Below are 55,160 nucleotides of genomic sequence, written 5' to 3' on the forward strand. Positions count from 1 at the left end.
GAGCGCTTCTGAGTCGAGCGCCTGCACCGGGATCGGCGCCTGGTCATCATGGCGCCGCATGCCGTCCAGAAGGATGGCCACATATCGGCGCCAGAGGCCGGCGTCGACATTGCCCGCGAATTCGCTTACGGTGCCGGCCAAGAGCCCGAAGAGTGGCATGTCCGTCGACGACAGTTCCGGGCGCAGGTAACCGTCGGCCTGTGCCCGCCCGACGAGTTTGGTCAACACCGGGACGAGCCGGTCCTGGCAGGCCTTGACCCGCTCGCAGCCATAGGCCTTGCTGAATGCGATTTCCCGCAGACCTCGGTCAGTCGCCGTGATCTCACACATACTCTCGACGTACCACGCAAACCCCAGCCACGAATCTTGGTGTTGCAGCGCAGTTTCGGCCAGTGCGGTGAGCTGCTCCATACCGTCGACGAAGATGGCCGCAACCAGCTCCTCCTTGGTGGCGAACCGCCGGTAGACGGTGCCCACCCCGACGTTGGCGTGATGTGCCACGTCGTTGAGCGTTGCCTCGAGACCCTTCTCGGCGAACAACTCCCGCGCGGCATCGAGCACCCGCTGCCGATTGCGCTCTGCATCCTTGCGCAGCACGCGGGGAGTTTCCTGGGTCATATCTCTCAGCTTAAGTGATCGAAGTCATAAGTGGATTGAAACTATCCACTTATTCGGCTAACTTTACGCCTGAATTGCGTGGGCTGCCCCATACCCCTGTCGTAGCGAGCGCATCGAACGTCGGGAGGCCCCAATTGATTGCAGTCCAGGATCGGCAGCAGGTCACCACCCTCCCCTCGCCGCCGCAATGCTGAAAGTCATCCGCCGATCGTGGCTCCCTGTGCTGATCGTCATCGCCATGGGAGCCGGCGTGCTGATCGTGATGAACGTCCGCAAGGTCTTCGGCTCACATCCGGTCATCATCACCGAGACCACATCGGACAACGCCGAGGACTTCAACCCCAAGGTCGTGACGTACGAGATCTTCGGTACCGGCGGCACTGCCGTCATCAACTACATGGACCTCGAAGGCAGACCCCAGCGCACCGGAACCGTGCCTCTGCCATGGACTGTGACGCTGCAGACCACGTTGCCGTCGGTGCAGCCCAACATCCTGGCGCAAGGCGACGGGGACAGCATCAGTTGCCGAGTCACCGTCGATGACGAGGTCAAAGAAGAGAGAACGGCTACTGGAGTGAACGCACAAACCTTTTGCTTTGTGAAGGCAGCATGAGCAGCACCACGGACGAAACCCAGACCGACGACACCCCGACCGACGCCATCGCCACCGGGCGCCACGCGGCACCTCCACGCCCACTGATCCCGCGCCTCATTCGAGCGTTCGCCCTGCCGATCATCCTGGCGTGGATCGTGATCGTCGCACTGCTCAACACCGTCGTCCCTCAGCTCGAGGTCGTCGGAAAGATGCGCGCGGTGTCGATGAGTCCCAACGACGCACCGTCGATGATCGCCATCAAAGAGGTCGGCAAGAAGTTCCAGGAGTACGACACCAGCAGCTCGGTGATGGTCGTACTCGAAGGCGACAAGCCGCTGGGCCTCGAAGCGCACATGTTCTACGACGAGATGGTGCGTGAGCTGCGCGCCGACACCACCCACGTGCAGCATGTGCAGGACTTCTGGGGCGACACCCTGACCGCCAAGGGCGCCCAGAGCCGCGACGGCAAGGCCGCCTACGTGCAGGTCTACATCGCCGGCGACCAGGGCGAGACGCTCGCCAACGAATCGGTCCAGGCCGTGCGGCGCATCGCCACCGAAACCCCCGCACCCGACGGCGTGAAGGCGTATGTCACCGGGTCCGCAGCATCGAGCACCGACCAGAACATCGTCGGCGACGAGAGCATGAAGCTCATCGAGTTCGTCACCTTCGGCGTCATCGCGGTGATGCTGCTCGGCGTGTACCGGTCGATCATCACCACGCTGATCGTGCTGGGAATGGTCGTACTCGAATTGTCCGGCGCCCGTGGACTTGTCGCGCTACTGGGCTATCACAATTTCTTCGGCCTCACGACGTTCGCCTCCAACATGCTGGTGACCTTGGCCATCGCCGCGGCCACCGACTACGCGATCTTCCTGATCGGCCGATATCACGAAGCGCGAAGAGCCGGTGAGGACAAAGAAGCAGCCTACTACGACATGTTCCACGGCACGGCGCACGTCGTCCTCGCGTCGGGCCTGACTATCGCCGGCGCGACACTGTGCCTGCACTTCACCCGCCTGCCGTACTTCCAGACCATGGGCATCCCACTGGCGGTCGGCATGGTGATCGTGGTCGCCATGGCACTGACCCTGGGGCCGGCAGTCATCTCGGTGTTCGGCCGATTCGGCAAGATCCTCGAGCCCAAGCGGCATTCGAAGTCCCGCGGATGGCACCGGGTCGGCACCGCCACGGTCCGCTGGCCGGGTGCAATCCTGGTGTGCGCCATCGTGGCAGCGTTGGTCGGCCTGCTCGCCCTGCCGGGCTATCACACCACCTACAACGACCGCATCTTCCTGCCCAAGGACGTGGGGACGAACGTCGGGTACGACGCCGCCTTCCGGCACTTCTCGCAGGCGAAGATGAACCCGGACCTGATGATGATCGAGTCCGACCGCGATCTGCGGAACCCGGCTGACTTCCTGGTCATCGACAAGATCGCCAAGGCACTCAAGAGTGTCCACGGCATCGCCCAGGTGCAGACCATCACCCGCCCCGACGGCGAGCCGATCAAGCACTCGACGATCCCGTACGCGCTGGGCCAGAGCGGCACGACCCAGTTGATGAACAACGACTACGCGCAGGCCAACCTGAAGAATCTGCTCGACCAGGCCGACGACCTGCAGACCAGCATCGATGCCATGACCGACATGATGAGCATCCAGACGGATCTGGCCGCGGTGTCGCAGAGCATGGCCGACAAGATGAAGACGACGTCGGGCGATATGAACGAGGTCCGGGATCACCTGGCCGACTTCGACGACCAGTTCCGGCCGCTCCGCAACTACCTCTACTGGGAACCGCACTGCTTCGACATCCCGATGTGCTGGGCCGTGCGGTCGGTCTTCGATTCACTCGACGGCATCAACCGGTTGTCCGACGACTTCCAGGACCTGGTCCCCGATATGCAGCGCATGGCCGACCTGATGCCGAAGATGGTCGCCACGATGCCGCGGCAGATCCAATCGATGAAGCATCAGAAAGAGCTGCTGCTCAACCAGTACCAGGTGCAGAAGGCCCAGCAAGATCAGACGATGGCGATGCAGAACACCGCCACCGCCATGAGCGAAGCGTTCGATACGGCCAAGAACGACGATTCGTTCTACCTGCCGCCGGAGGCGTTCGAGACCGCTGACTTCCAGCGGGGCCTCAAGCTGTTCATGTCGCCCGACGGGCACGCGGTGCGGCTCACCATCATTCACCAGGGTGATCCGCTGACTCCCGAAGGCACCGCACGCATCGAACCGCTCAAGATCGCAGCGGCCGACGCGATCAAGGGCACACCGCTCGAGGGAGCCAAGATCTACCTCGGCGGCAGCTCGGCGACGTACCACGACATGCAACTGGGGGCCGACTACGACCTGATCATCGTCGCCGCGGCCGCACTGATCCTGATCTTCATCATCATGCTGCTGCTCACCCGTGCCGTGGTGGCCTCCGCGGTGATCGTCGGCACGGTGGTGCTGAGTCTTGCCTCGGCATTCGGACTGTCGGTACTGCTCTGGCAGCACATCGTGGGAATCCCGCTGCACTGGATGGTGATGCCGATGTCGGTCATCGTCCTGCTGGCCGTCGGCGCGGACTACAACCTCCTACTCGTCGCACGAATAAAGGAAGAGATCCACGCCGGGCTGAAGACCGGAATCATCCGGGCGATGGTCGGCACCGGAGCCGTCGTGACGTCGGCAGGCTTGGTCTTCGCCTTCACCATGGCCTCGATGGCGGTCAGCAGTTTGATCGTTATCGGTCAGGTCGGCACGACGATCGGCCTAGGCTTGCTGTTCGACACACTCGTAGTTCGGTCGCTGATGACACCGTCGATCGCTACGCTGCTGGGACGTTGGTTCTGGTGGCCGCAGCACGTCCGTCAGCGTCCGGTGCCGCAACCGTGGCCGAAGCCCATTCAACGAAATCCAGAGGAGGCCTTGACCTGATGAAACGCCTGATCATTGCCCTGTCGATCTGCGCCGCAGCCGGTCTGGCCGTCTCGGCACCGGCCTATGCCGATCCGGACACCGATTTCGCCAATGAGCTGCACACCTTCGGCATCTACGGGCAGCGGGACTACAACGCCTGGATCGCCAAGATCATGTGCAAGCGGCTCCACAACGGCGTCGACCACACCGCCCAGGACTCGGTCGGCTTCGTGAAGAAGCAACTGGCCAAGGACAGCACCGACGCCCAGGCCTGGCAATTCACCGGCACCGCCATCAACTACTACTGCCCCGATCAGCGCTCCGTCTACGAGCAGGCCGCGCACTAACCGACTTTGGGAGCACCATGTCCAACCGCACGAGCGTCAAAAACCTGATCCGCACCGGCGTCGCCGCCTGCGCGGTCGCCGGCAGCCTGGCCACCGCCGGCATCGCCTCGGCCGATGCCACCGACGACTACCCGATCCCCAACCGGATCCTGCGCACCCCGTGTACCGCCGAACAGATCATGGCCGCCGCCCGCGACGTCGAACCCGTCTACTACGAGCGCTACATGATCGACTACAACAACAAGCCCGTCGCCGACCAGCTGGGCGCCCAGGACCGCATCCACTGGTTCTTCTCCATGGACTACGCCGGCCGCCGCCAATACTCCGAGAACACGGCCACCAACGCCTTCTTCGAGAACATGGCCTGGCGCTGGCCGAACTGGGCCAAACTGTTCTTCAACAACAAGGGCGTCGCCGCCAACACCACCGACGTCTGCCAGAACTACCCACCCAACGACATGTCGGTCTGGAACTGGCACTGACGCGCGCGACTCGCTCCCGGCTCAGTCCGGGAGTGAGTTGCTCAACCGCTCGGTGGCGGCCAGATAGTCCTCGATGAACTCGCGCACCACCTCGCGGGCCGGCTTGATCTTGTTCATCAAACCGACGCCCTGCCCGACGAAGTAGGTGGCCAGTGCCTGTGCGCCCGGATGCCCTTGGGCGGCAAGCACATCGACCCGGCGGATGATCGGCTCGGCCAGCATGTTCTGCAGCGGTAGCGGAAGGGTCTGGTGGCCGCCGGTATTCGGCTGCCAGGCGTCGGTCCACTCCGACTTGAGCTGGCGGGCCGGCTTGCCCGTCCGCCCGGTGGAGCGCACGGTGTCCCGCGAGGTCGCCTCCAGCATCTTCTGCACAGTGTGCGGCGCGGTCTCGGCTTCCTCGGTCGTCAGCCATACCGACCCGGTCCAGGCGCCCGCGGCGCCCATCGCAACGGTCGCGGCCATCTGCCGTCCGGTGACGATGCCGCCGGCGGCCAGCACCGGAATGTCGCTACCGGCAGAGTCCAGCGCTTCAATTACTTCGGGGATCAGCACCAGCGTCGACACCTCACCACAGTGCCCACCGGCCTCGGTGCCCTGCGCGACGATCAGGTCCACCCCGGCCTGCACCTGCTTGAGGGCATGCTCGCGGGCACCCACGAGGGCGGCGACCGGAACCCCACGTTCGCGGCCGGCCTCGATCATGTAGTCCGGCGGTACGCCCAGCGCGTTGGCGATCAGCTTGATCGGATGGCTCATCGCCACGTCCAGTAATTCGCGACCGGTGTCGCCGGACAGCGAGGATCCGCCAAAACGCTGCTTCTCCTCGGGCTCGATGCCGTGATCGGCCAGCAGTCGCGCAACGAACTCGCGGTACTCGGCGGGGATGCGGTCGGTGAGTTGGCCGCGCGACAGTTTCTCGCCCTTGCCCTCGAACTTCGCCGGCACGATGATGTCGGCGCCGTAGGGCTTGCCGCCCACCTGCTCGTCGATCCAGGACAGCTCCTGGTCCAACTGCTCGGGGGTGTAGGCGGTGGCGCCCAGCACACCGAAGCCCCCGGCGTTGGTCACCGCCGCCACCACGTCACGGCAGTGACTGAAGGCGAAGAGCGGAAAGTCGATACCGAACTGCTCACAGATGGCGGGTTTCACCCCGTCAGTATTGGCACCCCGACTTGACGGGTGTCAAGAGGGGCCCTCTCAGCGCGCGGTCACGGCAGTTCGAACGGCAGCGTCACCCCGTCGTGGGCGAGACAGTGCGTGCAGGCGCGCTCGACGTCGACAGTCTCCAGAGCCTCGTGCACGAGCTTCTTGAACGGCACCAGGTTACGTTCGAACTCGGCGAAGACGTCCACCGTCGTCACCCCCGAGCCCGTCTCGATCCCGGCGTCCAGGTCCGTGACCAAAGCGATTGCCGCATAACACATCTCGAGCTCACGGGCCAGCACCGCCTCTGGGTAACCGGTCATGTTCACCAGGGTGAAACCCTGATCGGCGAACCACCGGCTCTCCGCGCGGGTGGAGAACCGCGGACCCTGGATCACCACCATGGTCCCGCCGTCGACCACACCGGGAAGCCCCGTCGCGGCAGACCGCAATGCCGGGCAGTACGGATCGGCGAAACCGACATGGATACCGCCGGAATCGAAGTACGTGTCGGCCCGGCCGCGGGTGCGGTCCACCAGCTGATCGGGCACCACGATCGAACCCGGGCCCAGTTCCGCGGTCAGGCTGCCCACCGCACACGGAGCCAAGATCCGTCGCACGCCCAGCGTGCGCAACGCCCACATATTGGCCCGATACGGAACCGTGTGCGGCGAGTACTCGTGATTCACCCCGTGCCGGGGCAGGAACGCCACCTCATGCTCACCCACCATGCCGACCGTGATCGGCGCGCTCGGCGCCCCATAGGGAGTGTCCACGGTGACGGCGCGGGCCTGCGGCCCGAAGAACGAATAGAACCCGCTACCGCCGATGACGCCGAGCATGCAGCGCTATTCGCCCTTGTCCTGATCGGGGGTCACGACGTCGGCCGCTACGTCCTCGGCCTCCGGCGCCCCGAATTCATCGTCGAAGTCGTCGAAATCCTCATTGGCCTTGCGGGCGCCGTCGGCGATCTCGAAGACATCGGTGGCCAGGCCGCCGATGACCGTCGCGACGTCCTTGACGGCCGTGGTGATGATCGAGGTGACCTGCCCGACCGTCGAGGCCACGGCCTCGACGGATTCCTGCAGCACGTCCTTGCCGATCTCGGTCTTGCTGAGCTGCTCCTTCATGACGCTCAGTGTAGGAGTCCGCGCGGCCCCGCACCCGGCCAGCTCATACGATGACCGTCGTGGCCAGTTTCGCGCAATGGATCTCCGGCGCCCGTCCCCGCACCCTGCCCAACGCCGTCGCCCCGGTGCTCGCCGGTACCGGGGCCGCCGCCTGGACAGGATCGGCGGTGTGGTGGAAAGCGTTGCTGGCGCTGGCCGTATCGCTCGCGCTGATCATCGGTGTCAACTACGCCAACGACTACTCCGACGGCATCCGCGGCACCGACGACGTGCGCTCGGGCCCGTTGCGCCTGGTGGGTTCCAAGCTGGCCTCACCACGGGCCGTGCTGACCGCTGCCGTCGTGAGCCTGGTGGTCGGCGCGGTGGCCGGGCTGGTGCTCGCAGCGTTCAGCGCGCCGTGGCTGATCGCGGTCGGCGCAGCGTGCATCGCCGGCGCCTGGCTCTACACCGGCGGCAAGAAGCCCTACGGCTACCTCGGCCTGGGCGAAGTCGCGGTGTTCATCTTCTTCGGGCTGGTCGCGGTGCTGGGCACGCAGTACACCCAGGCCCTGCGCGTCGACTGGGTCGGCCTGGTCGCGGCGGTGGCCATGGGCTCGCTGTCCTCGGCCGTGCTGGTAGCCAACAACCTGCGCGACATCCCCACCGACAGCCAGTCGGGCAAGATCACGCTGGCCGTGCGACTCGGCGATGCGCGCACCCGGCAGCTGTATCAACTGCTGGTCGGCGTGGCCCTGGTGTTGCCGCTCGTACTCATGCTCGCCACCCCGTGGTGCGCAGTGGGGCTGCTCGCGGTGGTGCCGGCGGTGCGTGGACTGCGACCGGTGCGCGACGGCAGCACCGGCGCCCAGCTGATCCCGGTGCTACGCGATACCGGGCTGACCATGCTGGTGTGGGCGATCGCGGTGTCGTTGGCCCTGTTCCTGGGGTAGTCGGCCGTCCGAACTCCTTCCCCGCCGAGCAGACGCGAAAGCACCCTGCGGAGGCTATTTTCGGGTACCTACGCGTCTGCTCGGCGGGGAAAATGGGGAGGTTATCCCCAGGCTGCAGATTGCATCTTCTGCGGGGGCGCGGGTACATCCACGATCGAAACGTGTCAATCGATGAACTCTTCGCCGCGAACAGCGGAGTGGCCACCACCGCGCAACTGACCACCCTGATGACCCGCAAGATGGTCGCCTCACTGGTGCGGTCCGGCTCGATCGTGCGGGTACGCCGCGGCGTTTATGCCCCGCACCCTCCAGACATCGCCGATCGGTTGGCCGCCCTCGACCTCCTCAACGAGAACCCCGTCGTCGCCTGCATGGCCACAGCCGCCGCGATGTACGGCTTCGATACCGAGAACGACGACCGCCTCCACATCCTCGATCCCGGTGTCCGTATCCGTCCCGACGCCGAAGTGATGGTGCATCAACGGCTCGGCGCGCCATTGCGACGCGTGTCGGGACGGCTCGCGACCGCACCTGCGTGGACCGCGGTGGAGATCGCGCGCACGCTGCGCCGGCCTAGAGCGCTGGCCACACTCGACACCGCCCTGCGCGTCAACGCCTGTACTGCAGCGGAGTTCGACGCCGCGGCTCTCGAGCAGAAAGGGCGCCGCGGCATCGTCGCCGTGCGGGGCCTGCTGCCGCATGCTGACCCTCGGGCCGAGTCCCCGATGGAAAGCGAGATGCGTCTGGTCTTCATCGACTGGGCGGTGCCGCCTCCCGAACTTCAATACGAGATCACCGACCGCAGTGGCAAGACCTGGCGGGTCGACTTTGCCTGGCCTCAAGTCAAATTGGCCGCCGAATACGACAGCATCGAGTGGCATGCGAATCCCGCCGCGTTCACACATGATCGGATCAAGTCGGCGCGGCTGCAGGAATGCGGTTGGACCACCATCCCGGCGGTGGTGGATGACATCCGCAAGCACCCCGAGCATCTGGTGCGCCAGGTGCTCGGACACCTGAACTACCCCGCGCTGGCCGGCTGATTCCCACTACCTTCGCCACCACCTCCCTCGCGAGCAGACGCGTAGGTACCCGACACGCGCGAGTTTCGGGTACCTACGCGTCTGCTCGGCGGTAAGACTAGGCCGCATGACCACTTCGACCGAGGCGCATCAGCCCGCACCGTCGGGCCGCGCCGAAACCCGCCGCGCCATCTGGAACACCATCCGAGGCTCGTCGGGCAACCTCGTCGAGTGGTACGACGTCTACGTCTACACCGTGTTCGCCACCTATTTCGAAGCGCAGTTCTTCGACCCGGCCGACAAGAACGCGACCATCTACGTCTACGCAATCTTCGCGGTCACCTTCCTCACCCGGCCGATCGGCTCATGGTTCTTCGGCCGCTACGCCGACCGACGTGGCCGCCGCGCCGCGCTGACCTTCAGCGTCTCGTTGATGGCGCTGTGCTCACTGGTCATCGCGCTGGTGCCGTCGCGCGAAACCATCGGTGTGGCAGCGCCGATCATCCTCATCCTGTGCCGGTTGGTGCAGGGCTTCGCGACCGGCGGCGAGTACGGCACCTCGGCGACCTACATGTCCGAGGCCGCCACCCGGGAACGGCGCGGCTTCTTCTCCTCGTTCCAGTACGTGACCCTGGTGGGCGGTCACGTGCTGGCCCAGTTCACCCTGCTGATCATCCTGACCACGCTCAGTACCGAGCAGGTCCATGAATTCGGTTGGCGCATCGGCTTTGCCATCGGCGGTGTGGCCGCGATCGTGGTGTTCTGGCTGCGGCGGACCATGGACGAATCACTGTCCCCGGAGCAACTCGAAGCGATCCGGGAAGGCAAGGACAAGAGTTCGGGCTCGCTGAGCGAACTGCTCACCCGGTACGCGAAGCCACTGTTGCTGTGCTTCCTGATCACCTTGGGCGGCACGGTCGCGTTCTACACGTACAGCGTCAACGCACCGGCGATCGTCAAGACCGCCTACAAGGACCAGGCGATGACGGCCACCTGGATCAACCTGATCGGGCTGATCTTCCTGATGGCGATCCAACCCATCGGCGGAATCATCAGCGACAGGGTCGGCCGCAAACCGCTGCTGGTGTGGTTCGGTGTCGGCGGCGTGATCTACACCTACATCCTGATCACCTATCTGCCCCAGACACATTCACCGATCCAGTCCTTCGTCCTGGTGGCGGTCGGCTATGTGATCCTGACCGGATACACCTCGATCAATGCGTTGGTGAAGTCCGAGCTGTTCCCCTCGCATGTGCGGGCGCTGGGGGTGGGAGTCGGCTATGCACTGGCGAATTCGATGTTCGGCGGGACCGCACCGGTGATCTACAAGGCGCTCGAACAGGGCGGTCACGTGCCGTGGTTCATCACGTACGTCACGGTGTGTATCGCCATCTCGCTGGTGGTGTACGTGTTCTTCCTCAAGAACAAGACCGAAACCTACCTGGACCGGGAGAAGGGCGCGGCCTTCACCTGACAGCCCCGCTAGCGTGGCCTTAGCCGGCTTTCGGCGGCTCTTCGCCGCGCAACCGTGCCTGCAGCTGCTCACGATCCGTGCGCCGCCGCTCGTCGACCGACGCGATGGACGCGGTCGCCCGTTCACGCAACGGCCGGAACAACCAGATCCCCAACGGCAGCGCGATCACGAGCGCGAACAGCAGAGCCACCACTATCGGGAAATCGGCGATGACCAAATGCCCCAGCCCGTAGATCGCGGCGGCCAGCACAGCGACCAGCACAAGCCTGGCAATGAGGTAAACCACGACGTCGGCGACCATGCGGGAGGTCGAACCACTTCCTGACACGCTCCGAGCCTACCGACGACGCGTATATTCGGAGAAAGGAGGTTTCGAGTGGCGTATCTACTCCTGCTCATAGCCGCGGCAAGCCTGGTGTATCTCGGCTGGCGGCTGGCGCGGGTCTCTGGCAGTCAACCCAAAACCCGGGTGATCGGTCCCGACGACGACCCAGAATTCCTGCGTCGACTCGGGCACGGCGACAATCCGCGCAACTAGCGGATCTCGGACGCGCGGTTCGCTGAGCGACGTGCGCCGGCGAAGTCGGACGCCACCACGGCAGCCAGCTCGATCAGCGCCTCCCGGGTGCCGGGCTTGAGCCGATCCAGGCTGATCTCGGCGCCCTCCTCCAGATGGGGGTCGAACGGCACCAGCCGCACCGCACGGCAGCGCCGGGAGAAGTGGTCCACCACCTTGGACAGATCCACCTTGCCCGAGCGTGGGCGCACCGCATTGATCACCGCGATGGAGTTGCGCACCAGATCCTGATGCCCATGGGCGTCGAGCCAGTCCAGCGTCGCCGAGGCACTGCGCGCACCGTCCACCGAACCCGAGCTGATCACGACCAGTACGTCGGCCTTGGACAGCACCGCCGACATCGCCGAGTGCATCAACCCCGTTCCACAGTCGGTGAGCACCAGGCTGTAGAACCGCTCCAACACCTCCAACGCACGCAGATAGTCGTCGGAGCTGAACGCCTCGGACACCGCGGGATCGCTCTCGGACGCCAGCACTTCCAGCCGACTCGGCCCCTGCGAGGTGTACGCCCGCACATCGCTGTAGCGCTCGATGCCTTCGGCGTCGCGCAGCAGGTGGCGCACCGTCGCAGCGGTCTCCAGCGGCACCTTCTGGCTCAACGTGCCCCGGTCGGGGTTGGCGTCCACCGCCACCACCCGGTCACCACGGATCGAGGCGAACGTGGCACCCAGCGTCGCGGTGATCGTGGTCTTGCCCACGCCACCTTTCAGCGACATCACCGCGATCCGGTAGCAGCCCTGCAACGGCTGGCTGACCTCGCCGAGCAGGGTGTTGTGGTGGGTGGCCTTGGGGCTCTCGCCGACATTGATCTGCTTGAACGACGCCACGTAGAGGGCCTTGCGCCAGCCCGCGGTGGGCGGGTTCTTGCGTTGGCCGAGCAGCGCGTCGGTGGAAAGGTCCCGATACGGCGTGGCGAAGTCTCCCGCGGCGGGCCGCGCATCCACTCCCACGACGGGCCGCGCCGGTGCGGCGGGCTGTCCGGGCAGGACGGGCTGTCCCGGTGCCGGCGCCGCGAAAAACCGGGCAGGCGGTCCGTCGAAACTTGCGGGCACCGGCGGTGCGGTGATCACCGGGATACCGCGCGGCGGTGTCGGGGCGGTCCACTCGGCGGGCAGCGGTGTCGAGACACCGGGCTCGGAGGGATTGCTGAACCGCTGCTGCCCGCGGAATCCGGGTATCGGAGCGAATACCGACGGGACCAGCGGCGGCTCGGAGACCGGGGTGTCTGTTGACGGTTCGCCGGTGTCCTGCGGCGCAGGATCCTGCGCTTCGGACGGCACGACCACCGGCTCCACTACGGGCTCAGACACTGGCTCGGACACGAATTCCCCTCATCTCCCCACGCCTTCCGACCGGACCGCAGCCGCCCCACCCTCGGGGCGCACGGTCACCTCACCAATCCGACGGCGCCTAGCCGACCCCCGCGTACGAATGCAGGCCCACCGTCACCAGGTTGATGAAGAACAAGTTGAAAACCATTGCGACGAAACCGACCACGTTGATCCAGGCCGACTTACGGTCCCGCCAACCCGCAGTGGAGCGCGCATGCAGATACGCCGCGTACACCACCCAAGCGATGAACGACACCGTTTCCTTGGGGTCCCAGCCCCAGTACCGGCCCCAGGCCTCCTCGGCCCAGATCGCGCCGAAGATCACGCCGAAACCGAAGATCGGGAACGCGAAGATCGTGGTGCGGTAGGCAATCCGGTCCAAGGTCTGCGCGTCGGGCAGCCGGGCGATTATCCGCGGGACGACGCCCTCCCGGCCGGGCTCTCCGAGCGGCGACATCTTGAGCAGGAACAGGATGCTGGCCACACCGGCCACCAGGAACACCCCGGAGCCGAGGCTCACCACCGACACGTGGATGGGAAGCCAGTAAGACTGCAGCGCGGGCATCACGGGCGCGGCGTTGGAGTACAGCCAGCGCCCCGAGACCGTCAGCAGGATCAGCACCGGAACCAGGACGAACACCCACAGCGCGCGGTACTGCGGCTTGCGCAGCACCACCGCGGCCGCGATCAGGCCGCAGAAACTGGTCAGGTTGATGAACTCGTACATGTTGCCCCACGGCACCCGCGAGGTGGCCAGGCCACGCAACACGATGCAGATGAACAGCATGCCGATGCCGACGTAGGTGAGCGCCAGGCCGGTCTTGCCGATGCGCTCGTCGAACGTGGGCCGGGGTTCCTCGACGACGACGCCGGGGGTGGCGCTGTCCGCGCCGACGGTGGCGCCGACCAGTTCACGGGACTCGACTTTGCGACCGCGGCTGGATGCGAGTTCCACCGCGAGCAGGATCAGCGCCCCGACCAGGACGACGACCGACGACGTGAACGCCCAGTCGGAGTACCGGGCCAGCCCGATGTCGATGTGATCGGTATTCACTGCTGCTCCGCCTTCTCTCCTGCCGCCGGCTGCTCGTAGCCCTCCAACAACCGCCCGGTCAGCTTCTCGAACTCATCGCCCCAGCCGGAGTTGTCGGTACGGGCCAGCCCGCCCAGCTCGACGTTCACCGTACCCGCAGTCCCTGGCTGAATTCGAACCCAGACGCGGCGCCGGCGCACCACCAAGGACACCAGCAACCCGGCCATCATGGACATCGCGAACACCAGCACCCAGATCTGGGCGGGGTCGTGTGAGACCTGCAGGTTGACGAACGGGACCGCGCCGTCGAAGCGGACCTTGGTGCCGTCATCGAGCCGGGTGTCCTGGCCTTGCACCAGGTTGACGCGGGCGGCCTTGGTCAGCTGTTTGCGATCGATCAACCGGGGATCGAGGGAGAACAACGACTGCGGCCGGCCGGTGTCCAGGCCCGTGTCGCCGCGATAGATGTCGATGGCCACGGCGGGGTCGTTGAGCGCGGGGAAACTCGACGACAGCAGGGTGCCTTCGAGTTGCTTGGTCGGCGCGAACAGGCCCTGGATGGCGATCTGGTGTTTGCGACGCTCGTCGGCGTCGGGGTAGGTGCCCGCGGGCGGGTCGATGCGCACCACCCCCGAGGACAGCAGGGTCATCTGTTCTTCGGGCCGCCACTGGATGGTCTGGCTGCGCTGTTGACCGTCGGGGAACGTCACGGTGAACGACGGCGCGTACCCGTGTCCCTGCAGGTACACGCGGTCCCCGCCGATGCGCAGCGGATGGTTGACCTCGAGGCGGTAGGGCCGCCAGGTGTTGGCGGCCAGATCATCGCCGGACTGGTAGTCGATGTCGGCGGCGAAGGACAACGCCTGCCCGGTGGGCAGATAGTCCGCGTCGAAACTGTTGACCCGCAGGCAGACCGGGCTCAGTGAGGTGCCGTCGACGGTGTTGCCGGCCCGGAACGAGTCGAAGGCGGCCGGCGAGGCGGTGCAGAATCCGGGGCCGCCGTCGGCGATGACGATGACGTTGCCCTCGTAGCCGAACAACTTGCCCGCGGCCACCGCCACCAGCAGACCGAGCAGCGAGAAGTGGAAGACGATGTTGCCGAACTCCCGCAGGTAGCCCTTCTCGGCTGAAATCTCGGTGCCGGCATCGGTCTGCCGGGTGAGCTTGCGCCAGCCCTTCAGCCGCCGCGTGACGGTGGTGGCGACCTCATCCATGTCGCCCGTCACCTGCTCGGCGTGGTGTTTGGGCAACCGGCCCAGGTTTCGCGGCGCAGGCACCGGCTCCGCCCGCAGGTTGTGGAAATGCTCGACAATCCGCGGGGTCAGGCAACCCACCAGCGAGATGAACAGCAACACGTAGATGGCGGTGAACCAGAAGCTGGAGAACACGTCGAAGGCCTGCACGCGGTCCAGCCACGGACCCAGCGTGGGGTGGGCCGCCAGGTATTCGTCGACCTTGGATTCGTTGAGGCTGCGTTGCGGCAACAACGCCCCCGGGATCGCGCCGAGCGCCAGCAGGAACAGCAACACCAGCGCGGTGCCCATCGACGTCAGGGTGCGCCAGGTGTTCCGTGCCAGCGCGAGCAGACGCGAAAGTACCCGGAAGGGCCCCTTTTGGGGTACCTGAGTGTCTGTTCGCGGGGAAACCTGGGTCATATCGGGAGCCTCACATCACTGACGAAGGCGTCGCGCACCCACGACACGAACTCGTTCCACAAACCCGTCACCAGTGCCGTGCCCACCAGGATCAGCAGGATGCCGCCGAAGATCTGAATGGTCCGGGTGTGCTTGCGCAACCAGGCCAGGCTCGTCACCGCCCGCGCCGAACCCAGCGCCAGGAGTACGAACGGGATACCCAGCCCGAAGCAGTAGGCCAGTACCAGCACCACTCCGCGCGCCACGGTGGCGCCGTCGGTGGCCGAGGCCACCGCGATCACCCCGGTCAGCGTCGGGCCCAGGCACGGGGTCCAGCCCAGCGCGAACACCGCACCCAGCAGCGGCGCCCCGGCCATCGTGGACCACTGCCGCGGGGCGAACCGGGCCTGACGCTGCAATGCCGGGACGAAGCCGACGAACACCAGACCCATCGCGATCGTGACGACACCGCCGATGCGTTGCAGCAGAACCTGATTGGCGATCAACGTGGTGGTCATCCCGAGGACGGCCACCGCGCCGAGCAGAAACACCACGGTGAAGCCGGCGACGAACAGGGCAGCCGCGCCGGCCACCCGCAGCCGGGCGGTCTTGGTGGCATGTCGCGTTGTTCCGGTGCCCGCGACCGCGTCGGAATCCTGCACGCCGACCACCGCGGCCAGATAGGACAGATAGCCGGGCACCAACGGCACCACACACGGCGAGGCGAACGACACCAACCCGGCCAGCACACTGATCCCCAGCGCCAGCAGCACCGGTCCGGCGGCGGCGATCTCGGCGAATCCGGTCACTGCACAGGCCCTTCGGCTGCCAGCCGCTCCACCACCGGTTGCAGATCGTCGGCCAGCAGTTCACGGAGGAACACCGCAGCCACCCGGTGCTGACGGTCCAGCACCACGGTCGACGGGATCACCGTGGTCGGGTACTTGCCGCCGAACGCGATCATCGTGCGCATCGCCGGGTCGTAGATGGATGGGAAGGTGACCTTGCGGTCGGTGACGAAATCGACTGCGGCCTGGCGGTTGTTGTCCCGAACGTCGATACCGAGGAACTGCACGCCGAGGCCGCGCGTCGCTTCATATACCTTCTGCAACTCGCCGATCTCGGCCCGGCAAGGCCCACACCACTGGCCCCACACGTTGATCACCACGACCTTGCCCGCAAAATCGTCCAGCGAGATGGCCTTCGCCGGGTCGAGCAAGTCAGGACCGCTCAATTCGCCTGGGGTGCCGCGCTTTTCGGGAGGATCGTAGAAGATGTCGGTCTTGCCGCCGGGTGCGACGAATTCGAAAGTGCCACCCTGGGCCACCGCGTCGTCACCCGTGGAGCATCCGGTGAGCAGCACCAGCCCGGCCAGCACTGCCGCACTCACCCGGGCGACCAACGACCTCATTCAGATTCCCCAGGGCTCCGTGTAGCCCCACCGGGTCAGCGTGTCGTCCTCGAAGGTGAACGACGTGATCGAGGACAGATTGCACAGCCGGCTGTGCGGCAACGGCAGGTGGGCCAGCTTGCGCCCGGTCATCGCCCGGCGCAGCGTCTCGACCGGAAGCTGATGGCTGACACAGACCGCCTCGTGCCCGGCCGCCTTCTCCCGCGCCCGGTGCATGGCCGCCATCATCCGGGGCGCGATCTCGGCATAGGGCTCACCCCACGACGGCTTGGCGGGGTTACGCAGCTTCGGCCAGTTCCGCGGGTCGCGCAGGGCGCCGTCGCCGGGGGCCACCCGCTCCCCCTCGAACTGGTTCCACGACTCGATCAGGTCACCGTCGGTGGCGATCGGCAGCTTGTGGCTTTCGGCGATCGGCGTTGCCGTCTCCTGGGCCCGCTCCAGCGGGGAGGCCACCACGTAGACGACGTCCCGGTCGGCCAGCCAGTCGGCGGCGGCCCGGGCCTGAGCCTGGCCACGCTCGGAGAGGTGATAGCCGGGCAGCCGGCCGTAGAGGACCTTCTCCGGGTTGAACACCTCGCCGTGACGCATCACATGCACGGTCGTGCGTACGGTCACGGGCGGGCCTCCGCGGCGGCGCGAGCCGCGCCGGGCAATGCGTCGGCGATGCGCTCGAACGCCTCATCATCCAAAGCCGCTGAGACAAACCATGTTTCGAAAGCACTGCACGGCGGGTACACGCCGGCCTCCAGCAAAGCGTGGAAGAACGGGGGGAAACGCCAGGTTTCGGTGGCCTTGGCCGCGGCGAAGTCGTTGACCGGCTCGTCGGTGAAGAACACGCTGAGCATGTTGCCCGCGCGCTGCACCCGGTGCGCCACTCCGGCATCCGTCAGGGCGCCGGTGAACAGCCCGGCCAGCCGGTCGGCGTTGGCGTCCACCCGGGCGTAGGCGGCGGCGTCGGCGTGGCGCAGCGTGGCCAGGCCCGCCGCCATCGCCACCGGGTTACCGGACAGGGTCCCGGCCTGATAGACGGGCCCCAGCGGGGCCAGGCGACCCATCACCTCGGCACTGCCGCCGAACGCCGCGGCGGGCAGGCCGCCACTCATCACCTTGCCGAAAGTGAACAGGTCGGCGTCGACGGGATCCAGGCCGTACCAACCGGCGCGGCTCACCCGGAAGCCCGTCATCACCTCATCGAGGATCAACAGCGCACCGTGGGCGGCGGTGATCCGGCGCAACGCGGCGTTGAAGCCGGGCAGCGGCGGCACCGTTCCCATGTTTCCCGGGCTGGCTTCGGTGATGACACAGGCGATCTCGTCGCCGAACCGGCCGAAGATCTCTTCCACCGCGGCGACGTTGTTGTAGGGCAGCACGATGGTGTCGGCCGCGGCCGCACCGGTGACGCCGGGCGAGGACGGCAGCCCCAGGGTGGCCACCCCCGAACCGGCGTCGGCCAACAGCGCGTCGCTGTGCCCGTGGTAGCAGCCGGAGAACTTGATGATCTTGGCGCGGCCGGTGTAGCCACGGGCCAGTCGGATCGCGCTCATGGTCGCCTCGGTGCCGGAGTTGACCAGCCGCAGACGGTCCACCGGGGCCACCCGGTCGATGATCTCGGTGGCCAGTTCGGTCTCCGACGGGGTCGGGGCGCCGAAGCTCAGCCCGTTGACCGCCACCTTCTGCACGGCCTCGACAACCTCCGGGTGGGCGTGGCCGAGCAGCGCCGGCCCCCACGAACAGACCAGGTCGACGTACCGATTGTCATCGGCATCGGTCAGCCAGTAGCCCTTCGCCGAGGTGATGAAGCGCGGGGTGCCGCCGACCGAGCTGAAGGCACGCACCGGGGAGTTCACGCCACCGGGGATCACTGCGCAGGCATCGGCGAACAGCTGGGCCGACCGCTCAGTCTGCTTTTCCACACGCATGGCCACCAGTGTCCCAGCCGGTGCAAATCGGTCAACTACAGGGTGTAGTGGACTCGGTCACCCCGCCGGCGTCAGCGCGAACACCGGGTGATCGGCGTCATCGGGCAGATCGCGGAAGTAACCCTCCACGACTTTGCCGGCCAATGGGCGGTAGGCCGCGATGATCGGCGCCCGCTGCTCGACCGGAACCTCGGCCGCGACGTAGCTGGACTTCCCCAGCCTCACCTGCGGATCAGCCCGGATATTGCGCACCCAGGCTGATTCACCACGGGTGGAGACCAGGTACTTCACCCCGTCCACCTCAGGGACCACGACGGGGATCTGCTGTGGTTCCTTGCTGGTCCGTCGGGTCACGGTGAGTGTCTCGCTGTGCCCCACGCCGGTCACCATGGCGATCCGGTTGAACACCTTCCGGACGAACCACGGCGGTTTGAGATACGCCATGGGTCCAGTCTCGGCTCATTCGACCCGGCGCGGCAAGATGAGGCGATGGTGCGATTCTCCGAACGCCGGGCACGGTTCAACCGACGCGTCACCAACCCGCTCTTCCGGCCCCTGTCGGGGTACCTGCCGATCTGGTCGATCGTCGAGCACACCGGGCGACGCAGCGGCACGGCCTACCGCACCCCGGTGACGGTGTTCAGCACCGACGACGGGGTGGCGGTGCTACTGCCCTATGGGCGACAACGAGATTGGGTGAAGAATCTGCAGTGTGCCGGTGGCGGCCGAGTGAAGTTCGAAGGGCGCACCTTTGCCGTGGATCAGCCCAGAATCGTGCCGACCACCGAGGCACTGCCACTCCTGAAGGCGCCGTGGCGCCAACTGATGGGGCGCGTGGGTGTGGAGCACACGCTGTTGCTCAGACGAGCCGGCTGACCCTCGGAGTTCGCGGCGCCTACACCGAGGATTGCAGTCAGCATCAAGCATGTAGTGCCAGCCGGCCCACCAAGATCCGACCACAGTAGGTTGTGACCGCCGTCACGGCCGCGATTGAATGGGGCCATGCAACTCCCGCAATGGCTGGCCCGGTTCAACCGCCACGTCACCAACCCGATCCAGCGACTCTGGGCGGGCTGGGCACCGACGTTCGGGATTCTCGAGCACGTCGGCCGCAAATCAGGTCGGACCTACCGAACTCCCTTGAGCGTCTTTTCGACCGACACCGGGGTGGCGATTCTGTTGACCTACGGGCCGGACCGCGACTGGTTGAAGAACATCACCGCGGCCGACGGTGCCGAGATGCGTCGCCATGGCAAGACCATCCGGCTCGCCGACCCGCGGGTGGTGTCCAAGTCCGAGGCCGCGCCCCACGTGAAAGGTGGCGTCAGGCGGGTCTTCGCCCGGCTGCCGTTCGAGCAGGCGGTGCTGCTGCGGCGGGTCTGACGCCCCACGAACGGGGTGTCAGCCGCCGCCCCAAGGCGACTTTCATTGCCACCACAGCCATCCCGAGCAGTCCGCGCAGCACCTTGAGTGAACCCGCTGTCGACCAGACCGTGGTGGTGCTGGGAGGCGGAAGCGGTTGTCCGATGATCCGGTCGGTGAGCCATTCCAGTGCCAGCGGTGCTGACAAGGGCATCAGGGTGATGTGTTCGCTGAGCCGGTCGCGCAGGTACTGCACGTGCACCCCGGCGTCGAGGTAGCGCTGGACCTGTCCGTCGACGTCGGCGATGTCGACGAACTGATCGTGTACGGGATGCACCACCAGCACCGGGCAGCGGGGCGCGTGCATACCCAGCCGCAGATCGTCGATGATCGTGACGACTTCGGGGTTGGCGAGTAGGTCGGCCAACGGCACGTCTATGTAGTGGTCGATGTCGTCGCCGCGGAAACGCCTGACTGCCGCGATGGTGCCCAGCGTTTCGATCTCGGCGAGCCTTCGCAGTCCGGTCGGGTTGACGTGGCTGTTGAGCAGGCGGTCCAGGTCGGGATAGAGGTGGCGGATCGCTGCTACGACCATGGCCGGCAGCCCGGCCAGCCAGGTGCCGTTGAGCTTGAGCAAGGCCTGCCCCGGATCGCCCACCGGCGCGCCGAGCACGGCGCCGACGACACGGAGCTCTGGGGCGTACGTCGCGGCCATCTCGGCCGCCCACGAGCTGGCCATCCCGCCCCCGGAGTACCCCCAAAATGCAACCGGCGCATCGTGATTCAAACCAAGCGCCTCGAACGCCATCGCCGCACGGACACCGTCGAGCACCCGGTAACCGGGTTCCCGCGGCGCACCGAAATGCCCACCGCGTCCCTCATGGTCGGCGATCGACACCGCCCAGCCGCGGCGCAACGCATTGGCGATGACCAGCAGCTCGAACTGCGGGACACAGCCCGGTGACCGGGCGCCGCGCTGCAGCGCATACGACGGGAAATGCCGGTCGACGATTGCGTCGATCGCACACTGGTAGGCCAATACGGGTCGAGCCTGCGCCGGGTCAGCCCAGGCGGGTAGCAGCACAGTGGTGACCGCAGCCTCCGGGCGCAGGTCGAGATCGCTGCTGCGGTAGAGCAACTGCCACGCCGAAACCTGCTGCCGCACCGTTCCGAGAAATGCGAGCTCGATCTCGCGGGCGCGCAGGACAGTGCCGGGCGGCCGGGATTCGAACCCGGCCGGCGGATCGAAGAACGGATCCGCACCGGGCAACAGTGGCACGGAGGTCTTGGACGCGCGCGTCATCCCAGCGACCCCTGTTCGTACCCCCGCCGGGAGTCTTTATCGGTGCTGGCGACCTGGTCGGGCACCATGCGGGCGAGCACGACATCACGGACGGCCTGCGGTAGGAGCTCCACCACACGGACTGTCAGTCCGATATAGCGCGGCACCGTCACCTCGAATCGCGGGCGTTCGATCACTGCGACGACGGCGCGGGCCACGTCGCCGGGCTGCAGCAGTTTCGCCGCGCCAGTGGCGGTGCCGCGGGCCAGTTCGGTGTCGACCACACCCGGCATGACGACCGAGATCTCGACGCCGGTGCCCCGCAGTTCAGCGCGTACGGCCCGCAGGTAGCCGAGCACCGCGTGTTTGGTGGCGGCGTAGGTGGCCTCGCCCGGCGGGGACAGCTTCGAGGCCGCCGAGGCGATCGTGACGATGTGCCCGTGACGGCGTGCCCGCATAGCGGGCGCGGCTGCCTTCACTCCGCGGATGACGCCGTGCAGATTCACCTCGATCTGCCGGCACGTGGCGTCCTCGGACTCCTCGTCGAACTTGCCGACCCACATCACGCCGGCGTTGTTCACCAGAACATCGATCGGTCCCCATTTCGCTTGTACCGCATCGAGAAACGTGGTGAACGACGCGGTCTCGGTAACGTCGAGGTCGAACCCTTCCACGGTGCCGGCGATGCCGGCTGCTACGCGGCGGGCGCCAAGGCCGTCGCGATCACCGATCGCGACGCGCGCACCGGCGGCCGCCAACTGCTCGGCGATGGCACGGCCGATTCCGGCGGCCCCACCGGTCACCGCGACTACCCGCCCCGTGAGCGACCGGTTCACAGTGCACCGGTCCGCAGGCTGCGGTGGGTGAATGTCGGTGCGGCGCCCGGCGCGATCGGGCTCGCGGTCAGTTCGCTGGTCGGGAAGAACTGCAGGAACCGTTCGTCGGCCTGCGACCGGTCGACCAGGGACTTCTCCAGCACACAGGAGTTGTACTGCGTTGCGGTGGCCTCGATCGTGTTGGCGTTGAGGATCAGTTCCTGGCCCCACTTGCGGGCCCAACCCGCCACCCCGGGGATCTTGCTGTGCTCGGGAGTCAGCAGTTCGGCGGCGATGACGTTCTCCGACATCGCCCAGATACCGGTGTCGGTGTTGAGCACCAGCGTCTGGTTGCCGGTCGCATGCCCGGGGGTACGCACGATCGCCACCCCGGGACCCAGTAGCCGGTCGCCGTCGATCGGGGCGATCCTGGCCGGATCGAGATCGACCATGGTCTCCGGCTGATACCACGGCCGCTGCAGGGGATGCAGATCCCGCATGGCCTCGAGTTCCTCACGCTGCACCACCAACTTGGCGTTGGGGAACAGGGCCGGGACCGGTGCCGACGGCGAGAGGTCGGCCTGCGGTCTGGTGGTACCGACCAGCCGTCGCACGTCCTGGGTGTGCAGATGGTCGAAACCGATGTAGTCGACGTCGGCCGGGTCGACACCGGCCTGCACCAACCGCTCGGCGACCGGCGCGAACTCGCGCACCAGCCGGTTGCGCAGCACGGTCGGCGATGCGTCGGCCAGCGCCGCGAAATACGGGGTGTTGGCGTCGAGTTCGTAGTCGCTGGGCTCCCAGAGCAGGGTGCGCCGTCGGCCGTCGGCCTCGTACCAGCGCACGATCACCAACCGGTTGGTGATGGTCAGGAACGGGGCGGGCGTGATCGCAGCCCTCCAGAACCCGAATTTGGTCGGGTACGGCAGCGTCACCAGATCGTGCGTCGACACGTGGCCCACGCGGCCGGTGGCGGCGAACTCCCGGCGAAACTCGCTACCGGCCGTTCGTGCCGTCCGCAGCGCCGCCCCCGGACCTCCCTGCGGGGCACCGATCCGGTCCAGCGTGTCGATGGGCGCTCCCAGATCCACCACGTCCGGGATCGGGATGTTCAGCAATCCTGGCTCTGGGGCCATGGGCCGCGCGTTGGATCCGAGGTTCAGCCGTGACGTGACGGCGTCTATGACGGTGGACAACGTTGTCGCCTCCTTGCGGGGTCAGCGCCTGAGCGCTCAGTGAACCCCAAACTACGTGCGGGAATAGCCGACCAACAGTTTGTGACCGGCCAGGAATATAGGATTTTCGGACAAGAGGAAATGATGGAGCACCGATGCCTGATCTGGACCTGCCTCGCCCGCCCGCGAGTGCGCTGCTGCTGACCAAACTGGGCTCAGAACACGGGATTCCCGCCGATGGCGTCCTGGCCGGAACCGGGCTGCTGCCGGAAATGTTGGGAGATCCGCAGGCCACCGTGTCCGGTCGGCAGGAAATGCGCATTGTGCAGAATCTGATTGCCGCGGCCGGTGATGCGCCGGCCCTGGGTATCGAGGCGGGCCTGCGGTATCACCTGACGACCCACGGCATCTGGGGCTTCGCACTGTCGAGTTGCCCGACGGTGCGCTCCGCGATCGAAGTCGGATTACGCTACGTGGACCTGACGTTCGCCTTCACCCGGATGTCGATCGTCACGGCGAACGACCATGTCCGGCTACTGCTCGATCCCTCGGATCTACCGTCCGGTGTGCGCCGGTTCTTCGTCGAACGGGAAACGGCCTCGATCGCCAACCTCGGGCACCAGGTCACCTCCAACCCGGCGGCACTTGGACGAGCGCATTTCACACATCCGGCGCCGGCGTCGCTCGCCCCCTACCGAGCGCTCGGGCCGACACCCGTTTTCGATGCGGAGTCGAACTTCATCGAGATCCAGCGCGACATCCTCGATCTCCCGATACCGCAAGCAGACCCCTATGCGGCCGCCGCGACCCAGGAACAGTGCAGGCAGTTGCTGACACAACGGCGAGCGCGGTCCGGCTACGCGGGACGGGTTCGTGATCGACTTGTCCAACACCCGGGGCAGCCACCCGATTTCGAAGCCGTCGCTTCCGAGTTTCACATGAGTTCACGAACGCTGCGACGCCATCTCGAACATGAAGGGACCTCTTACCGCAGCCTTTTGGATGAGGTGCGCGAACGCCTCGCCGAAGAACTTCTTGCCACCGGTGCGCTCAGCGTCGCCGAGATCGGGCGACGGCTCGGCTACGCCGACACCCCGAGTTTCACTGCCGCATTCAAAAGGTGGAAGGGCGGAATGCCACCGCGCACCTTCGCCAAACGCACATCACAGCGGGCCGACCGCTACCGCTGAATACCCGGCGGGCGGTTGACCGGAATCGGTCAGTGAACCAAATCTTCTACGCCAGCGTATATCTCACGAGAGTGAGAGAAGGGAACGCTGATGAGGACGCTAGTCGGGCCGGCCGTGATAGTGGGAACCCTTGTCGCCGCGTTCAGTCCGGTTGGTGTGGCACGTGCGGCACCGTCCGGCCCAGAAGCGGTCGATGAGGTTATCAATCAACTGCAATCCCAGGGATATCACGTGATCCTGAACAGGGTCGGCTCAGCACCACTGGATCGCTGCTCTGTACGTGGTGTCCGACGCGGTCAGACCTACTCGCGCAGCGACTCCGGCGTTCCAGGAGCCGGTACCGACCTTGTCACCACTGTTACCGGTATGACGGTGTTTGTTGATGTGGACTGCTGACACAGCCGACGCTGATCAACCTCAGCGTGGACAGGTATCGCCGGTCTTCCCTGCTGTCACCGTGTCAACGAACGCCTGCGTATCCGACAGCGAGGCGTTGATGACGCCGCGATGGTCCTGGCCGGCGTACACGCGGTAGTCCACCGCAACGTCTTTGCCGCACAGCGCCTTGGCCAATGCGTCGACCCCGGGCTGGGTCACCGCGGTATCGGCCGAGCCTTGCGCGATCATGACCGGTACCCGCGGTGTGAGTGCGATGGGGTCTTGGCGGCGAAGGTAGTCGCGCAACGCATCCAGGTTCGCTTCGGGCGTGAACATGCGCGCCGATCCGACGGTGGGGACCCGACGGATCTGGGCGATGCACTCGGTGCGGGCGGTGCCCAGCAACGGGCGCGCGTCCGCCGTGAAGATTTCATCGGGGTTGACGGATGGGTCTACCACGGCGGCGCCGAGCACCAGCAACGGCAGAAAGGCCTGGGCCGCATCGACTTCGGGCTTTCCGGCGCGCACCAGGTCGACGGCCTGGTCCATCCCTACCCCACCGGGCGCCATCGCGACCGCACCCAACAGGTCGAGCTCGGGAGCGCGTTGCGGCGCGTCCTGCGCGGTGAACAGGGCGGCTTGGCCGCCCTGGCTGTGGCCGGCGACGACCCACTTGGTGCCGATGCCGGGGTTGAGTTCGCGGGCCGCCCGCACGATGTCGGTCACCGTGTGCGCCTCGCTGGTGCCGTCCGTGTAGGGATGTCCGCCGGGGGTGCCCAGTCCCTGGTAGTCAGTTTGGACGACGGCGTAGCCACGCGCCACCCAGGTGCCCAGCATCCTGGTGACCGATCCGAGGTAGTCATGGGCGAGGCCGTCGGTGGTGTCCACCGATGGGGCGCAGGTATCGGCATAGCCGGTGGTGCCGTGGGCCCAGCTGATCACGGGCCAACCACCCTCGGGTGGCGGTGACGTCGGCACCGCCACGGTGCCCGACACCACGATGGGTTGACCTTCCGTATCGTCGGACACGTAGGTGATCAGACGGGTTTGCGCGCCGGGCACCGCGGCGGCGGTGGTCAACGGCCGAGCGGTGAGCAACTGCCCGGCGTGCAGTTCGGGTTCGGGGGCGGCCGAACAACCGGCCACCAGGGCGGCGACGGCCAGTCCGGCAACGACGACCCTCTTGCTACCGACACGATTCCTGGGCATGGCTTCCAGTGTGCCGATCCGGTGCTGCCCGCATCCTTCGACTCCGACGTTGTGGTGCGGCGCTCGAGGCATCAGCTCCCGATGAGAGATCAAAGGCAGATTCGACTTCGCTGGCCAACCTGCGGGACGTCCAGTACGAACAGATCGGCAAAGCCATGCTCGCCGCGGCCGAACAGTACTCAGCCGAGTTCGAGGCGTCGAAAACCTGATTACGACGCTCGGTCCTGGTCCGCGGAGATTTGCACCACCACGTATTCTCAGTGTTGAGCGGGCTACGGTCGTACACACATCGGTCGGCTCACGACTTGATTGGACACTGATGCAGAGACATTTGACCGACGCCGAGTTCCTCGCGGAACTCGAGCCGATTGCCGAAGAAGGTCTCAACCATCATTTGCGGGTCGCCAAGGAGTGGCATCCGCACGACTACGTTCCGTGGGACCTCGGCCGCAACTTCGCGGCCCTCGGTGGCGAGGATTGGGCACCGGAGCAGTCCGGACTGTCCGAAGTCGCCAAGGTCGCGATGATCACCAACCTGCTCACCGAGGACAACCTGCCGTCCTATCACCGGGGCGCGGCGAATCACTTCTCACTCGACGGCGCCTGGGGCCACTGGGTCAACCAGTGGACTGCCGAGGAAAACCGCCACGGCATCGTCATCCGCGACTACCTCGTCGTCACCCGCGGAGTGGACCCGGTCGCCCTGGAGCGCATGCGCATGGAGCACATGGCGAACGGCTATGACCCGGACGAGGAAGAACGCGAAATCCACGAACCCGGCCCGCTGATGATCTCGGCGTACGCCACCCTGCAGGAACTCGCGACCCGGGTCAGCCACCGCAACACCGGCAGGATCTGCGACGACCCTCTCGCCGAGTCGATGCTGCAGCGCGTCGCGACCGACGAGAACCTGCACATGGTCTTCTACCGCAACATGTTCTCCGCCGGTTTCGACCTCGCGCCCGACCAGGCGATGGAGGCGGCATGCGCCATCATCGAAGGATTCCGGATGCCAGGTCGGGGAATGCCCAACTGGCGGCGCAACAGCGTGATCATGGCCAAGCACGGCATCTACGACCTGCGCCAGCACCTCGAAGATGTCGTGATGCCCAACGTCAAGAAGTGGCGGATCTTCGAACGCAACGACGTGAGCGCGGTCGGTGAGAAGCGCCGCGAGCAGTTGGCCACCTTCCTGGAGGATCTCGAGAAGCAGGTTCTCAGGTTCGAGGAGCAGCGGGACCGGATGCTGGCGCGCGAGGCCGCCAAGGCGGAGCGTTCCGCGTAATCAGACCGACGTCGAGTAGGCGCGGACGCTGCTGGCAAACCTCTGTTCACCTGGGGATCCAAGGTCTACCGTAGATAGGCCACTACTGCGGGCCGGCAGCAGGGCGCGGCATCTGTCCCATCGGTGGCAGGAGGTCACCATGAAGCGCCTACTCATCATCGGCTACGGCATCGCGAGCTATCTCCTGTTCATCGTGGCCTTCCTCTACGCGATCGCCTTCGTCGGCAACTTCGTCGTGCCACGCACGGTCGATTCCGGCATCGACGCACCCATCGCCGAGGCCGTGCTCGTCAACCTGCTGCTGCTGTCGGTGTTCGCCCTCCAGCACAGCGTGATGGCCCGGCCGTGGTTCAAGGAACGGTGGACGCGGATCGTTCCGCCGGCCATCGAACGCAGCACGTACGTGTCGCTGTCCAGCCTGGCGCTGTTGCTCTTGTACTGGCAGTGGCGCACCATGCCCGAGCTCGTGTGGAACGTGGAATCCACGGCGGGACGGGTGGTTCTGTGGGCGTTGTTCTGGGCGGGCTGGGCGACCGTGTTCGCCTCGACGTTCATGATCAACCACTTCGACCTGTTCGGTCTGCGGCAGGTGTGGCTGAACTGGCGCGGCCAGCCCTATCGCGACCTGGGGTTCCAGACGGTGATGTTCTACCGGGTGATCCGGCATCCGATCATGGCCGGGTTCATCGTCGCGTTCTGGGCCACTCCCACGATGACCGCGGGCCATCTGCTGTTCGCGGCCGTCAGCACCGCCTACATCCTGGTGGCGATCCAGCTCGAAGAACGCGACCTGGTGGACAACCTGGGTGATCAGTACCGCGATTACCGGCACCGGGTGGGGATGCTGGCTCCCGGTCTGCACCTCGGCCATGACGACGCCACTCCGAAGGTCAGGCACCGGCCGGCGTAGTCGGCCATTTTCAACGGTGCATGGTGGCCGAAAACCGCCGACTGGCTTTTAATTTTTTCTACGGTATGGTCGGGCTCAGTGATTGTTTGCGAATAAAAGGAGCAACGATGGCTGATAAATCCCAGGGTCGCATGCCCAAGAAACCGGCAATGACCATCAAGGAACGGCGCGCAGCCAAGCGCGACAAGGCGACCGAGGCCGGCGAGGCCATTCCCAGAAGGAAGCGCCCGGAACGGGTATAGCGGCCTGGAGTGCAGTTCTCTACGGCTGCACTCCATCGAAACACTGGGCGAGTACTCACTCGTACAGGTTCTGCGGAAATATATTCGCACCGAATTCATGCCTTTAATGGGCATTAAATCTCCGCCCTGGTCGGCAATTGATTATTTTATCCGGCCGGCGCGGAAAAAAGAGATCGGTAGAGGCATGACAATTTACGACTAGGGCTGAGAACGGCGGGTGCAATTGCAGTGGCGGATCGAAAGGCCGCCGGCCCGCGGGTGCTGGTGCTCGGTTGGCTGACAGACCTGTCCGGGTCGATCGCAGCGGCGCTGGGGCGCAGCGGCGTCACAGCCAAACACGCACACCCGCCCGGCGCCCACGTGCCGATCCGAAGCCGATGGAGCTCCGCCGATTCGGCGGAGCTGCCGTTGAGCCCGGCCGAGATCGACTCGATCGACTCGGTGATCGCCGTTCTCGACGGGCCGACCACGCGAATCCGATTCGGTGGGCGGCACAACTGGGCATCGCGCAGGCGGTTACGCGGGTATGCGAACGACGCCTGCGAGTCGACGACCCGCGCCGCACTCACCGTGGGCGCCCGCCGGACCCTGCTGATCTGTGACGCACGCCGACTGCCCGCCGGCCGGCGTGCGTCGGCGGTCCGATGGACTCGCGATCTGGCCTACCGGATCGGCTACGAATGCGTCGTCAACGGACTGCCCGGTCACGCGGCGTCATATGCGGTGATCGACACCGACGACGACGTCCGCGATGTCGCGGATGCCGTCGTGACCTGGCAGCAGGGCGCCGCCGCCGACAATCGGCGGCGGTGGCCGCTGAACCCGGTGGTGGGCGGTACCGAGGTCACGCCCGCCAGTTCAGCACCTCACCGGACCCCGCTGTCATGATCGTGCCCGGCATCACCCGCAACCGGTAGGGAGTCAGGCGCAACGCGGCGAACTGGTCCGACGTCGGCCCGCCACTCCACTGCGGGATCACATACGGGTCATAGCCCACCGGCGCCGGGCCGTTGGCGAAGCGGTCCCACACCTGCGTGCAGGTGTCGTCATCGGTGTACCACTCCACCAGGCAGTCCGCCGCGCAGGTGTCGTGGTTGGTGGTCCAGTAGCTGACCGAGACGTGCGGATGCACCGCCAGGTGCGCCCGTTTGACCGGACTGGGCACGGTGGCGATCCAACCCAACAGGTCGGTCCCGTCCCACTCCCAGATCGGATGCAGGATCCGACTGCGGGGTTGGTCGTCGGCGTCGACCGTGGCCACCGACGCCCACACGATCTCGTGGGCCATCGTCACGAAAGCAGGAGCAATTCGTTCGAGCGGGGTCGCAGTCACATCAGCCACAGTAGGCATCGACCGGGCGGCGGCGGCGCGGGTTCGTGGTTACTGCCCGCTCTCGCGCCGGCCGTAGATCGGTTTGCCGTCGTCGTCCAGCCAGTCGTTGACAGCGGTGCCCGAGACCGTGCCGTGACTGCCGGGCAAGATCGCGGTCGGTCGGGACTCGTCATACGACTGCACGATTCGTTCGGCTTCTTTGTGGTGCGCTTCGGTGACAGGTGGCGGCTTCTCAGTAGTCATCCCTCACGGCTGCCCGGAAAAGTGAGCCGCCAAACAGCAGTTGACGCCACCCGCCGATGGCAATCAGGCGGTGACGGTACGAACCGAGAGCGGCAGACTCGGCAGGAAATGGCGGGTGGCGAACGCCCGGATGTCCTCTGGGGTGTCGAGGGGTTCGACGCTGGGCAACATCAGGACCATCCCCGCGTAGCGCAGGATGGTGTCGGCCAGGTCATTGACCGCCGGCTCGCCGATCCGGTCGGCGAACCCGGCCGGGAAGATCACCTTGAGCGCCGCCGCCATCCGCTCGATCGCCGCGCCGTAGTGGGTGTGCAGCATCTCCATGACCAGGGCCGGTTCATCGGCGATCAGCTGGTTGAGCACATGGTGACGACGGAACCGCAGGATCGACAGCGTGAACGCCTCGACGTAGTAGTTCGATTGCGGCCCTGCACTTTTCAACTCATGGGCGATGTCGGAGAACAGCGCGACGTTCTCCCGCTCGACCACTGCGGCGACAAGTTCGTCACGGTTGGCGAATCGGCGATAGATCGTGGTCCGGCTGACCCCGGCGCGGCGCGCGACATCGTCGAGTGCGACGCGGCGCAGGCCGTGCCGCTCGAATTCGACGAGGGCGGCATCCAGGATTGCCACCGTCGCGGGCGACGATTCAGATCGCGTCGCGGGCGACGAATCAACCCCGGGCATAGCCCTTTTGCGCAAATCCGTTGTAGCGCACACTCATCGGTAGATGATCCCACACCCAGTTCACCGGGGCCGAGCGCCAGAACGCCGCGAATCGCTGATAGTTGCGTTCCTGCCGCTCACTCCATGGCAGGTCGAGCAGGTCACGGGCGCGCGGCGGCAGGCCCCCCGCGGTGAGGAAGGCCGCGGCCGGGTCGAACACCGTGGCGACCACGCGCCAGATGGCGGGGTGCACCCCCTTGGGGCACGGGAAGCCTCTGGTGACATAGCCGACGCCATAGCGGGCGGACTTGTGCGGGACAGCCACGTCGTTCAGCATCCGGTCCCAGTACTGCTCGAACTCGGCGTAGGTGGCCGGCATCGGCCGGTCGCTGACCCCGTAGCGGCGGTACCAGGTCTTGGACTCCAGGTAGATCTGTTCCTTCTCGGCGTCACTGAGCCGCTTGACGAAGGTGTCGGCGAAGTAGAGGACCTGTTCGACGAAGGTGGCGTGCGCCCAGTAGTAGGTGTCGGGATCCAGTGCGTGGTAACGCGATCCGTCCGGCATGTCGCCCTTGATGCCGTGATGGAAGTCGCGCACCTGGGTCCCGGTGTTGTCGGTCTCGTCGCCGTACACCGTGCGGTAGATCGGCGGCAGCGAGCGCTTGATCCGCGCCGAGGTGTCGGCGAAGAACACCGAATGGTCCAGCACGCCCTGGCCGAGTTCGGCGAGCATGTTCTGCAGGACGGCGGGCCGCGGCCCGATCAGGTACATCCGGTTGTCCCCGAAGTATTTCCAGACCAGCGATTGCGGCCCGAGGGGCAGGGCGTCGGTCTGCTGTGGCTGATCGGCCAATTCGGTCATGGACACAGTGTTACAGATTTCGCACTTTGTACCAAGTGCCGTGTGACCACGCTCACAGCCCGGGGTGGGCGGTGTTATCGCGCTGTTGCCGGACCATGTCGCGTGCTGAGACCCATCGTTGGAATGATGCGCAGGTGACTTCGTTGACCCGCCGCGACGCGCTACGTCTAGGTGTCACCGGTGCGGGTGCCGCGGGACTGATGGCATTGGGCACCCTGCTCGATCCGCTTACGCCCCACGCGTCCTCCAGCCCCAACCAATCGGGCCCCAACCAGACGGCCCCCGCGGGCAACTCGTTACCGACCCGCGAATCGGGGTCGTTCACCTCGGCGGCCCGCGGCGGAGTCGAAACCAACTGGATCATCGCCCGCCCGCCGGGCCAGCACGGCCCATTGCGTCCGGTGATCGCCCTGCACGGGATGGACAACGATGCCGCCGGCGTGATGAACCTGGGTATCCCCGAAGCGCTGGCCAAACTGACCGCAGCCGGCCGACCGCCGTTCGCGGTGGTCAGTGTGGACGGCGGCAACTCGTTCTGGCGCCGTCGGGCCTCTGGTGGAGACTCCGGGGCGATGGTGCTCAACGAACTGATCCCGATGCTGGCCACCAAGGGCATCGACACCTCACGAGTGGCCTTCATGGGCTGGTCGATGGGCGGCTACGGCGCCATGCTGTTGGGCGCCAGACTAGGCGCCGCGCGCACCGCGGCGGTCTGCGCAATCAGCCCGGCGCTGTACATGACGTACTGGGGCGCGCCACCCGACGCCTTCGACAGCCTCGATGACTGGCAGCAGAACTCAGCGCTGAGACTGCTACCTGCGCTGGGGTCGATCCCGCTCCGCATCGACTGCGGCACCGGGGACCGGTTCTATACCGCGACCCAGATGTTCGTCAACCAACTGCCCAGGACTCCAGCCGTCGGCTTCTACCCCGGCGGCCACGATGAGGCGTTCTGGCGCGCGCACTTGTCCGATGAGCTTGCCTGGCTCGATTCCTGAACCCTCTCACCCCCAGGTAAGCGGATCGAGCGCCAGATAGAACCTCAGACGCTCCGGATCCACTTCCGCCGGGTAGCCGACGGCCAGGCCGGCCACGGCGTCGTCGGCGAATCCCGGAACGGTGTCGGCGCTGTTGGCCAGCAGCAGCGCCAGATCCGCATGCGGGTCCGCGATGCCGAGGCGACCCAGGTCGACGAATCCCTCGACGGTGAGCCGATCGGGGTCGATGAGGATGTTGGGCAGGCACAGGTCGCCGTGGCACACCACCTGATCGGCGGCCTCCTGGCAGCGACGCAGATCAGCCTCGCGCTCGACACGGGCCAGCAGGTCGACGGGCGGGACGTCCCGGTCCTCGTCGCGCAGGAACTCCGGGTTGACCGCACCCGCGGCGACGACGGATCTGGCCCGCGACAACATGTCGTCCAGGTCGCGCCGATACGGACAATCCTGCACGGCGATGCCGTGCAGGGCCCCGACCGCGCCGACCACCGAGGGCCAGGCCACCCGGAGAGACTCCTCGGGGAGCCGATCGGCCCCGACACCTCCGACGGCGCTGGTGACCAACATGGCACCGCCGTCCGCGGTGGTGGCCCAGTCGATCACCGCCGGAACCGGAAGCCCGTGATCGTGCGTCCAGGACACCCGGTCCCGCTCGGAGGCCAGATCAGCGACCGCGGCCGGGCCGACCACCTTGGCGTACCGCGAACCATCCGCGCTGCGGAACACGCCGGCGCCGGATTCACCGTGCGAGACAGGATGCCAAACAGTCACCGAGTCAACGACGCAACCGGGCGACGCCCAACACGATCAGTACGCCCGCCAGACCCGCCAGCACCAGGGCCAACACCAGCAGCGGCGCCGAGTAACTGACGGCCGTGGTCATCGGCTCACCCTCCAGCACGGGCGCCACCTCGATCGTCGTCGCGGCCGCACCCCAGCTCAGCACACAGCCCACCGCCGCAACGGCGGCAACCACGAACTCCAGGACGGCCCGCGGTTTCACGGAGTGCGCTCCTCGACCAACGGCGTCAGTGCTTCCCGTAACTTCCGGTGCTTGCGCGCCCAGGCCTGAGCCCCACGGTTGCCGGTGAGTTTCAGCCCGATGCCGGTGCGACCCCGCGGTATCCCGGACAGTTCGCCCAGAGCGCGGTCGGACTCCCATTTCGGCGACTCCGAACGCGCGGCCTCGGGGTAGATCTTCACGATCTCGTCGATCCGCAGGATCTCGGCGCCCTGCCGGAGGGTATCGGCGGTCAACTCGACCGAGGTGTGGATGCGTGCGGCCTTGATCTGGATGGCCACGAACGCCGACACCAACACCAGGAACAGGATCGGAATCCACAGATCGCGACCGTATCCGCCGGTCATCTGCAGAATCGCCATGCCGCCTCCCGCGAACGGCCCCAACAGCAGCCAGGCCCAACTGGAGCCCTGCTCGTAGAACAGCACGTCAGAGGCAACCTTGTTCACCGGTTCACTCTCCATGGTCATCCCTCCGCAACGGTGCAGCGCTCAAGCCGGTTCCCACGATCAGTGGAAGCAGCGCCAGCAGCGTCAGGATGTGCACCGGAGCCAGCCTGAGCGCCGCCATCAACCCGACCACCACCACTATCGCCATCGACAGTGCGATCGCCGCGCGCCGATGTCGCACACTTCCGGAACGGCTGCGGCCGGCCACATACGCCATCCCCGCACCGGCCACCGACGTGAGCACACCCACGCCCCGGAACAGGGTGCTCTCGGCACTGGGCCAGGACACCGAGGCCGCGACCAGTCCGCCGACGATCAACAACACGGCGCCGACCAACCAGCAACTGAACGAAATGGTCGCGCGGCGCGACGCCGAGGATGGGGACATTGTCGGGAAGCCTAGCGAAATCAACGGATGAAGAAGCCGTCGGCGTCCTTGCGGTGCAGTAGGTACAGCCCGCCCGCGATCAGCACGGACCCGACGATCGCGGTGACGGCGTAGCCCACCGCCGCCGCGGCCTGACGTTCACCGGTCAGCAGGCTGCTGATCGCGTGCAGGACCGAGACAAGTCCGCCGCTGGTCAGCAGGGTGCGGGCCCAGCGATACCCCTGACGCATCAGCAACAGGAACACCACCACGATCGAGGACAGCACCACGAGGAACATCAGCGAGAAGACGACGGTCACCGACCGTTGCACGCCGCCACCGGATCCGGTCAGCAGGTCGATCAGATACCCGACCACCATGAGCACCAGCGCGGTCGCCCACAACCAGAATCCGGTGTCGACGTCCTCGGGGCGCCCGGTGGGGCTGTGTTGCTGTTCGGTCACCTGATCGGTCACGCGAGCCAGCCGGCCACGTCGGCCGCCCAATAGGTCAGCACGATGTCGGCACCGGCCCGCCGGATTCCGGTCAGGGACTCCAGGGCGGCGGCCTGCAGGTCGATCCAGCCATTGGCCGCGGCGGCACAGATCATCGAGTACTCACCCGAAATCTGGTATGCGGCAACGGGTACCGGTGAAATATCAGCGGCGGCACGCACCACGTCCAGGTAGCTCATCGCGGGCTTGACCATCACGATGTCAGCACCCTCGTCGATATCGAGTTCGACCTCGTGCACGGCTTCGCGGATATTGCCCGGATCCTGTTGGTAGGTGCGCCGATCGCCCTGCAAACTGGACGACACCGCTTCCCGGAACGGGCCGTAGAACGCCGAGGCGAACTTGGCGGCATAGGCCAGGATGGCGACATCGGCGTGTCCGGCTGCATCGAGACCGTCGCGGATGGCGGCCACCTGGCCGTCCATCATGCCGCTGGGACCCACTACGTGTGCGCCCGACTCCGCCTGCGCCACAGCAAGTTCGGTGTAGCGCGCGTTGGTCGCGTCGTTATCGACCCGACCCGCGGCGTCCAGCACGCCGCAGTGTCCGTGATCGGTGAACTCGTCGAGGCAGGTGTCGGCCATCAGCACGGTGGCGTCACCGAGGTCCTTGGCCAGATCCCGCAGCGCCACGTTGAGGATGCCGTCCGGGTCGGTACCGACGCTGCCGACGGCGTCCTTGTCCTCGTCGCGGGGCACCCCGAACAGCATCAACCCGCCCACACCGGCCGCCACCGCACCCGCGGCCGCCTGCCGTAATGAATCCCTGGTGTGTTGCACCACGCCGGGCATGGAACTGATCGCCCGCGGTTCCGCCAGCCCGTCAGCGACGAACATCGGCAGCACCAGATGGCGCGGCTCCAAAGAGGTTTGGGCCACCAGTCGGCGCATCGCCGGTGTCGACCGCAAGCGACGGGGGCGGTGTCTGGGGTAAGCCATGCCATGCCTCCTTCGGCGGGTGTTACCTGCGGCGGCTCTTCTTGCGCGGCGGGGGCAGTGCCCCTTCGGCCCGAAGTCGAGCAGCGTGCTCGGCGAGCGCATCAACCAGCGGTCCCACCGCGGCCGACTCGGGCTGCACATCCACCCGCAGACCGAATTCCGCTGCGGTTTCAGCAGTTTTCGGCCCGATGCAGGCCACAATGGTCCGAGCGTGCGGCTTACCGGCGATACCGACCAGGTTGCGCACCGTCGAGCTCGAGGTGAAGCAGACCGCGTCGAACCCACCGGTCTTGATCATCTCGCGGGTCTGCGCCGGTGGCGGAGCGGCACGCACGGTGCGGTAGGCCGTAACGTCCTCGATCTCCCAACCGCGCTCCCGCAGGCCCTCGGCCAGGGTCTCGGTGGCAATATCGGCACGTGGCAGCAGCACCCGGTTCACCGGATCGAAAATCTCGTCGTAGGGCGGGAATTCGTCGAGCAGACCGAGCGAGGACTGCTCGCCCGACGGCACCAGCTCCGGGTTGATCCCGAACGCCCGCACCTTGTCGGCAGTGGCCTGTCCGACACAGGCGATCTTCACACCGGAAAACGCCCGGGCGTCCAGACCGAACTCGTTGAACTTCTCCCAGACCGCACGCACGGCGTTGGTCGAGGTGAACACCACCCACTGGAACCGGCCGTCGACCAGACCCTTGACCGCGCGCTCCATCTGGGCGGGGCTGCGAGGCGGCTCGACGGCGATCGTCGGCACCTCGACCGGCAGGGCCCCGTGGCCCACCAACCGGTCGCTCATCTCGCCGGCCTGATCCTTGGTACGCGGCACCAGCACGGTCCAGCCGTACAGGGCGCGACTCTCCCACCAGTTCAGCTTGGCCCGGTTGGCCACGGTCTTGCCGATGGTGACGACCAGCGGTCCGACCAGCGGACCCGCCAGCTCACTGCCGGCCGGCTTCTCCAGCACCGCTTTGTCGGTCAGTCCACCGAGGGTGGCCTCCACCGAACGCTGCTGGCAGGTGGTACCGCTCGCGGTCACCACCGCGGGAGTGTTCTCGGCCAGACCGAATTCGATCAGGGTGCGCGCGGCGTCCGGCAGGTGCGACGCGGTCGCGTGCAGGATCAGCGGCCCGGGTGCGGCGGCCAACGCCGCCCAGTCCACGTCACCGCGGACGTCGGCCACCGTGTGCGACGACCCCAGCGGCAGGCCCGCATAGGTCGGCACCGCACTGGTGGCGGGCAGCCCGGGGACGATCTCGAAGTTCACATGGGACTTGGCCAGCGCACCGACCTCGGTGATGACGGCGTCCACGGACAGCGGGTCGCCGGCAACCAGGCGCACCACGTCGTAGCCGTGGCGGGCCTCGGCGACCAGCGTCTTGGCCACCTCGGCGGGATCACCCAGAGCGGGGCGAACCTCGGGCCCACCCGCGATGACGGCGGCTTGCGCCGCGTCGGGGGTGCCGGCGGCGTCGTCAGCCGCGACGTCGGCCTTGGCCGGCTCAGCCGGGGCCGGACCGGATGCCGGCGGCAACTCGGTGCCGATCAGCGCCAGCACCGCGTCCGGGACGTCGGGATCGGTGAACACCAACTCGGCGTGCGCCAGTACAGTTTGCGCCCGTGCCGTCAGCAGCCCCGGATCTCCCGGGCCCGAACCCACAAACGTGATGCGGCCGGGCTTGGCCTTGCGACCTCGCATGGTCATTCTTCACTCCCGCGCTCTACCAACAGCTCGCGTGCACCCAACTCGTAAAGCTCCGCGGCCACCGAGACACCCAAGTCAGCGGCCCGATCGGGAGTTCCGATGCCAGACGCACGGATCATGTCGGATCCGTCCAGCGTCGCTACGCAGCCGCGCAACGACAGCTCCTCGAAGACATTGCCGTCCTCATCAATGGACTCGACCACTTCTGCGATCGCGCCCACCGGTGCGGAACAGCCCGCCTCCAGTTCGGCGAGCAGGACCCGTTCGGCGGTGACCGCGGCGCGCGTGTCGGCGTCTTCCAACTCCGACACCACCGAAATCAGCTCGGTGTCGCCGGAGCGGCATTCCACCGCGAGCGCACCTTGAGCCGGCGCTGGCAACATCTGCACCGGCTCGAGCGACTCGGTGACTACATCGAGACGTCCGATACGGGCGAGACCCGCTCGGGCGACCACGATGGCGTCGAGATCACCGCTCGTAACCCTGTTCAACCTGGTATCTAGGTTGCCTCGTAGGGGGCGGATTTCCAAACCGAGACCCAGTGCTCTAAGCTGCGCGGCCCGTCGCGGGCTCGACGTGCCGATCACAGACCCGGCCGGCAACTCGCCGAGCACCATTCCGTCACGCGCCACCAGCGCGTCACGAGGGTCTTCACGGCGCGGGACGGCGGCGATCACGAACCGCTCGTCACGTGCCGTGGGCAAATCTTTGTAGGAGTGGACGGCCATGTCGACCCGACCGTCGTGGATCGCCTCCCGGAGTGCCGCAGTGAAGACCCCCACGCCGATGTCGGCGATGGGGCCTTGATTGCGGTCGCCCTCCGTGGAGATGATCACCAACTCGCAGGGGTGACCTGCGGACAGCAAAGCGTCCCTGATGGTGCCGGCCTGCGTGGTCGCCAGCAGGCTACCCCGGGTGCCGATCCGGATCACCGTATCGCGCGTTTCTACCAATGCCTACTCAGACTTATCGAGATCTGTTGTCATAAAGGGCAATTCGCTGGCCGCCACAGCTTCGACGGCCTGCGGATCGAGTTCGAACAGCTCCCGCAAAGCCTCTGCGTAGCTGTCCCCGCCAGGTGCACTGGCGAGTTGTTTCACCCGCACCGTGGGTGCGTGCAAAAGTTTGTCGACGACGCGGCGGACCGTCTTGGCCACCTCGTCGCGGTACGCCGACTCCAGTTCTGGCAGTCGGTTGTCCAGGCGCAGCAGCTCGGCCTCCACCACGTCGGCGGCGCGTTGCCGCAGCGCGGTGACGGTCGGGGTGACCTCGGCCATCCGCTGGCCCGCCAGGTAGTTGGCAACCTCGGTGGCGACGATCGTGCGGGCCGCATCGGCATCGGTGGCCGCCGCCCGCGCCGACGGCTCCCGCTGGATCCGGTCCATGTCGACGACCCAGACACCGGGCAACCCGGACACCGCCGGATCCACGTCACGGGGCATACCGAGGTCACAGATGACGAGCTGACGCTCACCGACGGCCGCGTTGCGCTGCGCCAGTGCATGGTGCACGTCGGCCAGGGAGACCACCGGCCGTACCGCCCCGGTGCTGCTGACGACGACATCGGAATCGGCCAACGCTTCGGAGAGATTGTCCAGGGAAAAGGCCTGCGCCTGCACGCCCTGCTCGGCGAGGTTCGCTGCGAGGCGCTCGGCGCGTGGCAGCGATCGATTCACCACGTGGACCCGTTCGATTCCGGCTCGCACCAGGTGCGCTCCGGCAAGCGCGCCCATCGAGCCCGCGCCGATCACGGCTGCGGTCTGCCCGACGAGCCCGCCGTTGAGTTTGGTTTCGGCCATCCCGAGGGCCACCGAGACCACCGACGCACCTGCGGCGTCGATCCCGGTCTCCGAATGCACCCGCTTACCGACGTTGAGGGCCCGCTGGGCCAGCTCGTGCAGGGTGCGCCCGACGGTCTGGTGTTCCTCGGCCGTCGCATAGGCGCGACGCACCTGGCCCAGCACCTGGGCTTCACCGATGACGGCCGAGTCCAGACCGCTGGTCACCGCGAACAGATGCTCGACAGCGGCTTCGGCGTAGCGCACATAGGCGTATTTGGTGAGATCGTTCAGCGACATACCGGAATGGTCGGAAAGCACCTGCCCGATGATCGACAGGCCGCCGTGGAAGGCCTCGACCACGGCGTACACCTCGACGCGGTTGCAGGTGGACAGGACCATGGCCTCGGTGACCAACGAGGATCGAAGGACCTCGTCGATGATCTTGGCCTGATCCGACTCGTCAGTGCTCAACTGCTCGAGAACAGACACCGGCGCGCTGCGGTGCGAAACCCCGAATAGCAGCACACTCACGGCGTCATCACCACGTCACCAAGGTAATCGTTTACGGCCCGCCCACCAAATTTCATCGTGGTGCTATGTCGGTCCGAAGCCCCTGCTCGTCGACTTCCCAGTAGCTGTGCTGGGTCCCGTTCAGCAAAACCACCGGCAGCAGATCGCCGAACCGGGCCCGAGGCTCCGGGTCGCCCGCGGCGGCAGCCTCATCTACATCGGTGGTCACCAGGTCGAAGTCCAACTCGTCACGCAACACGGCCAGCTGCTGCGCGGCCCGCTCACACATGCTGCAGCCGGCCCTGGTCAGCAACGTCACAGTAGTTCGGCCGCCCGTTCCCGCCTGCTCGCGCTCCACACCGCCAGTATCCCGGCCGCGTGACTTAGGGTGAAAACGTGCCCGAATCCGGTAGTGCCGATGCGCTCGAACAGGAGCTTGCCGCCGAGGCCAGCGCCGAACTCGCTGTCACCGAGCTCGAGCCCGACACCGACGACGCCGCCACGCCGGCGCCGCCGCCCGATCTGACCGCCGCGGCGTTCTTCGACGTCGACAACACCCTGGTCCACGGATCGTCACTGGTGCACTTCGCCCGCGGTCTGGCGGCGCGCAAGTACTTCACCTACCGCGACATCCTCGGCATCGGGTTCGCGCAGGCCAAGTTCCAGTTCACCGGCAAGGAGAACAGCGACGACGTCGCCGAGGGCAAGCAGAAGGCCCTGGCGTTCATCGAGGGCCGGTCCACCGCCGAACTGGTGGCGCTGGGCGAGGAGATCTACGACGAGATCATTGCCGACAAGATCTGGCCGGGAACCCGGGCGCTGGCCCAGATGCACCTGGACGCCGGCCAGCAGGTGTGGCTCGTCACCGCGACCCCCTACGAGCTGGCCGCCACCATCGCCAAGCGCCTGGGGTTGACCGGCGCCCTGGGGACGGTCGCCGAGTCGGTCGACGGGGTGTTCACCGGCCGGCTGGTCGGCGACATCCTGCACGGCACCGGAAAGGCCCACGCGGTGCGGTCCCTGGCCATCCGCGAAGGTCTGAACCTGCGCCGGTGCACCGCCTATTCGGACAGCTTCAACGACGTACCGATCCTGTCGCTGGTCGGTACCGCGGTGGCGATCAACCCCGACGCCGCGCTGCGCGACGTGGCCAGGGAGCGCGGCTGGGAGATCCGCGACTTCCGCACTGCACGCAAGGCCGCGCGCATCGGTGTGCCCTCGGCACTGGCGCTCGGTGCGCTGGGCGGCGCTCTGGCCGCTGCCGCCTCACGCCGTCACGACATTCGCTGAGGTAACAGGCCGCGTTATAAGCTTCCGCGGCGGACCGCGTTATAGGGTTCCGCGGCGGGCCGCGCCAGCGGCCTGGTAGTCAGGCACGTTTGTGCGCACCGCGCACCGCATACCGAACAGCGCAGGGAATATGAGCATCGCCGCAAACATCATCGGAACCCACTACCGGTACCCCGACTACTTCGAGGTCGGCCGGGAGAAGGTCCGTGAGTTCGCCCGCGCGGTCAAGGACGACCATCCCGCGCTCTACGACGTCGAAGCGGCCAATGAATTCGGGCACGACTCGGTGGTGGCGCCGGTGACGTTCCTCGCGGTGGCCGGCCGACGGGTTCAGCTCGAGCTGTTCGACAAGTTCGACATTCCGATCAACCTGGAGCGCGTGCTGCACCGCGATCAGAAGCTGATCTTCCATCGGCCGATCAAGGTCGGCGATCGGTTGTGGTTCGACTCGTACCTCGACTCGGTCATCGAGTCGCACGGCACCGTGATCGCCGAAGTCCGGGCCGAAGTCACCGACGACGACGGCAACCCGGTTGCCACGAGCATCGTCACCATGCTCGGCGAGGCGGCCATCGACGAGGCCGACGAGATCAGTTCACAGATCGCCGCGGCGCGCGACGCCGCGATCGCCAAGATGGTTGCTGGGCAAAAGAGCTAGATTCTCCTGCGAGAAGGTCAGCCGAAGAACATGTTTCGACGACCTGCCAGCAGCTGGTACAGCGTGTGCTGGATGGTCTCGCGGACCTGATCGGTCAGCTCGAAGGTGATCATCGGATCGTCGGCGGCGCTCTCGTCGTAGTCCGTCGTCTCGATCGGCTCACCGAACTGGATGTGCCACTTCGACGGCAACGGCACCAGGCCGAGCGGGCCGGCCAGCGGGAACAGCGGCGTCACCGGGAAGTACGGCAGACCGAGCAGTCGGGCCAGCAGCTTCACGTCGGCCATCATCGGGTAGATCTCCTCCGAGCCCACGATCGAGCACGGCACGATCGGCGCCTGGGCCCGCAGAGCTGCGGAAACGAAGCCGCCGCGGCCGAATCGCTGCAGCTTGTAGCGATCTTTGAAGTTCTTGCCCAGCCCCTTGAAGCCCTCCGGGAACACCGCGGTGAGCTCACCGTTGGCCAGCAGTCGGTGCGCGTCGGTGGCGCAGGCGACGGTGTGCCCGGCCTTCCGGGCGGCCTGCCCGACCATCGGCAGATCGAAGACGAGATCGGCGGCCAGCAGCCGTAGATCCCGGTGCGCGGGGTGGTGATCGTGAACGGCCACCTGGGTCATCAGCCCGTCGAACGGCAGGACCCCGGCGTGGTTGGCCACGACAAGTGCCGCACCGCTCTCGGGGAGGTTCTCGATACCGGACACCTCAACCCTGAACCAGGACCGGAAAAGCGTTCTCAGCAAAGGCAGAAAGATTGCGTTGGTGATGTGCGGGTCGAACCCGAACTCGTCCACCGAGTACTCACCGGTCATCCGGGTGCGGACGAATTCCGAGACCGCCGCGATGCCCTTGGCGAGTTCGCTGGGGCCGTCGTCGGCTCCCGGCTGACTCGAGGCGGCGCTGCGCGCCTGATCGATCTCACGTACCACCGCGGCGATCTGCTCGGCCGAGGCACGGCTTCCCGGATCGGCCAGGACGGAAGGATGTCGGCGGGCGCTGTCAGACCGAGCGGCTGCACGGCGTGCCGCGGAACGATTCGAGTTCCCATGCAGCGGAATGACTTTCGCTTTTGATTCACCCGCCACGTCGGTACCTTCTCCCACCCCGGATAGAGCCACTTCTAATGTCCCAAACGCTGCGCCATCCCCACGGCGCGACTCTCCATTGAGCGTACCCATCGCGGATCGAGTATCGGCGTCAATCCACGACCACGGACGTAGTCGTCGAATGCCTCGGCGGTCGTCCACTTGGGACTGTAACCCAGATCCCTGTGCATTCGCGTGGTGTCCATCACCCGGCCGTAGCTCAGATAGCTCATCTGATCTCGGTCGAGTTCGGCGGAACGCGTTGCGCGACTGAGCGAATTGATCGCCGACAACGCCCCACTCGGCACCGGCAACCGGACCCGTCCCGAGCGCCGGATCGCTTGGCTCATCATGATGATGCCCGAGGCGCCGACGTTGAACGTGCCGGCCTTGCCCGCCACCGTCGCACGTTCCAGGGCACCGAGGGCGTCCTGTTCGTGCAGCAGTTGCAACCGTGCGTCGTGGCCGATGACCGACGGAACCACTGGCCCGGCCAGATACCGCGAGAGGACGGTGTCCATCGCGGGCCCGATCATGTTGGCCAGCCGAAGGATCGTCAGATCGATGTCGGGGCGACGCCGGGCCAGGCCGCGGGCGTAGCCCTCGATGTCCATGCTGTCGCGGGCGAACCCGTCACCCGGCGGACGGCGAGCACTGCTCTCCTCGCTGAACATCACCGGATCACGCGAGCTCGCGCCGTACACCTCGGAGGTGGACTTGAGCACGACCCGCCGTACCGATGGTGTCTTCTGGCAGGCCGCGAACAGCTGGATCGCGCCCATCACGTTGAGTTCCTTCAACGTGGCCCGGCCTCCGGACGCGGGAGAGTAGGACGCCGCCGCGGCATGCACGACGGTGTCCACGTTCCCGTTTCGGATCACCTTGGTGATGAACGGATTGCGGATGTCGGCGCGGACGAACTCCGCCCGCCCCATCCGACGCATCAGGTCCTTGCTCGGCACCACCGCATCAACCGCGATGACGTGCTCGATCAACGGGTTCTGCGCCAGCCTGGCGGTTAGATAACCACCGAGGAACCGGCACGCACCCGTGACCAGAACTACTTTCGGAGCGGGCGACGCATCTGCGGACTGTCCCGCACCGGAAGTATCCGAACCAGATCCGGGGACTCCCGTCGGGCGTCCCCCTGACCGACCTTCAGAATCCATCGGCTCAGCCTAGCGGCTGCAGCAGTTGGCTACTTGCCGAGTTTTCTACGCTGCACCCGGGTACGGCGAAGCAGCTTGCGGTGCTTCTTCTTCGACATACGCTTACGCCGCTTCTTGATGACTGAGCCCATAAACCCTGGTGTCTCCGCTACTACTGACGCTGATGGTTGACCTGGCTACTTTACCCGGGCCAGTCACCGAAACGGAAAACGCCAGCCTGCTCTAGGCGCTCAGCCGATACGGCCGCGCTGTCGACCCGGGATGTCAGCCGGCGTCGAAGTACGAAGACTCCAGCAGATCGTGGACTGCCTTGGCGTGGACCCGGAACGATCGGCCCACCCGAACCGCAGGCAGTTCTCCGTTGTGCACCAACCGGTACACCGTCATCTTCGAGACCCTCATCAAGCTCGCCACCTCGGCGACCGTCAGAAATTGAGCTCGAGGCTGACTGTCGCCAGCATCCCGCGCCGATGGCCCGTTCATAGACGTCATCGCAACCCAATCAATCAGGCACGGGCAGTTCCAGCGGCTTCCCCACCGCTGGCACCGACCCGCGCATACAAAGGGAGAATAGCGTGGCGGGTGGGGTTACTGCGACGGGTGTGGGCTAATAAGTTTGAATTAATCTAATTACTCAGATGTAATTCCGAGCTGCTCAGAGCGCGTTTTCGCGGCCAGAACGGCACTGGACACCGCACCCCGCAGACCCCCACGCTCCAGTTCCCGCAGACCAGCGGCGGTAGTGCCGGCCGGCGAGGTCACCATCGCCCGCAATCGGGCCGGTGTGGTGTCCAGCGCGGCACCCCCGTCGGCGTTTACCTCATCGAGACGTTCCAGCAGCATTGCGGCCGAGCCTGCCATCGTCTGGATCACCAGATCGGTGGATACCGCACGCGACAGACCCGATTCCACGCCCGCGTCGACCAGTGCCTCGACCATCAGGAAGAAGTACGCCGGCCCCGACCCGGAAACTGCCGTCACCGCGTCCAGCTGCGACTCGTTCACGGTGAGTACGCCGCCGACCGCATCGAAGATCGACGAGACCTCCTTGAGCTGCTCGGCAGTCGCGAACCGGCCCGCCGCCAGCGCGCTCACCCCGCCGCCGACCACGATCGGGGAGTTGGGCATGACGCGGATGACCGGAGACCCGGCCGGCAGCTTGTTCTCGTAGTACGACGTGCTGACGCCGGCGGCGATGCTGACGAACACCTGCTCGGCGGCGTCGGAATCGGCGCGCGCTGCCGCGTCGGCGATCTCGCCGATCGCATTCGCGACGTCGGTCGGCTTGACCGCGATCACCACGTAGGCGGCGTTTTCGGCGGCATCGGCCACCGAGGTCACCAGCACCGAGTACTTCTCCGACAGGTACTTGGCCCGGTCCGGGTATTTCTCCGCGACCACCAAGTCCTTGACCTGCCGGCCAGCCCTCAACAGCCCTGACAGCAGCGCCTCGCCCATGCTTCCGCCGCCGATTATCGCGATTCTCGACATGGGCGACAGCATTCCATGTCGCGGCGGCGTCAGCCCCTAGCGGGGACCATCGCCAACTGCCGCGTCTGCACGATGATCCGGCCCTCGCAGTCGACGACGATGTGGTCCTCGTCGAACCAGTCCTGGCCGATCTGCACCGAGGTGCACATCACCCGGAGCCAGCCGTCGGCCGGCAATGCCCGCAGATAGGCCGTCAGCTGGACCGTGGGCGCCCAACCGGTGCGTTCCACAGCGAATGTCACCGGAGCCGACACGTCGCCGCACAGAAGCGCGAACAGCACATCGGGAGCGACCCCCTTCGGACGCACCCAGTACTCGAACACCGGTGGTCCGCCGTCGGTCCGCGGCCCCATGGTGTGCAGCGCCGGCCGGATGTCACAACCATGCGCCAGGTGCACGACATGCTCCATCGGATGACCTGGGCCGATCGCCTCCAGCCCGGGCGGCGGTTCAGGCGTCATCAGCGGCACCACCGGGTTGAACGACAGCAGCGGGGGGACGTGATGCTCGGGTTCGCCGAGGGTGACCGACACCGTCACCGCAGTTCTCTCCCCCTGCCGCAGCTCCACGTCGACCAGACCGATCCGGCGGCCCCGCTTACGCACCGTCGTGATCACCTGCATCGGACCGGGATCGGGCGCCCACAGGAAGTTGCCCGAGACCGCCAGGGGTTGCGCGGACGTACCCAGCTCGGTGCGCGCGGCATTGGCACACAGCGCGAGCATGGCGCCGCCGTGCACCTTGGGCCCGATCGTCCAGTGCTCGTTGAGCTCGCCGTGATAGACGCCGTCGCCGGCCGGCGTCAGTGCCATGGCATCGGTGAACAGGGTGGAGCCGGTCATGTGCGGTCCTTTGCAGGTGGGGTGTTCAGCGCAGCAGGTGGGTGCGGGCGAATTGCAGCGACTCGGTCAACAGCGCCTCACGTTCGGCAGCGGTCTTGGCCGCAGACGTGGTGACCTCGAGGACGACGTGGCCGGAGAAATCACCAGCCGCCAGCATCTGGCACACCTCGACGGTGGGCTGAGTGCCCCGCCCGGGAACGAGATGCTCATCGGTGGATGCCCCCTTGCCGTCGCACAGATGCAGGTGCACCAGGCCGTCGCCCATCCGTTGGGCCATCTCGATGGCGTCGGTGCCTGCCGTGGCGGTGTGGCTCAGATCGAGCGTGTAATGCGCGTGATCGCCGTCCAGCGGGTCGTAGGACGGCGCGAACGCGGAGATGCCGGGGCCGGGCCTGCCGCCGCGCTTACGCATCCGCTCGACGGATGTGCCGCCCGCCCCGAAAAACCGGTCGGCCCGGAACGGGAACATGTTCTCCACCGCCACCAGGACCTCGCTGTCGGCCTCCAACTGGGCGACCTGCTCGCTGAACCCCTCGGCGTAACGGCGCTGCCAGCGGAACGGCGGATGCACGACAACGGTCTGGGCGCCGAGCTGTTCGGCGGCCCGCACGCTGCGCTCGAGTTTCGAGATCGGATTGGCCCCCCACACCCGCTGCGAGATCAACAGACAGGGGGCATGCACCGACAACACCGGCATCCCGTAGTGCGCCGACATCTTGGCGATCGTGTCGATGTCCTGGCTGACCGACTCCGCCCACACCATCAGCTCGACACCGTCGTAACCCAGGCGGGCGGCGCACTCGAACGCAGCCTCCGTCCTCAGCGGATAGACCGAGGCGGTGGACAGACCGATCTTGATTGCGGGGCGCACAACCCCAATTGTGTACTGAGGCACTTTCGCTCCTCGCGTGCGCGGGGCGCTTTCGCTCCTCGCGTGCGCGGCAGCCTAACTCGCCTGCAGCAGTGCCAACGGCCCGAAGGTGACCAGCGCCCCGACCGCCACCGCGGTCAGCGTGCTGCCGATGTCCTCGGTCTTGCGGACCACCCGCACGCCACCGGCCAGGCCGAGGATGACCAGCACCCCGAGCACCAGCGCGACGATGGTGTTCCACTTCCACAGCTGATCGAAGGCGACGAACAGGCCGGCACCGAACGCCACCGCGATCACGCACTGACCGACGATCCACATGGCGCGCATCAGTGGGGAGGCGGGCGGCTGCTCGTCGTCGAATTCGCCGAATTCGTCGTGCTCGTCGTAGTCGCCGGTGCCCTCGGACAGGTCCTCGTCGGGTTCGAGGTCGATGCCGTCGCGGCCACGGCGGCGGGCCTGCTCGTCGGCCACCGATCCTCCGCCGAACAACGGCCCGAGCGACGAGTACGAACGATCGCCGTATTCGCCGTCGTAGTCGTCGCCCGCGTAGTCGTCGTAATCGGCGTCGTCGACCGCGCCGTGAAGATCGTGACCGTCGGACTCGACCAGCGCGTCGGCCGGCCCGGCCGCATCGTCGGCGTCAAGGTCGTAGAGGGGGTCCGGGCTCATCCGCTCTGCACCGGTGCCCGACGATCGGTAGTCCCGCGCCTGCGGCTTGGACTGCGCGCGGCGCGGACGTGGGCGGAATTCGACAGGCTCGGGGTCGACGTCACGCGCGGCCAGGTGCGCGTCGTAATCGTCCTCGGCCTCGGTGCGCACCTCTTCGGGTTCGGCCGGCCTGATGGGCGGCTTGACCCGCGGGGGCCGGGGACCACCATTGCGGACCCGCGGCTCGTCGCGCACTTTTTCGCGCGGCGCGCTGGGATTGCGCGGCTCATCCAGGATGGGCGCCACGACGGCAGTGTCGACCAGCGGGTCAGGCGCGGGAACCGGCTCGTCGCGAGGCTCGGGTTCGAAGTCGTCGGTGATGACCGGGATCTCGCCGGTGAGTTCGGCGACGGTCACCGCGTCACTGTTACCGCGGCGACGCCGACGGCGACCGCCGACCGGGGGCGCCCCGATCGTCCCGTTCTTTGCCAGCAACTCAGCGACCGAGATCGGTCGGGTGCCGGATGGGCTGTTCTCTGGTCCTGTCATACCTACGTTGCCTTCGGGACTAGCTTTTCCTTAACGTCCGGCGTCCCGCGCCGACGTCTCTACCAAGGCTGAACCGTCGGCCTCGCTGTCGAGTTTCCGCAGAATCAATCCCTCCCGCAACGCCCAGGGGCAAATGTCGACGGAATCGATCTCCAGTGCTCGCATACTAGCCTCAGCTACCAAAGCACCGGCCACGATCTGTGGTGCCCTCTCGGCACTCACCCCTTCCAGTTCGGCACGGTCAGCCGCTGTCATCCTAGAGATGAAAGCTATGAGCTGTCTTAATCCGGTGGCGGTGAGGGTCCGCTTGACCCGTGGGCCTGCTCCCGAGGGGGCCGCCCCGGTGAGTCGGGCCAGCGACCGGAAGGTCTTCGACGTCGCCACCGCGAGGTCCGGGTTTCCGGCCCGACGCATGGTGGTACCGGCGTCGGCGAGCTCGGTGGCGAGCCAGTCCCGCAGCATCGCGACCCGGCGCCGCCCAGGCGGGTCTTCGGCCAGCCACTCCCTGGTCAGCCGGCCCGCCCCCAGTGGCAGCGACAGCGCCACCTCGGGCTCCTCGTCGACCCCACTGGACAGTTCCAGCGAGCCGCCGCCGATGTCGATGTTGATGATGCGGCCCGCGCTCCAGCCGTACCAGCGGCGCACCGCCAGGAACGTCAGGCGGGATTCGTCGACACCGCTGAGCACACCGAGTGACACTCCGGTCTCGGCCAGCACCCGGGCCAGAACTTCCTCGGAGTTGGTGGCATCGCGCACCGCCGAGGTGGCAAACGCCATCAATTCGGCACACCCCGAGCTGGTGGCGATCTTGGCGAACTCGTCCACCGTGGCCACCAACCCGTCGGCACCCTTGCGGGTCAGTTTGCCGGAGTCGTCGATGGCCTCGGCGAGGCGCAGCGCCGCCTTCGTTGAGCTCATCGGGGTCGGGTGTCCGCCACGACGGGCATCAACCACGAGGAGATGAACCGTGTTGCTCCCGACATCGAGCACGCCTAACCGCACTGGACCAACCTAACCGCAGCCGACCAGCGCGGCGTGGCCGGACCTCCCAGAACCTGCCGGACCGGCGGGCCGGGGTTGTGGTGCGTCACACGATGCGTCCCGCCGCGGTTGGGAAATGTGTTCAGGCATATGGGAGTACCGTTTGCGCCGTGACAGATGTGCATCCCGGCGAAGTCGAACTCGACTTTGCCCGCGAATGGGTGGAGTTCTATGACCCGGAGGACGCGACGCATCTGATCGCGGCCGATATGACGTGGTTGTTGTCCCGCTGGACGTGTGTCTTCGGCACACCGGCCTGCAAGGGCACCGTCGAGGGCCGCCCGGACGACGGCTGCTGTTCTCATGGAGCGTTCCTTTCTGATGACGACGATCGTGCGCGGCTTGACGACGCGGTCACCCACCTGACCGACGAGGACTGGCAGTTCCGGGACAAGGGCCTGGGCCGCAAGGGCTATCTGGAGGACGACGAGTACGACGGCAAGCCCAATCAGCGGACCCGGAAGTACAAGGGGGCGTGCATCTTCCTGAACCGCCCGGGTTTCGCCGGCGGAATCGGGTGCGCCCTGCACAGCAAGGCCCTCAAGCTCGGTGTCGAGCCGCTGACCATGAAGCCCGACGTGTGCTGGCAGTTGCCGATCCGGCGCAGTCAGGAATGGATCACCCGGCCCGACGACACGCAGGTCCTGCGCACCGTCATCACCGAATACGACCGGCGCGGCTGGGGCGAGGGCGGCGCGGACCTGCATTGGTACTGCACCGGTGATCCCGCCGCCCATGTCGGCGCCCGCCCGGTGTTCGAGTCCTACGGCCCCGAACTCACCGCGGTACTCGGCGAGAAGGCCTACGCCGAGTTGGCCGCGATGTGCCGGCGCCGCAGCGCCCTGGGGCTGGTCGCCGTGCATCCGGCGACCAGGGTCGCCGAGCATCGCGCGACCCCGGCCTCCAACGGGGTTCAGCCCTCCAGCTTGTAACCGAGACCGCGCACGGTGACCAGGTGCACCGGGCTGGCCGGATCGGCCTCGATCTTGGAGCGCAGCCGCTTGACATGCACGTCAAGGGTTTTGGTGTCGCCCACGTAGTCCGCACCCCACACCCGGTCGATGAGCTGACCGCGGGTGAGCACCCGTCCGCTGTTACGCATCAGGTACTCCAGGAGGTCGAACTCCTTGAGCGGCAACGTGATCTGATCCCCGTTGACGCTGACCACATGGCGTTCGACATCCATTCGGACCGGGCCGGCCTCCAGCACCCCGTCGGTGATCGCACCGTCATCGGTGTCGGAGCCGCGGCGCAGCACCGCCCGGATCCGCGCAATCAGCTCGCGGGCCGAATACGGCTTGGTGACATAGTCATCGGCGCCCAACTCGAGGCCGACAACCTTGTCGATCTCGCTGTCGCGGGCGGTGACCATGATCACCGGCACGCTCGAGCGGGCACGTAGTTGCTTACAGACGTCGGTACCGCTCATCCCCGGCAGCATCAGGTCCAGCAGGACGATATCGGCGCCGGAGCGCTCGAACTCGGCCAGTGCGGAGGGACCATCGGCCACCACGGTGGCCTCAAAGCCTTCCTTGCGGAGCAGGAAGGCCAGGGGATCGGCCAGCGACTCCTCGTCCTCAACGATCAACACGCTGGTCATCGGTCTCGCTAATCCTCTCGGTCGTTCGAGTCACCTATGGACTCATCGGTTTCGGGATAGGCCGGGATCGACAACGTGAACGTCGACCCGGTGCCCGGCTGACTCCACAGCCGGATGGTTCCGTTGTGGTTGGCGGCCACATGTTTGACGATCGCCAGGCCCAGTCCGGTGCCGCCGGTGGCGCGCGAACGGGCCTTGTCGACCCGGAAAAACCGCTCGAAGAGCCGTCCCTGATCGGCTTTGGCAATTCCGATACCGCGGTCGGTGACCGCGATCTCGACGCTGCCGCCCCGCCGGCGCCGACTCACTGATACGCCGGATCCGTTGGGCGAGTACGCAATGGCATTCGACACCAGATTGGCGACGGCGGTCACGAGCAACGTCTGGTCGCCCAGGACCCGGTAGCCGGTCGGGTCGTCGGTGGTGATCGCGATGACGGCCTTGTCGGCGGCCACCTTGTGCCGCGACAGCGCCTCGGACACCACGGCGTCGACGTCGACGTCGCCCAGGTCGGGCAGCCGCTCGGCACCCTGCAGCCGGGACAGCTCGATCAGTTCGCCGACCATATCGGCCAGCCGCAGCGATTCGGCCACCATCTTGTCGGAGAAGCGACGCACCATGTCCGGGTCGTCGGCGGAGGCCTGGAGCGCTTCGGCGAGCACCCGCATGGCGCCCACCGGGGTCTTGAGCTCATGGCTGACGTTGGCCACAAAATCCCTGCGAGTCGCTTCCATCCTGGCGTGCTCGGACTGATCGTCGGCGTAGACGACGGCGAAGCGGCGGTCTTCAGCGGTCAGCGGCCGCACCAAGCCCCGCACCGAGATGCCCAGGCGTCCGGGGTGCGGCAGCTTGCGCGGCGACAGGTCGACTTCGATGGGCTGACCGGTGGCGAACACCTGCTCGGCAGCCCGCCAGGCCCGGTCGTCGAGGAGCCGGTCGCGCACGACACCGAGTTCGCCGGCACGGTCGTTGGCATAAACCACGTCGTTGAACGTGTCGACGACGACGATGCCGTTCGGCGATGCGGACACGATGTGCTGCAGCATCTGCGACACCGTCAGACCGGCCTGATCAGCCTCCCGGCGCCGCCGTTTCGCCACGATGCGGGGAGCGACCACGGCGGCCACCCCCGCACCGACGGTCAGTGCGAGCAACGCCACGACCGCCGTCAGCAGTAACGCCGACATCAAGCTCACGCGAAAAGCGTACGCACCCGGTGAACGTCAACCCAGCAGCGTGCGACCAAAACGGGACAAGTCACACCACCAAATACAGGTGTTCGGCTGTCGTTAACCCTCGGTAACCTGCTGTTCGTCCAGGCCACCCCGGCAAAACGGCGAGGAAAGCTACTTCTTGGCGCCCTGCGCGGCAACCGCGGCGGCCCCGGCAGCGGCGGCCTCGGGGTCGAGGTACTCACCGCCCGCGACGAGGGGCTTGAGGTTGTCGTCGAGTTCGTAGCGCAGCGGGATGCCGGTCGGGATGTTGAGGCCGACGACATCCTCATCGGACATCCCGTCGAGATGTTTGACCAGCGCACGCAGCGAGTTTCCGTGGGCCGCGATCAACACGGTCTTGCCGGCCCGCAGGTCGGGCACGATCGTCGCCTCGTAGTACGGAACGAACCGGGTCACCACGTCCTTGAGGCATTCGGTCAGCGGGCCGCCGCCGATCTCCGCGTAGCGCGGGTCGGCGTCCTGGCTGTACTCGCTGCCCTTCTCGATGGGCGGCGGCGGGGTGTCGTAGCTGCGCCGCCACGCCATGAACTGGTCTTCGCCGTACTTGTCCTTCGTGGCGGCCTTGTCCAGGCCCTGCAGTGCGCCGTAGTGCCGCTCGTTGAGCCGCCAGTCCCGGTGGACCGGGATCCAGTGCCGGTCGGCGGCGTCCAGCGCCAGGTTGGCGGTGGTGATCGCGCGGCGCAGCAGCGAGGTGTAGAGCACATCGGGCAGCAGTCCGTTCTCGACCAGCAGCTTGCCGGCGCGGACGGCCTCGGTACGGCCCTTCTCGGTGAGGTCGACATCGACCCATCCGGTGAACAGGTTCTTCTGGTTCCAGTCGCTCTCACCGTGGCGGAGCAGGATCAGCGTCGGCATGCGTGAGATCTTCTCACGGGCGCTCAGTCGTCGATCAGACGCTCATCTATCAGATGCTCAAAGGCCTTGAGGTTCTTCAGCGACTCACCGCGCGAGACCCGCCACTCCCACTCTTTCTGGATGGACGAGCGGAAACCCAGTTCCAGCAAGGTGTTGAAGTCGGAGTCGACGGCTTCGAGCACCTGCCCGAGCACCCGGTCGATCTCGTCGGCGGTGACCGCTTCCAGCGCCATCCGGCCGACGAGGTAGATGTCGCCGACGTTGTCGAGGGTGTAGGCCACCCCGTAGAGCCTGCGGTTGCGCTTGAGCAGGAACCGGTAGACACCTTCGAAATTCTCGTCGGGTTTGCGGCACACGAAGGCCTCGACGCGCACCGAATGCTCGCCGAGGCTCAGGATCGTGTTGGTCTTGAGCTTGCGCTCCCCCGGCAGTTCGACGATGAGACCGGGCAGGCCGCCGTGGGCGCCCTCATGCCGGTGGTAGACCAGTTCGTGTTCGTCGAGGGTGTCGGTGATCAGCTGTTCGACGCTCATGTCCGCACCCCGCGGCGCAGCGCGAACCGGCGTCCCGAACGGCGGGCGGCGGGCCTGCGATGCCGCGACCGGTAATCGCTCATCGCGTGGGCGTAGCTGTTCAGCAGGTCATCGACGGTGTGTGCCCAGGAGAACTGCGCGGCGTGGGCCGCGGCGGCCAGGCGCAACGGACCCGGATCACGCTGCAGCACCTCGTCGATCGCGGCCGCCCAGTCGTCGACGTCGTGCCCGTCGACCAGGGCGCCGCTGACACCGTCGGCCACCGCGACCGGCAGACCGCCGACCGCGGCGGCCACCACCGGTGTCCCGCAGGCCTGGGCCTCGATCGCGACCAGGCCGAAGGATTCGGAGTAGCTGGGCACCGCGACCAGATCGGCGGCGCGGTACACGGTGACCAGTTGTTCGCGGGACTGCGGGGGCAGGAACGTCACACGATCGGTGATACCCAGTTCGTCGGCCAGGCGAATCAGGGTGTCGGGCTCGGCCAGTCCGCTGCCGGAGGGGCCGCCGGCGACCAGCACCCGGACCCCGGGCAGTTTCGCGGCGGCACGCAACAACACGTCGGGTGCCTTGAGCGGCTGGATCCGGCCCACGAACGCGACCACCTGCTCGTGGGGCGCAATGCCGAGGACCGCCCGCGCCGCGTCGCGATCCCCGGGGGTAAAGGCATCCAGGTCGACCCCCGGATGCACCACATCGATACGCCCCGGATCGGCGTGGTGAAGCGAAACCAGTTGCTGTACTTCATGTTCGGTGTTCACGATGAGACGGTCGGCCTCGTCGACCACCTGCTGCTCCCCCACCGCACGCAGCGGTGGCTCGGGCAGGTCACCGGCGGCCAGTGCGGCGTTCTTCACCGCGGCCAGGGTGTGCGCGGTGTGCACGAGCGGCACCGCCCAGCGATCCCGGGCCAGCCAGCCGACCTGACCGGACAACCAGTAATGCGAGTGGACGACGTCGTAATAGCCGGGCTCATGGGTCGCCTCGGCGCGCAACACCCCCGCGGTGAATGCGCACAGCTGAGTGGGCAGGTCATATTTGTCCAGGCCCTCGAACGGCCCGGCCACCACGTTGCGCACCAACACTCCGGGCGCCACCGGCACCACCGGGGCATCCGACGACGAGGTGGCCCTGGTGAAAATCTCCACCTCGACGCCGCGCCGGGCCAACTGCAACGCCGTCTGCAGCACGTAGACATTCATCCCGCCGGCGTCACCGGTTCCCGGCTGCGCCAGGGGCGATGTGTGTACGGATATCACCGCAACGCGGCGGGGGATCTCGAGGTCTGTCGCTAGACGCACACTGTTATGTCTACACCGCGGCTATGCCGGGCCCGCTCGCCGACCGGCGGGTTTGAGCGCGCCGCATGGCGCCGATCGGATCGGCGTACAGGCCGCCCAGCGAAACGATGCCTGCGCTGGCCTCCTGGACCCGATTGCCGAACGCCGTCACCCGGATGTCGCGGGGTCCGAGCACCGAACGGCGTGTGACGGCCTCCTCGACGAC

The 55,160-nt window shown here is 66.7% G+C and carries 65 protein-coding genes (2 of these 65 only partly in view); 19 read left to right on the forward strand and 46 right to left on the reverse strand.

Annotated features, from left to right (window positions below; all coding sequences use genetic code 11):
* Positions 1-618: the 5' portion of a TetR/AcrR family transcriptional regulator gene (locus JOF57_RS20785; RefSeq protein ID WP_209919543.1), read on the reverse strand. 45 nt of this gene lie to the left of the window's left edge; 618 of the gene's 663 nt are visible here — the first part of the coding sequence; its start codon is at positions 616-618; the stop codon falls past the left edge of the window.
* Positions 619-805: 187 nt separating this feature from the next.
* Between JOF57_RS20785 and JOF57_RS20790 the strand changes: the two genes are divergently transcribed.
* The 4 genes from JOF57_RS20790 to JOF57_RS20805 are packed head-to-tail and all read left to right on the forward strand — an operon-like array spanning position 806 to position 4,957.
* Positions 806-1,231 (forward strand): MmpS family transport accessory protein, encoded by a 426-nt coding sequence (locus JOF57_RS20790; protein WP_209919545.1) that lies wholly within the window; start codon positions 806-808, stop codon positions 1,229-1,231.
* On the forward strand, positions 1,228-4,146 hold the full coding sequence (locus tag JOF57_RS20795) for an MMPL/RND family transporter (protein ID WP_209919547.1): 2,919 nt from the start codon (positions 1,228-1,230) through the stop codon (positions 4,144-4,146). Before JOF57_RS20790 ends, JOF57_RS20795 begins: the two co-directional genes overlap by 4 nt.
* Entirely contained in the window at positions 4,146-4,475 is a 330-nt protein-coding gene (locus JOF57_RS20800) for a DUF732 domain-containing protein (protein WP_209919550.1), read from the forward strand. The genes JOF57_RS20795 and JOF57_RS20800 overlap by 1 nt, the downstream gene beginning before the upstream one ends.
* 17 nt (positions 4,476-4,492) lie before the next feature.
* Complete coding sequence (locus tag JOF57_RS20805) at positions 4,493-4,957, forward strand: DUF5078 domain-containing protein (RefSeq protein WP_209919553.1); 465 nt, start codon at positions 4,493-4,495, stop codon at positions 4,955-4,957.
* Between the two features lie 21 nt (positions 4,958-4,978).
* Here the strand turns inward: JOF57_RS20805 and JOF57_RS20810 are convergent, their stop codons facing one another.
* The 3 genes from JOF57_RS20810 to JOF57_RS20820 are packed head-to-tail and all read right to left on the reverse strand — an operon-like array spanning position 4,979 to position 7,230.
* Positions 4,979-6,106, reverse strand: coding sequence for an NAD(P)H-dependent flavin oxidoreductase (locus tag JOF57_RS20810; RefSeq protein ID WP_209919554.1), 1,128 nt, complete (start codon positions 6,104-6,106; stop codon positions 4,979-4,981).
* A gap of 59 nt (positions 6,107-6,165) precedes the next feature.
* Positions 6,166-6,942 (reverse strand): S-methyl-5'-thioadenosine phosphorylase, encoded by a 777-nt coding sequence (locus JOF57_RS20815; protein ID WP_209919556.1) that lies wholly within the window; start codon positions 6,940-6,942, stop codon positions 6,166-6,168.
* 6 nt (positions 6,943-6,948) lie between these two features.
* On the reverse strand, positions 6,949-7,230 hold the full coding sequence (locus JOF57_RS20820; RefSeq protein WP_209919558.1) for a hypothetical protein: 282 nt from the start codon (positions 7,228-7,230) through the stop codon (positions 6,949-6,951).
* A 59-nt stretch (positions 7,231-7,289) separates the two neighbouring features.
* Between JOF57_RS20820 and JOF57_RS20825 the strand changes: the two genes are divergently transcribed.
* The 3 genes from JOF57_RS20825 to JOF57_RS20835 all read left to right on the forward strand — a co-directional run bounded on the left by JOF57_RS20825 (position 7,290) and on the right by JOF57_RS20835 (position 10,655).
* Complete coding sequence (locus JOF57_RS20825; RefSeq protein WP_209919560.1) at positions 7,290-8,159, forward strand: 1,4-dihydroxy-2-naphthoate polyprenyltransferase; 870 nt, start codon at positions 7,290-7,292, stop codon at positions 8,157-8,159.
* 161 nt (positions 8,160-8,320) lie between these two features.
* A complete protein-coding gene (locus JOF57_RS20830; protein WP_307870062.1) occupies positions 8,321-9,202 on the forward strand; it encodes a type IV toxin-antitoxin system AbiEi family antitoxin in 882 nt (293 codons plus the stop codon).
* 106 nt (positions 9,203-9,308) lie between these two features.
* Positions 9,309-10,655, forward strand: coding sequence for an MFS transporter (locus tag JOF57_RS20835; RefSeq protein WP_209919565.1), 1,347 nt, complete (start codon positions 9,309-9,311; stop codon positions 10,653-10,655).
* A 19-nt stretch (positions 10,656-10,674) separates the two neighbouring features.
* Here JOF57_RS20835 and JOF57_RS20840 read toward each other — a convergent pair whose 3' ends face one another.
* Positions 10,675-10,956, reverse strand: coding sequence for a DUF4229 domain-containing protein (locus JOF57_RS20840; protein ID WP_209923552.1), 282 nt, complete (start codon positions 10,954-10,956; stop codon positions 10,675-10,677).
* Positions 10,957-11,031: 75 nt separating this feature from the next.
* Here JOF57_RS20840 and JOF57_RS20845 point away from each other — a divergent pair, with 75 nt between their 5' ends.
* Entirely contained in the window at positions 11,032-11,193 is a 162-nt protein-coding gene (locus JOF57_RS20845) for a hypothetical protein (RefSeq protein WP_209919567.1), read from the forward strand.
* On the opposite strand, the gene JOF57_RS20850 is transcribed toward JOF57_RS20845, so the two are convergent.
* The 8 genes from JOF57_RS20850 to JOF57_RS20885 form a co-directional block, all read right to left on the reverse strand.
* Positions 11,190-12,542 carry a nucleotide-binding protein gene (locus tag JOF57_RS20850; RefSeq protein WP_407666642.1) on the reverse strand — a complete coding sequence of 451 codons (1,353 nt, stop codon included), beginning with the start codon at positions 12,540-12,542 and terminating at the stop codon, positions 11,190-11,192. The genes JOF57_RS20845 and JOF57_RS20850 overlap by 4 nt on opposite strands.
* Positions 12,543-12,642: 100 nt before the next feature.
* The gene (ccsB, locus tag JOF57_RS20855) at positions 12,643-13,617 is read right to left on the reverse strand and encodes a c-type cytochrome biogenesis protein CcsB (protein WP_209919569.1); all 975 of its coding nucleotides are present in this window, start codon (positions 13,615-13,617) and stop codon (positions 12,643-12,645) included.
* Positions 13,614-15,251, reverse strand: a complete 1,638-nt coding sequence (resB, locus tag JOF57_RS20860; RefSeq protein ID WP_209919571.1) for a cytochrome c biogenesis protein ResB — start codon at positions 15,249-15,251, stop codon at positions 13,614-13,616. Before resB ends, ccsB begins: the two co-directional genes overlap by 4 nt.
* Complete coding sequence (locus tag JOF57_RS20865) at positions 15,248-16,039, reverse strand: cytochrome c biogenesis CcdA family protein (RefSeq protein ID WP_209919573.1); 792 nt, start codon at positions 16,037-16,039, stop codon at positions 15,248-15,250. Before JOF57_RS20865 ends, resB begins: the two co-directional genes overlap by 4 nt.
* Positions 16,036-16,641 (reverse strand): TlpA disulfide reductase family protein, encoded by a 606-nt coding sequence (locus tag JOF57_RS20870; protein ID WP_209919575.1) that lies wholly within the window; start codon positions 16,639-16,641, stop codon positions 16,036-16,038. Before JOF57_RS20870 ends, JOF57_RS20865 begins: the two co-directional genes overlap by 4 nt.
* On the reverse strand, positions 16,642-17,229 hold the full coding sequence (locus tag JOF57_RS20875; protein ID WP_209923558.1) for a histidine phosphatase family protein: 588 nt from the start codon (positions 17,227-17,229) through the stop codon (positions 16,642-16,644). It lies immediately after the preceding gene.
* Between the two features lie 23 nt (positions 17,230-17,252).
* Positions 17,253-18,560, reverse strand: coding sequence for a glutamate-1-semialdehyde 2,1-aminomutase (hemL, locus tag JOF57_RS20880; protein WP_209919578.1), 1,308 nt, complete (start codon positions 18,558-18,560; stop codon positions 17,253-17,255).
* Positions 18,561-18,617: 57 nt separating this feature from the next.
* Positions 18,618-19,004, reverse strand: a complete 387-nt coding sequence (locus JOF57_RS20885; protein WP_209919580.1) for a nitroreductase/quinone reductase family protein — start codon at positions 19,002-19,004, stop codon at positions 18,618-18,620.
* 45 nt (positions 19,005-19,049) lie between these two features.
* Between JOF57_RS20885 and JOF57_RS20890 the strand changes: the two genes are divergently transcribed.
* Positions 19,050-19,436 (forward strand): nitroreductase family deazaflavin-dependent oxidoreductase, encoded by a 387-nt coding sequence (locus JOF57_RS20890; protein WP_209919582.1) that lies wholly within the window; start codon positions 19,050-19,052, stop codon positions 19,434-19,436.
* A 126-nt stretch (positions 19,437-19,562) separates the two neighbouring features.
* Complete coding sequence (locus JOF57_RS20895) at positions 19,563-19,943, forward strand: nitroreductase family deazaflavin-dependent oxidoreductase (protein ID WP_209919584.1); 381 nt, start codon at positions 19,563-19,565, stop codon at positions 19,941-19,943.
* Here the strand turns inward: JOF57_RS20895 and JOF57_RS20900 are convergent.
* Genes JOF57_RS20900 through JOF57_RS20910 form a run of 3 tightly spaced genes read right to left on the reverse strand, consistent with a single transcriptional unit; the run spans position 19,885 to position 23,215 of the window.
* Positions 19,885-21,225, reverse strand: coding sequence for a lipase family protein (locus tag JOF57_RS20900; RefSeq protein ID WP_209919587.1), 1,341 nt, complete (start codon positions 21,223-21,225; stop codon positions 19,885-19,887). The two genes, JOF57_RS20895 and JOF57_RS20900, sit on opposite strands and share 59 nt — an antisense overlap.
* Positions 21,222-22,007, reverse strand: a complete 786-nt coding sequence (locus JOF57_RS20905; RefSeq protein ID WP_307870063.1) for an SDR family oxidoreductase — start codon at positions 22,005-22,007, stop codon at positions 21,222-21,224. The genes JOF57_RS20900 and JOF57_RS20905 overlap by 4 nt, the downstream gene beginning before the upstream one ends.
* A 29-nt stretch (positions 22,008-22,036) precedes the next feature.
* Complete coding sequence (locus tag JOF57_RS20910) at positions 22,037-23,215, reverse strand: MBL fold metallo-hydrolase (protein WP_234938200.1); 1,179 nt, start codon at positions 23,213-23,215, stop codon at positions 22,037-22,039.
* A gap of 134 nt (positions 23,216-23,349) precedes the next feature.
* Here JOF57_RS20910 and JOF57_RS20915 point away from each other — a divergent pair, with 134 nt between their 5' ends.
* Positions 23,350-24,384, forward strand: a complete 1,035-nt coding sequence (locus JOF57_RS20915) for an AraC family transcriptional regulator (protein WP_209919592.1) — start codon at positions 23,350-23,352, stop codon at positions 24,382-24,384.
* A 417-nt stretch (positions 24,385-24,801) separates the two neighbouring features.
* Here JOF57_RS20915 and JOF57_RS20920 read toward each other — a convergent pair whose 3' ends face one another.
* Positions 24,802-25,971 carry an alpha/beta hydrolase family protein gene (locus JOF57_RS20920; RefSeq protein ID WP_209919594.1) on the reverse strand — a complete coding sequence of 390 codons (1,170 nt, stop codon included), beginning with the start codon at positions 25,969-25,971 and terminating at the stop codon, positions 24,802-24,804.
* A gap of 319 nt (positions 25,972-26,290) precedes the next feature.
* Between JOF57_RS20920 and JOF57_RS20925 the strand changes: the two genes are divergently transcribed.
* From JOF57_RS20925 to JOF57_RS20935, 4 genes are all read left to right on the forward strand, one after another.
* Positions 26,291-27,256 carry an acyl-ACP desaturase gene (locus tag JOF57_RS20925; RefSeq protein ID WP_209919597.1) on the forward strand — a complete coding sequence of 322 codons (966 nt, stop codon included), beginning with the start codon at positions 26,291-26,293 and terminating at the stop codon, positions 27,254-27,256.
* A gap of 139 nt (positions 27,257-27,395) precedes the next feature.
* Positions 27,396-28,166 carry a methanethiol S-methyltransferase gene (gene mddA, locus JOF57_RS20930; RefSeq protein ID WP_209919599.1) on the forward strand — a complete coding sequence of 257 codons (771 nt, stop codon included), beginning with the start codon at positions 27,396-27,398 and terminating at the stop codon, positions 28,164-28,166.
* A 107-nt stretch (positions 28,167-28,273) separates the two neighbouring features.
* Positions 28,274-28,408, forward strand: coding sequence for a hypothetical protein (locus JOF57_RS31255; RefSeq protein ID WP_273544722.1), 135 nt, complete (start codon positions 28,274-28,276; stop codon positions 28,406-28,408).
* Positions 28,409-28,636: 228 nt separating this feature from the next.
* On the forward strand, positions 28,637-29,296 hold the full coding sequence (locus tag JOF57_RS20935; RefSeq protein ID WP_209919603.1) for a hypothetical protein: 660 nt from the start codon (positions 28,637-28,639) through the stop codon (positions 29,294-29,296).
* Here the strand turns inward: JOF57_RS20935 and JOF57_RS20940 are convergent.
* The 4 genes from JOF57_RS20940 to JOF57_RS20955 form a co-directional block, all read right to left on the reverse strand.
* Entirely contained in the window at positions 29,253-29,696 is a 444-nt protein-coding gene (locus JOF57_RS20940) for a pyridoxamine 5'-phosphate oxidase family protein (RefSeq protein WP_209923563.1), read from the reverse strand. The genes JOF57_RS20935 and JOF57_RS20940 overlap by 44 nt on opposite strands.
* 93 nt (positions 29,697-29,789) lie before the next feature.
* Complete coding sequence (locus JOF57_RS20945; RefSeq protein WP_209919605.1) at positions 29,790-29,984, reverse strand: hypothetical protein; 195 nt, start codon at positions 29,982-29,984, stop codon at positions 29,790-29,792.
* Positions 29,985-30,047: 63 nt separating this feature from the next.
* Positions 30,048-30,671 carry a TetR/AcrR family transcriptional regulator gene (locus JOF57_RS20950; RefSeq protein ID WP_209919607.1) on the reverse strand — a complete coding sequence of 208 codons (624 nt, stop codon included), beginning with the start codon at positions 30,669-30,671 and terminating at the stop codon, positions 30,048-30,050.
* Positions 30,658-31,512, reverse strand: coding sequence for an oxygenase MpaB family protein (locus tag JOF57_RS20955; protein WP_209919609.1), 855 nt, complete (start codon positions 31,510-31,512; stop codon positions 30,658-30,660). The genes JOF57_RS20950 and JOF57_RS20955 overlap by 14 nt, the downstream gene beginning before the upstream one ends.
* 95 nt (positions 31,513-31,607) lie before the next feature.
* Here JOF57_RS20955 and JOF57_RS20960 point away from each other — a divergent pair, with 95 nt between their 5' ends.
* The gene (locus JOF57_RS20960; RefSeq protein ID WP_209919617.1) at positions 31,608-32,510 is read left to right on the forward strand and encodes an alpha/beta hydrolase; all 903 of its coding nucleotides are present in this window, start codon (positions 31,608-31,610) and stop codon (positions 32,508-32,510) included.
* A gap of 6 nt (positions 32,511-32,516) precedes the next feature.
* Here the strand turns inward: JOF57_RS20960 and JOF57_RS20965 are convergent, their stop codons facing one another.
* Genes JOF57_RS20965 through JOF57_RS21010 form a run of 10 tightly spaced genes read right to left on the reverse strand, consistent with a single transcriptional unit; the run spans position 32,517 to position 40,148 of the window.
* Positions 32,517-33,281 carry an APH(3'') family aminoglycoside O-phosphotransferase gene (locus JOF57_RS20965; RefSeq protein WP_209919619.1) on the reverse strand — a complete coding sequence of 255 codons (765 nt, stop codon included), beginning with the start codon at positions 33,279-33,281 and terminating at the stop codon, positions 32,517-32,519.
* Between the two features lie 4 nt (positions 33,282-33,285).
* The gene (locus JOF57_RS20970) at positions 33,286-33,513 is read right to left on the reverse strand and encodes a hypothetical protein (RefSeq protein WP_209919622.1); all 228 of its coding nucleotides are present in this window, start codon (positions 33,511-33,513) and stop codon (positions 33,286-33,288) included.
* A complete protein-coding gene (locus tag JOF57_RS20975; protein WP_209919624.1) occupies positions 33,510-34,001 on the reverse strand; it encodes a transport-regulating membrane protein Mce1N in 492 nt (163 codons plus the stop codon). Before JOF57_RS20975 ends, JOF57_RS20970 begins: the two co-directional genes overlap by 4 nt.
* Positions 33,985-34,368 carry a hypothetical protein gene (locus JOF57_RS20980; RefSeq protein ID WP_209919626.1) on the reverse strand — a complete coding sequence of 128 codons (384 nt, stop codon included), beginning with the start codon at positions 34,366-34,368 and terminating at the stop codon, positions 33,985-33,987. The genes JOF57_RS20975 and JOF57_RS20980 overlap by 17 nt, the downstream gene beginning before the upstream one ends.
* Before the next feature lie 20 nt (positions 34,369-34,388).
* Positions 34,389-34,823: a hypothetical protein gene (locus tag JOF57_RS20985; RefSeq protein WP_209919628.1), complete on the reverse strand. Its 435-nt coding sequence runs from the start codon at positions 34,821-34,823 to the stop codon at positions 34,389-34,391.
* Positions 34,820-35,800: a porphobilinogen synthase gene (gene hemB, locus JOF57_RS20990; RefSeq protein ID WP_209919630.1), complete on the reverse strand. Its 981-nt coding sequence runs from the start codon at positions 35,798-35,800 to the stop codon at positions 34,820-34,822. The genes JOF57_RS20985 and hemB overlap by 4 nt, the downstream gene beginning before the upstream one ends.
* Before the next feature lie 22 nt (positions 35,801-35,822).
* Positions 35,823-37,499 carry a bifunctional uroporphyrinogen-III C-methyltransferase/uroporphyrinogen-III synthase gene (locus JOF57_RS20995; RefSeq protein WP_209919632.1) on the reverse strand — a complete coding sequence of 559 codons (1,677 nt, stop codon included), beginning with the start codon at positions 37,497-37,499 and terminating at the stop codon, positions 35,823-35,825.
* Complete coding sequence (gene hemC, locus JOF57_RS21000) at positions 37,496-38,431, reverse strand: hydroxymethylbilane synthase (RefSeq protein WP_209919634.1); 936 nt, start codon at positions 38,429-38,431, stop codon at positions 37,496-37,498. The genes JOF57_RS20995 and hemC overlap by 4 nt, the downstream gene beginning before the upstream one ends.
* Positions 38,432-38,455: 24 nt before the next feature.
* Positions 38,456-39,811, reverse strand: a complete 1,356-nt coding sequence (locus JOF57_RS21005) for a glutamyl-tRNA reductase (RefSeq protein ID WP_209919635.1) — start codon at positions 39,809-39,811, stop codon at positions 38,456-38,458.
* Positions 39,812-39,863: 52 nt separating this feature from the next.
* Positions 39,864-40,148, reverse strand: a complete 285-nt coding sequence (locus JOF57_RS21010) for a glutaredoxin family protein (RefSeq protein ID WP_307870064.1) — start codon at positions 40,146-40,148, stop codon at positions 39,864-39,866.
* A gap of 38 nt (positions 40,149-40,186) precedes the next feature.
* Between JOF57_RS21010 and JOF57_RS21015 the strand changes: the two genes are divergently transcribed.
* Complete coding sequence (locus JOF57_RS21015; protein ID WP_209919637.1) at positions 40,187-41,080, forward strand: HAD family hydrolase; 894 nt, start codon at positions 40,187-40,189, stop codon at positions 41,078-41,080.
* A gap of 130 nt (positions 41,081-41,210) precedes the next feature.
* Positions 41,211-41,738: an FAS1-like dehydratase domain-containing protein gene (locus JOF57_RS21020; RefSeq protein ID WP_209919639.1), complete on the forward strand. Its 528-nt coding sequence runs from the start codon at positions 41,211-41,213 to the stop codon at positions 41,736-41,738.
* 17 nt (positions 41,739-41,755) lie between these two features.
* Here the strand turns inward: JOF57_RS21020 and JOF57_RS21025 are convergent, their stop codons facing one another.
* The 9 genes from JOF57_RS21025 to JOF57_RS21065 all read right to left on the reverse strand — a co-directional run bounded on the left by JOF57_RS21025 (position 41,756) and on the right by JOF57_RS21065 (position 49,392).
* Positions 41,756-42,820, reverse strand: a complete 1,065-nt coding sequence (locus tag JOF57_RS21025; RefSeq protein WP_209919642.1) for a lysophospholipid acyltransferase family protein — start codon at positions 42,818-42,820, stop codon at positions 41,756-41,758.
* A gap of 35 nt (positions 42,821-42,855) precedes the next feature.
* On the reverse strand, positions 42,856-43,989 hold the full coding sequence (locus JOF57_RS21030) for an NAD-dependent epimerase/dehydratase family protein (RefSeq protein WP_209919644.1): 1,134 nt from the start codon (positions 43,987-43,989) through the stop codon (positions 42,856-42,858).
* Positions 43,990-44,018: 29 nt separating this feature from the next.
* A complete protein-coding gene (locus tag JOF57_RS21035) occupies positions 44,019-44,120 on the reverse strand; it encodes a 30S ribosomal protein bS22 (protein ID WP_003402602.1) in 102 nt (33 codons plus the stop codon).
* A gap of 133 nt (positions 44,121-44,253) precedes the next feature.
* Positions 44,254-44,481 (reverse strand): cell division/environmental response transcriptional regulator, encoded by a 228-nt coding sequence (locus JOF57_RS21040; protein WP_209919646.1) that lies wholly within the window; start codon positions 44,479-44,481, stop codon positions 44,254-44,256.
* Between the two features lie 138 nt (positions 44,482-44,619).
* Positions 44,620-45,480: a pyrroline-5-carboxylate reductase gene (gene proC, locus JOF57_RS21045; RefSeq protein WP_209919649.1), complete on the reverse strand. Its 861-nt coding sequence runs from the start codon at positions 45,478-45,480 to the stop codon at positions 44,620-44,622.
* Between the two features lie 29 nt (positions 45,481-45,509).
* On the reverse strand, positions 45,510-46,322 hold the full coding sequence (locus JOF57_RS21050) for a thioesterase family protein (RefSeq protein WP_209919650.1): 813 nt from the start codon (positions 46,320-46,322) through the stop codon (positions 45,510-45,512).
* A gap of 25 nt (positions 46,323-46,347) precedes the next feature.
* On the reverse strand, positions 46,348-47,193 hold the full coding sequence (locus JOF57_RS21055; protein WP_209919652.1) for a sugar phosphate isomerase/epimerase family protein: 846 nt from the start codon (positions 47,191-47,193) through the stop codon (positions 46,348-46,350).
* A 75-nt stretch (positions 47,194-47,268) separates the two neighbouring features.
* Complete coding sequence (locus JOF57_RS21060) at positions 47,269-48,390, reverse strand: Rv0497 family membrane protein (protein ID WP_209919654.1); 1,122 nt, start codon at positions 48,388-48,390, stop codon at positions 47,269-47,271.
* Between the two features lie 30 nt (positions 48,391-48,420).
* Positions 48,421-49,392 carry a Ppx/GppA family phosphatase gene (locus JOF57_RS21065; RefSeq protein WP_209919656.1) on the reverse strand — a complete coding sequence of 324 codons (972 nt, stop codon included), beginning with the start codon at positions 49,390-49,392 and terminating at the stop codon, positions 48,421-48,423.
* Between the two features lie 149 nt (positions 49,393-49,541).
* On the opposite strand from JOF57_RS21065, the gene JOF57_RS21070 reads away from it, so the two are divergent.
* Positions 49,542-50,363, forward strand: coding sequence for a DUF3109 family protein (locus JOF57_RS21070; RefSeq protein WP_209919658.1), 822 nt, complete (start codon positions 49,542-49,544; stop codon positions 50,361-50,363).
* On the opposite strand, the gene regX is transcribed toward JOF57_RS21070, so the two are convergent.
* The 6 genes from regX to JOF57_RS21100 form a co-directional block, all read right to left on the reverse strand.
* Positions 50,345-51,031, reverse strand: coding sequence for a two-component sensory transduction protein RegX (gene regX, locus JOF57_RS21075; RefSeq protein WP_209919669.1), 687 nt, complete (start codon positions 51,029-51,031; stop codon positions 50,345-50,347). The genes JOF57_RS21070 and regX overlap by 19 nt on opposite strands.
* An 8-nt stretch (positions 51,032-51,039) precedes the next feature.
* Positions 51,040-52,227, reverse strand: coding sequence for a sensor histidine kinase (locus JOF57_RS21080; RefSeq protein WP_209919671.1), 1,188 nt, complete (start codon positions 52,225-52,227; stop codon positions 51,040-51,042).
* A gap of 150 nt (positions 52,228-52,377) precedes the next feature.
* On the reverse strand, positions 52,378-53,121 hold the full coding sequence (locus tag JOF57_RS21085; protein ID WP_209919673.1) for a phosphoglyceromutase: 744 nt from the start codon (positions 53,119-53,121) through the stop codon (positions 52,378-52,380).
* A 23-nt stretch (positions 53,122-53,144) separates the two neighbouring features.
* Positions 53,145-53,654: a type III secretion system chaperone family protein gene (locus tag JOF57_RS21090; protein WP_209919675.1), complete on the reverse strand. Its 510-nt coding sequence runs from the start codon at positions 53,652-53,654 to the stop codon at positions 53,145-53,147.
* On the reverse strand, positions 53,651-54,955 hold the full coding sequence (gene mshA, locus JOF57_RS21095; protein ID WP_209919676.1) for a D-inositol-3-phosphate glycosyltransferase: 1,305 nt from the start codon (positions 54,953-54,955) through the stop codon (positions 53,651-53,653). The genes JOF57_RS21090 and mshA overlap by 4 nt, the downstream gene beginning before the upstream one ends.
* A gap of 10 nt (positions 54,956-54,965) precedes the next feature.
* Positions 54,966-55,160: the final stretch of an ROK family protein gene (locus JOF57_RS21100; protein WP_407666590.1), read on the reverse strand. The gene runs 1,128 nt beyond the window's last position; only the last 195 of its 1,323 coding nucleotides appear in the window; the start codon falls outside the window, past its right edge; the stop codon is at positions 54,966-54,968.

The organism is Mycolicibacterium lutetiense (genome assembly GCF_017876775.1).
GTDB classification, from domain to species: domain Bacteria; phylum Actinomycetota; class Actinomycetes; order Mycobacteriales; family Mycobacteriaceae; genus Mycobacterium; species Mycobacterium lutetiense.

What these genes read in the sequence shown, in the direction of transcription:
- JOF57_RS20790 (WP_209919545.1), top strand. Translation starts at nt 806, where the DNA reads ATGCTGAAAGTCATCCGCCGATCGTGGCTCCCTGTGCTGATCGTCATC.
- JOF57_RS20795 (WP_209919547.1), top strand. Translation starts at nt 1,228, where the DNA reads ATGAGCAGCACCACGGACGAAACCCAGACCGACGACACCCCGACCGAC.
- JOF57_RS20800 (WP_209919550.1), top strand. Translation starts at nt 4,146, where the DNA reads ATGAAACGCCTGATCATTGCCCTGTCGATCTGCGCCGCAGCCGGTCTG.
- JOF57_RS20805 (WP_209919553.1), top strand. Translation starts at nt 4,493, where the DNA reads ATGTCCAACCGCACGAGCGTCAAAAACCTGATCCGCACCGGCGTCGCC.
- JOF57_RS20815 (WP_209919556.1), bottom strand. Translation starts at nt 6,942, where the DNA reads ATGCTCGGCGTCATCGGCGGTAGCGGGTTCTATTCGTTCTTCGGGCCG.
- JOF57_RS20820 (WP_209919558.1), bottom strand. Translation starts at nt 7,230, where the DNA reads ATGAAGGAGCAGCTCAGCAAGACCGAGATCGGCAAGGACGTGCTGCAG.
- JOF57_RS20835 (WP_209919565.1), top strand. Translation starts at nt 9,309, where the DNA reads ATGACCACTTCGACCGAGGCGCATCAGCCCGCACCGTCGGGCCGCGCC.
- JOF57_RS20840 (WP_209923552.1), bottom strand. Translation starts at nt 10,956, where the DNA reads ATGGTCGCCGACGTCGTGGTTTACCTCATTGCCAGGCTTGTGCTGGTC.
- resB (WP_209919571.1), bottom strand. Translation starts at nt 15,251, where the DNA reads ATGACCCAGGTTTCCCCGCGAACAGACACTCAGGTACCCCAAAAGGGG.
- JOF57_RS20870 (WP_209919575.1), bottom strand. Translation starts at nt 16,641, where the DNA reads ATGAGGTCGTTGGTCGCCCGGGTGAGTGCGGCAGTGCTGGCCGGGCTG.
- JOF57_RS20875 (WP_209923558.1), bottom strand. Translation starts at nt 17,229, where the DNA reads ATGCGTCACGGCGAGGTGTTCAACCCGGAGAAGGTCCTCTACGGCCGG.
- hemL (WP_209919578.1), bottom strand. Translation starts at nt 18,560, where the DNA reads ATGCGTGTGGAAAAGCAGACTGAGCGGTCGGCCCAGCTGTTCGCCGAT.
- JOF57_RS20885 (WP_209919580.1), bottom strand. Translation starts at nt 19,004, where the DNA reads ATGGCGTATCTCAAACCGCCGTGGTTCGTCCGGAAGGTGTTCAACCGG.
- JOF57_RS20890 (WP_209919582.1), top strand. Translation starts at nt 19,050, where the DNA reads ATGGTGCGATTCTCCGAACGCCGGGCACGGTTCAACCGACGCGTCACC.
- JOF57_RS20895 (WP_209919584.1), top strand. Translation starts at nt 19,563, where the DNA reads ATGCAACTCCCGCAATGGCTGGCCCGGTTCAACCGCCACGTCACCAAC.
- JOF57_RS20900 (WP_209919587.1), bottom strand. Translation starts at nt 21,225, where the DNA reads ATGACGCGCGCGTCCAAGACCTCCGTGCCACTGTTGCCCGGTGCGGAT.
- JOF57_RS20915 (WP_209919592.1), top strand. Translation starts at nt 23,350, where the DNA reads ATGCCTGATCTGGACCTGCCTCGCCCGCCCGCGAGTGCGCTGCTGCTG.
- JOF57_RS20920 (WP_209919594.1), bottom strand. Translation starts at nt 25,971, where the DNA reads ATGCCCAGGAATCGTGTCGGTAGCAAGAGGGTCGTCGTTGCCGGACTG.
- JOF57_RS20925 (WP_209919597.1), top strand. Translation starts at nt 26,291, where the DNA reads ATGCAGAGACATTTGACCGACGCCGAGTTCCTCGCGGAACTCGAGCCG.
- mddA (WP_209919599.1), top strand. Translation starts at nt 27,396, where the DNA reads ATGAAGCGCCTACTCATCATCGGCTACGGCATCGCGAGCTATCTCCTG.
- JOF57_RS31255 (WP_273544722.1), top strand. Translation starts at nt 28,274, where the DNA reads ATGGCTGATAAATCCCAGGGTCGCATGCCCAAGAAACCGGCAATGACC.
- JOF57_RS20940 (WP_209923563.1), bottom strand. Translation starts at nt 29,696, where the DNA reads ATGGCCCACGAGATCGTGTGGGCGTCGGTGGCCACGGTCGACGCCGAC.
- JOF57_RS20945 (WP_209919605.1), bottom strand. Translation starts at nt 29,984, where the DNA reads ATGACTACTGAGAAGCCGCCACCTGTCACCGAAGCGCACCACAAAGAA.
- JOF57_RS20950 (WP_209919607.1), bottom strand. Translation starts at nt 30,671, where the DNA reads ATGCCCGGGGTTGATTCGTCGCCCGCGACGCGATCTGAATCGTCGCCC.
- JOF57_RS20955 (WP_209919609.1), bottom strand. Translation starts at nt 31,512, where the DNA reads ATGACCGAATTGGCCGATCAGCCACAGCAGACCGACGCCCTGCCCCTC.
- JOF57_RS20960 (WP_209919617.1), top strand. Translation starts at nt 31,608, where the DNA reads ATGTCGCGTGCTGAGACCCATCGTTGGAATGATGCGCAGGTGACTTCG.
- JOF57_RS20975 (WP_209919624.1), bottom strand. Translation starts at nt 34,001, where the DNA reads ATGACCATGGAGAGTGAACCGGTGAACAAGGTTGCCTCTGACGTGCTG.
- JOF57_RS20980 (WP_209919626.1), bottom strand. Translation starts at nt 34,368, where the DNA reads ATGTCCCCATCCTCGGCGTCGCGCCGCGCGACCATTTCGTTCAGTTGC.
- hemB (WP_209919630.1), bottom strand. Translation starts at nt 35,800, where the DNA reads ATGGCTTACCCCAGACACCGCCCCCGTCGCTTGCGGTCGACACCGGCG.
- JOF57_RS20995 (WP_209919632.1), bottom strand. Translation starts at nt 37,499, where the DNA reads ATGACCATGCGAGGTCGCAAGGCCAAGCCCGGCCGCATCACGTTTGTG.
- JOF57_RS21020 (WP_209919639.1), top strand. Translation starts at nt 41,211, where the DNA reads ATGAGCATCGCCGCAAACATCATCGGAACCCACTACCGGTACCCCGAC.
- JOF57_RS21030 (WP_209919644.1), bottom strand. Translation starts at nt 43,989, where the DNA reads ATGGATTCTGAAGGTCGGTCAGGGGGACGCCCGACGGGAGTCCCCGGA.
- JOF57_RS21035 (WP_003402602.1), bottom strand. Translation starts at nt 44,120, where the DNA reads ATGGGCTCAGTCATCAAGAAGCGGCGTAAGCGTATGTCGAAGAAGAAG.
- JOF57_RS21040 (WP_209919646.1), bottom strand. Translation starts at nt 44,481, where the DNA reads ATGACGTCTATGAACGGGCCATCGGCGCGGGATGCTGGCGACAGTCAG.
- proC (WP_209919649.1), bottom strand. Translation starts at nt 45,480, where the DNA reads ATGTCGAGAATCGCGATAATCGGCGGCGGAAGCATGGGCGAGGCGCTG.
- JOF57_RS21050 (WP_209919650.1), bottom strand. Translation starts at nt 46,322, where the DNA reads ATGACCGGCTCCACCCTGTTCACCGATGCCATGGCACTGACGCCGGCC.
- JOF57_RS21060 (WP_209919654.1), bottom strand. Translation starts at nt 48,390, where the DNA reads ATGACAGGACCAGAGAACAGCCCATCCGGCACCCGACCGATCTCGGTC.
- regX (WP_209919669.1), bottom strand. Translation starts at nt 51,031, where the DNA reads ATGACCAGCGTGTTGATCGTTGAGGACGAGGAGTCGCTGGCCGATCCC.
- JOF57_RS21085 (WP_209919673.1), bottom strand. Translation starts at nt 53,121, where the DNA reads ATGCCGACGCTGATCCTGCTCCGCCACGGTGAGAGCGACTGGAACCAG.
- JOF57_RS21090 (WP_209919675.1), bottom strand. Translation starts at nt 53,654, where the DNA reads ATGAGCGTCGAACAGCTGATCACCGACACCCTCGACGAACACGAACTG.